The 57,671-nt window shown below is 72.8% G+C and carries 42 protein-coding genes and 2 pseudogenes (2 of these 44 cut by a window edge); 28 read left to right on the top strand and 16 right to left on the bottom strand.

All coding sequences use genetic code 11. The features are described 5' to 3' along the window. On the top strand, positions 1-970 hold the 3' portion of the coding sequence (locus tag Pen02_RS30575) for a L,D-transpeptidase (RefSeq protein ID WP_203869605.1). The gene continues 314 nt to the left of window position 1, outside the view; the window shows 970 of its 1,284 coding nt (coding positions 315-1,284); the start codon falls outside the window, past its left edge; its stop codon occupies positions 968-970. 151 nt (positions 971-1,121) lie between these two features. Here the strand turns inward: Pen02_RS30575 and Pen02_RS30570 are convergent, their stop codons facing one another. Both Pen02_RS30570 and Pen02_RS30565 read right to left on the bottom strand, forming a co-directional pair. Next, a complete protein-coding gene (locus Pen02_RS30570) occupies positions 1,122-1,469 on the bottom strand; it encodes a histone-like nucleoid-structuring protein Lsr2 (RefSeq protein WP_203869604.1) in 348 nt (115 codons plus the stop codon). 275 nt (positions 1,470-1,744) lie between these two features. Further along, positions 1,745-2,728 (bottom strand): LacI family DNA-binding transcriptional regulator, encoded by a 984-nt coding sequence (locus Pen02_RS30565; protein ID WP_203869632.1) that lies wholly within the window; start codon positions 2,726-2,728, stop codon positions 1,745-1,747. A 443-nt stretch (positions 2,729-3,171) separates the two neighbouring features. Between Pen02_RS30565 and Pen02_RS30560 the strand changes: the two genes are divergently transcribed. From Pen02_RS30560 to Pen02_RS30530, 7 genes are all read left to right on the top strand, one after another. Further along, complete coding sequence (locus Pen02_RS30560) at positions 3,172-4,116, top strand: ABC transporter substrate-binding protein (RefSeq protein WP_372445703.1); 945 nt, start codon at positions 3,172-3,174, stop codon at positions 4,114-4,116. Between the two features lie 129 nt (positions 4,117-4,245). Further along, positions 4,246-5,844, top strand: a complete 1,599-nt coding sequence (locus Pen02_RS30555; protein ID WP_203869602.1) for a sugar ABC transporter ATP-binding protein — start codon at positions 4,246-4,248, stop codon at positions 5,842-5,844. Beyond that, the gene (locus Pen02_RS30550) at positions 5,844-6,896 is read left to right on the top strand and encodes an ABC transporter permease (protein ID WP_203869601.1); all 1,053 of its coding nucleotides are present in this window, start codon (positions 5,844-5,846) and stop codon (positions 6,894-6,896) included. Before Pen02_RS30555 ends, Pen02_RS30550 begins: the two co-directional genes overlap by 1 nt. After that, complete coding sequence (gene yjfF / locus Pen02_RS30545; protein ID WP_203869600.1) at positions 6,893-7,891, top strand: galactofuranose ABC transporter, permease protein YjfF; 999 nt, start codon at positions 6,893-6,895, stop codon at positions 7,889-7,891. The genes Pen02_RS30550 and yjfF overlap by 4 nt, the downstream gene beginning before the upstream one ends. 222 nt (positions 7,892-8,113) lie before the next feature. Then, the gene (gene araB / locus Pen02_RS30540; protein ID WP_203869599.1) at positions 8,114-9,787 is read left to right on the top strand and encodes a ribulokinase; all 1,674 of its coding nucleotides are present in this window, start codon (positions 8,114-8,116) and stop codon (positions 9,785-9,787) included. Beyond that, positions 9,784-10,470 carry an L-ribulose-5-phosphate 4-epimerase gene (locus Pen02_RS30535; RefSeq protein WP_203869598.1) on the top strand — a complete coding sequence of 229 codons (687 nt, stop codon included), beginning with the start codon at positions 9,784-9,786 and terminating at the stop codon, positions 10,468-10,470. The genes araB and Pen02_RS30535 overlap by 4 nt, the downstream gene beginning before the upstream one ends. 183 nt (positions 10,471-10,653) lie before the next feature. Beyond that, positions 10,654-11,610 carry a 4'-phosphopantetheinyl transferase family protein gene (locus Pen02_RS30530; protein ID WP_203869597.1) on the top strand — a complete coding sequence of 319 codons (957 nt, stop codon included), beginning with the start codon at positions 10,654-10,656 and terminating at the stop codon, positions 11,608-11,610. A gap of 221 nt (positions 11,611-11,831) precedes the next feature. Here the strand turns inward: Pen02_RS30530 and Pen02_RS30525 are convergent, their stop codons facing one another. Then, positions 11,832-12,380 (bottom strand): YceI family protein, encoded by a 549-nt coding sequence (locus Pen02_RS30525; protein ID WP_203869596.1) that lies wholly within the window; start codon positions 12,378-12,380, stop codon positions 11,832-11,834. A gap of 188 nt (positions 12,381-12,568) precedes the next feature. Between Pen02_RS30525 and Pen02_RS30520 the strand changes: the two genes are divergently transcribed. After that, entirely contained in the window at positions 12,569-15,706 is a 3,138-nt protein-coding gene (locus Pen02_RS30520) for an AfsR/SARP family transcriptional regulator (protein WP_203869595.1), read from the top strand. 210 nt (positions 15,707-15,916) lie between these two features. Here Pen02_RS30520 and Pen02_RS30515 read toward each other — a convergent pair whose 3' ends face one another. After that, positions 15,917-16,792, bottom strand: coding sequence for a hypothetical protein (locus Pen02_RS30515; RefSeq protein ID WP_203869594.1), 876 nt, complete (start codon positions 16,790-16,792; stop codon positions 15,917-15,919). Between the two features lie 307 nt (positions 16,793-17,099). Here Pen02_RS30515 and Pen02_RS30510 point away from each other — a divergent pair, with 307 nt between their 5' ends. Then, positions 17,100-20,456 carry an AfsR/SARP family transcriptional regulator gene (locus tag Pen02_RS30510; RefSeq protein ID WP_203869593.1) on the top strand — a complete coding sequence of 1,119 codons (3,357 nt, stop codon included), beginning with the start codon at positions 17,100-17,102 and terminating at the stop codon, positions 20,454-20,456. 63 nt (positions 20,457-20,519) lie between these two features. Here the strand turns inward: Pen02_RS30510 and Pen02_RS30505 are convergent, their stop codons facing one another. Together Pen02_RS30505 and Pen02_RS30500 are read right to left on the bottom strand one after the other, a co-directional pair. After that, positions 20,520-20,831, bottom strand: a complete 312-nt coding sequence (locus tag Pen02_RS30505; protein WP_203869592.1) for a hypothetical protein — start codon at positions 20,829-20,831, stop codon at positions 20,520-20,522. A gap of 239 nt (positions 20,832-21,070) precedes the next feature. Beyond that, positions 21,071-22,147 carry a LacI family DNA-binding transcriptional regulator gene (locus Pen02_RS30500; protein ID WP_203869591.1) on the bottom strand — a complete coding sequence of 359 codons (1,077 nt, stop codon included), beginning with the start codon at positions 22,145-22,147 and terminating at the stop codon, positions 21,071-21,073. Positions 22,148-22,536: 389 nt separating this feature from the next. On the opposite strand from Pen02_RS30500, the pseudogene Pen02_RS43095 reads away from it, so the two are divergent. Beyond that, positions 22,537-22,830: pseudogene (locus tag Pen02_RS43095) on the top strand (beta-ketoacyl synthase N-terminal-like domain-containing protein); the annotation flags it as partial. A 26-nt stretch (positions 22,831-22,856) separates the two neighbouring features. On the opposite strand, the gene Pen02_RS30490 reads toward Pen02_RS43095, so the two are convergent. Together Pen02_RS30490 and Pen02_RS30485 are read right to left on the bottom strand one after the other, a co-directional pair. Further along, the gene (locus tag Pen02_RS30490; protein WP_203869590.1) at positions 22,857-23,318 is read right to left on the bottom strand and encodes an LURP-one-related/scramblase family protein; all 462 of its coding nucleotides are present in this window, start codon (positions 23,316-23,318) and stop codon (positions 22,857-22,859) included. A gap of 131 nt (positions 23,319-23,449) precedes the next feature. Continuing rightward, positions 23,450-24,523, bottom strand: a complete 1,074-nt coding sequence (locus tag Pen02_RS30485; protein ID WP_275413625.1) for an FAD-dependent oxidoreductase — start codon at positions 24,521-24,523, stop codon at positions 23,450-23,452. Between the two features lie 187 nt (positions 24,524-24,710). On the opposite strand from Pen02_RS30485, the gene Pen02_RS30480 reads away from it, so the two are divergent. Further along, positions 24,711-25,541 (top strand): helix-turn-helix domain-containing protein, encoded by an 831-nt coding sequence (locus tag Pen02_RS30480; RefSeq protein ID WP_443678488.1) that lies wholly within the window; start codon positions 24,711-24,713, stop codon positions 25,539-25,541. Between the two features lie 127 nt (positions 25,542-25,668). On the opposite strand, the gene Pen02_RS30475 is transcribed toward Pen02_RS30480, so the two are convergent. The 3 genes from Pen02_RS30475 to Pen02_RS30465 all read right to left on the bottom strand — a co-directional run bounded on the left by Pen02_RS30475 (position 25,669) and on the right by Pen02_RS30465 (position 28,132). Beyond that, positions 25,669-26,895 (bottom strand): LPXTG cell wall anchor domain-containing protein, encoded by a 1,227-nt coding sequence (locus Pen02_RS30475; protein WP_203869587.1) that lies wholly within the window; start codon positions 26,893-26,895, stop codon positions 25,669-25,671. Between the two features lie 152 nt (positions 26,896-27,047). After that, positions 27,048-27,575, bottom strand: a complete 528-nt coding sequence (locus tag Pen02_RS30470; RefSeq protein ID WP_203869586.1) for a DinB family protein — start codon at positions 27,573-27,575, stop codon at positions 27,048-27,050. A 44-nt stretch (positions 27,576-27,619) separates the two neighbouring features. Then, entirely contained in the window at positions 27,620-28,132 is a 513-nt protein-coding gene (locus tag Pen02_RS30465) for a GNAT family N-acetyltransferase (protein WP_203869585.1), read from the bottom strand. Positions 28,133-28,203: 71 nt separating this feature from the next. Between Pen02_RS30465 and Pen02_RS30460 the strand changes: the two genes are divergently transcribed. Both Pen02_RS30460 and Pen02_RS30455 read left to right on the top strand, forming a co-directional pair. Then, a complete protein-coding gene (locus Pen02_RS30460; RefSeq protein ID WP_203869584.1) occupies positions 28,204-30,900 on the top strand; it encodes an alpha/beta hydrolase family protein in 2,697 nt (898 codons plus the stop codon). Between the two features lie 231 nt (positions 30,901-31,131). Then, positions 31,132-32,727, top strand: coding sequence for an amidohydrolase family protein (locus tag Pen02_RS30455; protein ID WP_203869583.1), 1,596 nt, complete (start codon positions 31,132-31,134; stop codon positions 32,725-32,727). 69 nt (positions 32,728-32,796) lie between these two features. Here Pen02_RS30455 and Pen02_RS30450 read toward each other — a convergent pair whose 3' ends face one another. Beyond that, a complete protein-coding gene (locus Pen02_RS30450; RefSeq protein WP_239141551.1) occupies positions 32,797-33,669 on the bottom strand; it encodes an aldo/keto reductase in 873 nt (290 codons plus the stop codon). A gap of 122 nt (positions 33,670-33,791) precedes the next feature. On the opposite strand from Pen02_RS30450, the gene Pen02_RS30445 reads away from it, so the two are divergent. Further along, positions 33,792-34,685, top strand: a complete 894-nt coding sequence (locus tag Pen02_RS30445) for a LysR family transcriptional regulator (RefSeq protein ID WP_203869582.1) — start codon at positions 33,792-33,794, stop codon at positions 34,683-34,685. A 188-nt stretch (positions 34,686-34,873) separates the two neighbouring features. Here the strand turns inward: Pen02_RS30445 and Pen02_RS30440 are convergent, their stop codons facing one another. After that, positions 34,874-35,890 (bottom strand): LacI family DNA-binding transcriptional regulator, encoded by a 1,017-nt coding sequence (locus Pen02_RS30440; RefSeq protein WP_203869630.1) that lies wholly within the window; start codon positions 35,888-35,890, stop codon positions 34,874-34,876. A 447-nt stretch (positions 35,891-36,337) separates the two neighbouring features. Between Pen02_RS30440 and Pen02_RS30435 the strand changes: the two are divergent. From Pen02_RS30435 to Pen02_RS30400, 8 genes and pseudogenes are all read left to right on the top strand, one after another. After that, positions 36,338-36,892, top strand: a pseudogene (locus Pen02_RS30435) (snapalysin family zinc-dependent metalloprotease); the annotation flags it as partial. Positions 36,893-37,235: 343 nt separating this feature from the next. Next, positions 37,236-38,510, top strand: coding sequence for a GlnX family signal transduction membrane protein (locus Pen02_RS30430; protein WP_203869580.1), 1,275 nt, complete (start codon positions 37,236-37,238; stop codon positions 38,508-38,510). Then, complete coding sequence (locus Pen02_RS30425) at positions 38,507-39,499, top strand: glutamate ABC transporter substrate-binding protein (RefSeq protein WP_203869579.1); 993 nt, start codon at positions 38,507-38,509, stop codon at positions 39,497-39,499. Before Pen02_RS30430 ends, Pen02_RS30425 begins: the two co-directional genes overlap by 4 nt. A gap of 88 nt (positions 39,500-39,587) precedes the next feature. Continuing rightward, positions 39,588-40,829, top strand: a complete 1,242-nt coding sequence (locus Pen02_RS30420) for a coiled-coil domain-containing protein (RefSeq protein ID WP_203869578.1) — start codon at positions 39,588-39,590, stop codon at positions 40,827-40,829. Beyond that, positions 40,826-43,522 carry a serine/threonine-protein kinase gene (locus tag Pen02_RS30415; protein ID WP_239141549.1) on the top strand — a complete coding sequence of 899 codons (2,697 nt, stop codon included), beginning with the start codon at positions 40,826-40,828 and terminating at the stop codon, positions 43,520-43,522. Before Pen02_RS30420 ends, Pen02_RS30415 begins: the two co-directional genes overlap by 4 nt. Positions 43,523-44,907: 1,385 nt before the next feature. Next, the gene (locus Pen02_RS30410) at positions 44,908-45,693 is read left to right on the top strand and encodes a PP2C family protein-serine/threonine phosphatase (RefSeq protein ID WP_203869577.1); all 786 of its coding nucleotides are present in this window, start codon (positions 44,908-44,910) and stop codon (positions 45,691-45,693) included. Between the two features lie 20 nt (positions 45,694-45,713). Next, positions 45,714-46,997, top strand: a complete 1,284-nt coding sequence (locus Pen02_RS30405; RefSeq protein WP_203869628.1) for a VWA domain-containing protein — start codon at positions 45,714-45,716, stop codon at positions 46,995-46,997. A gap of 4 nt (positions 46,998-47,001) precedes the next feature. Beyond that, positions 47,002-47,895 (top strand): FHA domain-containing protein, encoded by an 894-nt coding sequence (locus tag Pen02_RS30400; RefSeq protein WP_203869576.1) that lies wholly within the window; start codon positions 47,002-47,004, stop codon positions 47,893-47,895. Positions 47,896-48,039: 144 nt separating this feature from the next. Here Pen02_RS30400 and Pen02_RS30395 read toward each other — a convergent pair whose 3' ends face one another. Beyond that, on the bottom strand, positions 48,040-48,465 hold the full coding sequence (locus Pen02_RS30395) for a hypothetical protein (RefSeq protein ID WP_203869575.1): 426 nt from the start codon (positions 48,463-48,465) through the stop codon (positions 48,040-48,042). 10 nt (positions 48,466-48,475) lie between these two features. On the opposite strand from Pen02_RS30395, the gene Pen02_RS30390 reads away from it, so the two are divergent. Both Pen02_RS30390 and Pen02_RS30385 read left to right on the top strand, forming a co-directional pair. After that, a complete protein-coding gene (locus tag Pen02_RS30390) occupies positions 48,476-49,168 on the top strand; it encodes a hypothetical protein (RefSeq protein ID WP_203869574.1) in 693 nt (230 codons plus the stop codon). Positions 49,169-49,598: 430 nt separating this feature from the next. Then, on the top strand, positions 49,599-51,470 hold the full coding sequence (locus Pen02_RS30385) for a Xaa-Pro dipeptidyl-peptidase (RefSeq protein WP_203869573.1): 1,872 nt from the start codon (positions 49,599-49,601) through the stop codon (positions 51,468-51,470). Between the two features lie 105 nt (positions 51,471-51,575). Here the strand turns inward: Pen02_RS30385 and Pen02_RS30380 are convergent, their stop codons facing one another. Then, positions 51,576-51,947 carry an FKBP-type peptidyl-prolyl cis-trans isomerase gene (locus tag Pen02_RS30380; RefSeq protein WP_203869572.1) on the bottom strand — a complete coding sequence of 124 codons (372 nt, stop codon included), beginning with the start codon at positions 51,945-51,947 and terminating at the stop codon, positions 51,576-51,578. Between the two features lie 267 nt (positions 51,948-52,214). Here Pen02_RS30380 and Pen02_RS30375 point away from each other — a divergent pair, with 267 nt between their 5' ends. From Pen02_RS30375 to erm, 3 genes are all read left to right on the top strand, one after another. Continuing rightward, the gene (locus Pen02_RS30375; protein ID WP_203869571.1) at positions 52,215-53,021 is read left to right on the top strand and encodes an SAM-dependent methyltransferase; all 807 of its coding nucleotides are present in this window, start codon (positions 52,215-52,217) and stop codon (positions 53,019-53,021) included. Between the two features lie 26 nt (positions 53,022-53,047). Then, positions 53,048-55,162: a putative bifunctional diguanylate cyclase/phosphodiesterase gene (locus Pen02_RS30370; protein ID WP_203869570.1), complete on the top strand. Its 2,115-nt coding sequence runs from the start codon at positions 53,048-53,050 to the stop codon at positions 55,160-55,162. Positions 55,163-55,736: 574 nt separating this feature from the next. Further along, the gene (erm, locus tag Pen02_RS30365; protein ID WP_203869627.1) at positions 55,737-56,525 is read left to right on the top strand and encodes an ErmE/ErmH/ErmO/ErmR family 23S rRNA (adenine(2058)-N(6))-methyltransferase; all 789 of its coding nucleotides are present in this window, start codon (positions 55,737-55,739) and stop codon (positions 56,523-56,525) included. Between the two features lie 180 nt (positions 56,526-56,705). Here the strand turns inward: erm and Pen02_RS30360 are convergent, their stop codons facing one another. Continuing rightward, positions 56,706-57,671, bottom strand: the 3' portion of a protein-coding gene (locus Pen02_RS30360) for a hypothetical protein (RefSeq protein ID WP_203869569.1). The gene runs 75 nt beyond the window's last position; only the last 966 of its 1,041 coding nucleotides appear in the window; the start codon falls outside the window, past its right edge; the stop codon is at positions 56,706-56,708.

The following is a 57,671-nucleotide window of genomic DNA, read 5'->3' as shown; positions in this document are numbered from 1 at the left end:
TACCGCCCAGGTAACGGCGAAGAATGACGCCGGGAAGGCGGTCACCCAGAAGACGACCTTCAGCACCATGGACAAACCGGCTAAGCGGACCGTGACCAACCTTAATCTGCAGAGTGACCAGACCTACGGGGTGGCGCTGCCGATAACGGTCTCATTCGACTCCGACGTCCCGAAGGACGCCCGTGCGGGGATCCAGCGGCGACTGTCGGTCAGCACCGACCCGCCGCAGCCGGGCGTCTGGGCCTGGGACGAGAACGGCCGGCAGGTCTCCTACCGGGCGCCCGACTTCTGGCGGCCGGGTACCACGATCAGCGTCCGGGCGGCACTGGACGGGGTGCCGATGGGCGGCGGCAGCTTCGGCGACACCGACCGGGCCGGTACCGCGAAGATCGGCAACCGGGTCTTCCTGGAGATCGACAACGCCACCAAGCAGATGTCGGTGTTCAAGGACGACGTGCTGGTCAAGAAGATCCCGGTGAGCATGGGCAAGAGCAGTACGCCGACGTCGAGCGGCAAGATGGTGATCATGGAGAAGCACGAGTCGACCGTCTTCGACACCACGGGTTCCGCGGACCCCTACGTGGTCACCGTGGCCAACGCCCAGCGGCTGACCTGGGGTGGCGAGTTCATCCACGCGGCGCCGTGGTCCGTCGGCGACCAGGGGTCCGCCAACGTCTCGCACGGCTGCACGAACGTGTCGGACGAGAACTCGGAATGGTTGATGAAGACCACCAGGGTCGGCGACCTGGTGACGATCAAGGGTACCGAGGTCACCCTCGACCAGGGCAACGGCTGGACCGCCTGGAACGTGAGCTGGGACGAGTTCGTCAAGGGCAGCGCGCTGCCGGTGCCGGCCGACATCAAGCCGGCGTCGCCGGCTCCGGGTGGACCGGCGAACGGCGGGCCGCCGGCAGCCGACAAGCCCGCGACGCCGACCCCGACTCCGACGTCGAGCGGCGGTGGTCGCTAGCCAGCCGCGCGGATGCGGACGGTTCCGACACGGGTGCCACCGACGACGACCGTCGTCGGTGGCACCGGGCATTCCGGAAGGTGGGGTGCGGATCGCCGGCAGGGGGTGCCGGCCGAAATCGGGAACGGTCGTCGCCCGTGCCCCCACCCGCTCACCGGCTGTTGTACGCCTGCACCACGTTCGACGGAATGCGACCCCGCTCGGAAACCTCGTAGCCGTTCTGGACGGCCCATTCCCGGATGGCACGGTTCAGGTCGCGGTCACTTCGGGTCGGGCTCGTGGCGGTGCCGCGCCGACCCGAGCGGCGGCTTTCCACCGAGCCGCGGCCGACCCGGCTGCCCGCGTGGATGTAAACGTCCAGCGCCTTGCGGAGCTTGCCCGCGTTTTTGTCCGACAGGTCAATCGTGTAGTTGACGCCGTCCAGACCGAACTCGACGGTGCGGTCGGCCTCGCCGCCGTCGAGGTCGTCGGTCAGAAGTGTGATTACCTGCTTCGCCATGGTCGATTACTCCTCGTGAACATTTATTGCTAGGAGTCGAGTTTGACTGATCGGATGCCATTTCTGCAAGACATTGGACATTTCTGGTTCGGCGTGGCGGTGTGGGGGACTTCAGTTTCCGCCCGGCCTGGCCGGTATCCGGGCGGAGTAAGGCGGCCGGCGGTATCCCGGCGGCGCGCCCGGATGGCGGGTCGGCGGAGCGTGATTGCCCGCCCTCCGCACTATCTCGTTTAATCCGGTGGTACACATTTCGGGCGCCGGTCCGCCGGCCGCCGCTACGTCGGCGCCGCCCCCGAACTCGCCCGGGGAACGAACCGAGGCGTCAGCGAGACCCGCCGGTCGGTCCGGATCCCGCTTTCGAGTTGCTCGATGAGCAGGTCCAGGCTGCGACGGCCGAGTTCGGCGAAGTCCTGCCGGACCGTGGTGAGCGGTGGCAGGAAATACCCCGACTCCGGTACGTCGTCGAAGCCCACCACGCTCACCTCGTCGGGTACCCGGCGGCCGGCCTCGTGCAGTGCCCGCAGCGCGCCGAGCGCGATCTGGTCGTTGCCGCAGAACACCGCCGTCACCGTCGGGTCGGCGGCCAGCAGCCGGCCCTGTTCGTAGCCGGCCCGGGCGCTCCAGTTCCCGGGTCGGGGCGCCGGTACCGGTGCTCCGGCGGAGTGCAGCGCCTCCCGCCAGCCGTCGATCCGGTCGCGCGCCTCCGGCCAGTCCGGCGGGCCGGCGATGTGCTGCACGGTGGTGTGGCCGAGCGCGAGCAGGTGCCGGGTCGCCATCGCGGCACCTGTGGCGTTGTCGATGCAGACCGTCGGTACGTGTTCGCCGCCGCCACCCACGCCGACCACCGCCAGCCCGGTCGGCACCTGGGCCAGGGCGGTACCCACGCTGCTCTGCGGGGCGATCGCCACGATTCCCTCGACGGACTGTTCGCAGAGCCGGTCGACGGCGTCCAGCACCGACTCCCGGTCCAGCGACCGGACGCTCGCCACGCTGACGAAGTACCCGGCGGACCGGGCGGCCTGTTCGAGGCCGTACAGGGTGGAGGCCGGACCGAACAGGGTGGTCTCGTACGCGATCAGTCCCAGCGTGCGGGATTTGCGGGTGACCAGGGTGCGGGCCGCCGAGTTGCGCCGGTAGTTCAGTGCCCGCATCGCGGCGAGTACCCGGTCGCGGGTCTCCGGCCGGACGTTCGGGTGGTCGTTGAGCACCCGGGAGACGGTCTGGTGGGAGACGCCGGCCAGGCGCGCGACGTCGCGCATCACCGAGCCCCGGGCCCGGGGCGGCGGGCCGCCCGGCTGGTCGCCGGTCTCGACACGGTCAGCTGTCAACGGCCGCTCCTTCGTCTCGGTCAGCCGTCCGGAGTGGAGAGCCGTGGACGCCGCCGTCGGGATGCACGGCGGCGACCCACCGGACTTCCAGCATCACGGATCCATACCGTCGCCGGAAGTACCCCTTGACGGCCGGCATGAGAACGTTAACACTCACGAAACAGGATGCCCTGTGGACCGTCCGGTGTGCCCAGAAGGCCGGCGTTCCCCGTGGCAGACTGGGCCGAATCGAGGAATCTCGGGCATCGCCGAGGTGGTGTCGAGGGGTACGGGTCGGCCACGCGTGTGAACGGTAACCATGACAGGTAACGATGTTCTCAGGCGAGGGGGAAACGGTGCTGAAAAAGATCTCCGCCGTTGTACTCGGCGGACTGATGGTGACCGCGATGGCCGCCTGCGGAGGCGACGGCGGCGCGGGCAGCGGCTCCGGAAACGACGACGGCACGATCACACTGGGCTTCGCGCAGGTGGGCGCCGAGAGCGGCTGGCGTACCGCCAACACCAAGTCCGTACAGGACTCCGCGAAGGAGGCGGGCATCGATCTCAAGTTCTCCGACGCGCAGCAGAAGCAGGAGAACCAGATCAAGGCGATCCGGACGTACATCACCCAGAAGGTCGACGTGATCGCCTTCTCCCCGGTGGTGGAGTCCGGTTGGGACACGGTGCTCCGCGAGGCGAAGGACGCCAAGATCCCGGTCATCCTGACCGACCGGGCGATCGACTCCCCGGACAAGACGTTGTACAAGACCTTCATCGGGTCGGACTTCGTGCTGGAGGGGAAGAAGGCCGGTGAGTGGCTGGTCACCGAGTACCAGGGCAAGACCGAGCCGGTGAACATCGTGGAGTTGCAGGGCACCACCGGTTCGGCGCCGGCCAACGACCGCAAGTCCGGCTTCGCGGACGTCATCAAGGCGGACCCGAAGTTCAAGGTGGTCGCCTCGCAGACCGGCGAGTTCACCCGGGCCAAGGGCAAGGAGGTCATGGAGGCCTTCCTCAAGGCCAACAAGGACATCGACGTCCTTTACGCGCACAACGACGACATGGGCCTCGGTGCGATCGAGGCGATCGAGGGTGCCGGCCTGAAGCCGGGCGTCGACATCAAGATCATCACTGTCGACGCGGTGAAGGACGGCATGCAGGCGCTCGCCGACGGCAAGATCAACTTCATCGTCGAGTGCAGCCCACTGCTCGGCCCACAGCTCATGGACCTGGTCAAGAAGGTCGTCGCGGGTGAGACGGTGCCGGAGCGGGTGGTCACCGAGGAGACCACGTTCAACCAGGAGCAGGCGAAGGCGGCACTGCCGAACCGGCAGTACTAGGCCCGGAGCGGCAACACCGGGCACCGCAGACGGTTGCGCGGCGGACCGGCGGTACCAGAGCCGGGCGGCAGCAACAGGCACCGCGGACGGTTGCGCGGCGGACCGGCAGGACGGAACGGAGGAGGGCGGATGGAGACGTCGGGGGAAGCCCGGGCGATCCTGACCATGACCGGCATCGGCAAGCGGTTCCCCGGCGTACGGGCACTCGACGAGGTCGACTTCCGGCTCTTCCCCGGCGAGGTCCATGCGCTGATGGGCGAGAACGGCGCCGGCAAGTCGACGCTGATCAAGGTGCTGACCGGGGTGTACGACGTGGACGAGGGCGACATCGTGCTCGACGGCGCCCCGGTCCGGTTCACCGGCCCGCTACAGGCGCAACAGGCCGGGGTCAGCACCGTCTACCAGGAGGTCAACCTCTGCGCCAACCTCTCCGTCGCGGAGAACATCCACATCGGCCGGGAACCGCGCCGCTTCGGCGCCATCCAGTGGGGCGAGCTGCGGCGTCGGTCCCGGCACCTGCTCGACGGGCTGGGCCTGGACGTCGACGTCTCGGCCCCGCTCGGCAGCCTCTCTCTCGCGGTACAGCAGATGGTCGCGATCGCCCGGGCCATCGACATCTCCGCCAAGGTGCTGATCCTGGACGAGCCGACCTCCAGCCTCGACGCCGGTGAGGTCGGGCAGCTCTTCCGGGTGATGCGGCAACTCAAGGGGGAGGGGATGGCGATCCTGTTCGTCAGCCACTTCCTCGACCAGGTCTACGAGATCTCCGACCGGATGACGGTGCTGCGCAACGGCCGCCGGGTCGGCGAGTACGCCACCCGGGAGTTGAGCCAGCTCGACCTGGTCAGCGCGATGATCGGCAAGGAACTCGCCGCGCTGGAGGAGTTGGAGGAGCAGCCCCGGCGCTCGCTGGCGGCGCTGGAACGGGACCGTCCGGTGGTCGAGGCCGCCGGGCTGGGCCGCAACGGCGCGGTCGCCCCGTTCAGCCTGACCATCCACCGGGGCGAGGTGGTCGGGCTGGCCGGGCTGCTCGGCTCGGGGCGTACCGAAGTGGCGCGGTTGCTCTTCGGCGCGGACCGGGCCGATGCCGGAGCGCTCAAGGTGGACGGCGAGCCGGTCAACATGCGCGGCCCGCGCACCGCGATGGCCCGGGACATCGCGTTCTGCTCCGAGAACCGGCGCACCGAGGGGCTGGTCGCCGAACTCACCGTCCGGGAGAACATCATCCTGGCCCTACAGGCCGCGCGGGGCTGGTCCCGACCGCTGCCCCGGCGCCGGCAGGACGAACTCGTCGACAGGTACGTCAAGGCGCTGCGCATCGTGCCGGCCAACCCGGAGGCACTGGTCGGCCAGCTCAGCGGCGGCAACCAGCAGAAGGTGCTGCTGGCCCGTTGGCTGATCACCGAACCTCGGCTGCTGATCCTGGACGAGCCGACCCGGGGCATCGACGTCGGCGCCAAGGCCGAGATCCAACGCCTGGTGGTGACCCTCTCCGACGGCGGCATGGCGGTGCTGTTCATCTCCGCCGAGCTGGAGGAGGTGCTCCGGCTCAGCCACAAGATCGCCGTACTCCGGGATCGCCGGATGGTCGACGAGCTGGCCAACGACGACGAGGTGACGGCGGAGCGGATCATGGCGATCATCGCCAGTGGCAACGGTACGGCCCCGCCGGAGGCACCACCGGGACCGCACGGCCCGGACGTGGTCGTCCTGGGGGAGGAGGCGTGATGGCTAACGTCGTACGGCACCGGTTCTTCTGGCCGCTGCTGATGCTGGTGGTACTGCTGGCCAGCAACCTGATCTTCACACCCGACTTCTTCGCGGTCGACGTGCGGCAGGGACACCTGTACGGCAGCCTGGTCGACATCGTCCGGTTCGGTGCACCGCTGATCCTGGTCTCCCTCGGGATGACCCTGGTGATCGCCACCGGCGGCATCGACCTCTCGGTCGGCTCGGTGGTGGCGATCTGCGGCGCGCTGGCCTGCCTGCGGATCAGCGAGCTGGGTGACCAGAACAGCGTCGTCGGGGTGCTGATGGCGGTGGGGCTGGCCCTCGGCCTGGCGCTACTGCTCGGCGCCTGGAACGGGCTGCTGGTCGCCCAGGTCGGCATCCAGCCGATCATCGCCACCCTGATCCTGATGGTCGCCGGCCGAGGGCTGGCCCAGCTCATCACCGACGGGCAGATCATCACGGTGAACAGTTCGCCCTACAAGCTGATCGGCGGCGGCTACTGGTTGACCGTGCCGTTCTCCATCCTGGTCGCGCTGCTGGTCTTCGGGCTCGCCCTGCTGCTGACCCGGCGTACCGCGCTCGGGCTGCTGATCGAGTCGGTGGGCGGCAACGCCGAGGCGAGCCGGTTGGCCGGCATCCACGCCCGCCGGATCATCTTCACCGGGTACGTCTTCGCGGCGTTCTGCGCCGGGGTCGCCGGGCTGATGATCAGCTCCAACGTGTCCAGCGCGGACGGCAACAACGCCGGCCTCTGGATCGAGCTGGACGCCATCCTGGCGGTGGTGATCGGCGGTACGTCGCTGGCCGGCGGCCGGTTCTCCCTCGGCGGCACGGTGCTCGGCGCGCTGATCATCCAGACCCTCACCACCACCATCTACACCATCGGCATCCCGCCGGAGACGACGCTGTTGTTCAAGGCCCTGGTCGTCACCGTGGTCTGCCTGCTCCAGTCGCCGGCCTTCCGGGCCAAGGTGTTCGGCCGACGCCGGAAACCCCCGCTGCCGCAGCCGGACCGCGAGCAGCCGACGAAGGTGGAGGTGCCGGCATGACCGCCGTTCCGGGTACGGTGGCCAACGGCCGGTCACGGGTGCTCCGCCCGCAGCAGAAGTACCTGCCGATCTTCGCCACCCTCGCCCTGCTGGTCCTGATGTACAGCGCCGGGGTGCTGCGGTACGACGGGTTCTCCGACACCCAGGTCGTGTTGAACGTCTTCGTCGACAACGCGTTCCTGCTGGTGGTCGCGGTCGGCATGACGTTCGTGATCCTGACCGGCGGGATCGACCTCTCGGTCGGCTCGGTGGTGGCGCTGACCACCATGCTCTCCGCCTCGCTGCTGGAGGAGCGGGGCTGGTCGCCGTACCTGGTGCTGCCGCTGGTGCTGCTGCTCGGTGCCCTGCTCGGGTTCGGGATGGGCTGCATCATCCACTACTTCGAGATCCAGCCGTTCATCGTCACGCTGGCCGGGATGTTCCTGGCCCGAGGGCTCTGCTACACGATCAGCACCTCGTCGATCACGATCAGTGACCCGTTCTGGACGTCGATCGCGCAGCAGCGGTTCCGGTTCGGCGGCTTCTTCATCTCCGCCAGCGTGGTCGTCGCACTGGTGGTGGTGGCGATCGGCATCTACGTCCTCGGCTACACCCGGCTCGGCCGCAACACGTACGCGATCGGCGGCAACCCGCAGTCGGCGCTGCTGATGGGGCTGCCGGTGGCGCGTACCCGGATCGCGGTCTACACCATCAGCGGATTCTGCTCGGCGCTCGGCGGGGTACTGCTCAGCTTCTACATGCTCTCCGGCAACAGCGGGCACGGGCTGGGGCTGGAACTCGACGCGATCGCCGCCGTGGTGATCGGCGGTACGCTGCTGACCGGCGGCTCGGGCTATCTGGTCGGCACGGTGCTCGGGGTGCTGGTGCTCGGGCTGATCCAGACCATCATCACCTTCCAGGGCGACCTCAGCTCCTGGTGGACCAAGATCGTAATCGGTGTGTTGCTGTTCGTGTTCATCGTGCTCCAGCGCGCCGTGACCCGGCGGCAGCGGTAACCGGAGCGGGCCGGGTGATGCCGATCCGGGCCCGACGACCTGCCGGCCGGCTCCGCCGCCACGCCGATCGGCTCGGATGCGCCGGACCAGGGCGACCCGGGCTGGTGGTAGCGCTAACACCATGGTTGGCTGACGGGGTGGCGGAAGATCCGGCAGACCCGCCGCGAGTCGGTGCGCCGCAGGCGGTGCGGGCCGGCGAGGAGAAAGGAAGGCCCAGGAGGGATGCGAGTGAGCGCTAACAGTGCGGACCGGTACGTGGTGGGTGTCGACTTCGGCACGCTCTCCGGCCGGGCGGTGGTGGTCCGGGTCTCGGACGGCGCCGAACTCGGCTCGGCGGTGCACGAATACCAGCACGGCGTGATCGACGAACGGCTGCCGGAGACCGGCGTCCCGCTGCCCGGCGGATGGGCGCTACAGATGCCCGAGGACTGGCGCGCGGTACTGCGCGAAGCGGTGCCGAAGGCGCTCTCCGCCGCCTCCGTGGCCCCCGAGGCGGTGATCGGGATCGGCACCGACTTCACCGCCTGCACCGTACTGCCCACCCTCGCCGACGGCACCCCGCTGAACGAGGTACCCGGGCTCGCCGACCGCCCGCACGCGTACCCGAAACTGTGGAAGCACCACGCCGCGCAGCGGCACGCCGACCGGATCAACGAGCTGGCCGCGCAGCGCGGCGAGCCGTGGCTGCCCCGGTACGGCGGCCGGATCTCCGCCGAGTGGCAGTTCGCCAAGGCCCTCCAGGTGCTCACCGAGGACCCGGAGGTCTACGCCCGCACCGAACGGTGGATCGAGGCGGCCGACTGGATCATCTGGCAGCTCTGCGGCGAGGAGACCCGCAACGTCTGCACCGCCGGTTACAAGGGCATCCACCAGGACGGCCGGTACCCGTCCCGGGACTACCTGGCCGCGCTGCACCCCGACTTCGCCGACTTCGTCGACACCCGGCTCGCCCACCCGCTCGCCCCGCTCGGCGGGCTGGCCGGTCGGCTCACCCCGGAGGCCGCGGCCCTCACCGGGCTGGCGGCCGGGATCGCGGTCGCGGTCGGCAACGTCGACGCGCACGTCACCGCCGCCGCCGCGAACGCCGTCGAGCCCGGCCAACTGCTGGCCATCATGGGCACCTCCACCTGCCACGTGATGGTCGCCGACACCCTGGCCGAGGTGCCCGGGATGTGCGGCGTGGTCCGGGACGGGATCGTGCCCGGCCGGCTCGGCTACGAGGCCGGACAGAGCGGTGTCGGGGACATCTTCGGCTGGTTCGTCGAGAACTGCGTGCCGGCGGCGTACGCCGAGGAGGCCGCCCGGCGGGGCGTCGGGGTGCACGAGTACCTGACCGAGTTGGCCGCCGCGCAGCGTCCCGGGCAGCACGGGCTGGTCGCGCTCGACTGGCACAACGGAAACCGCTCGGTGCTGGTCGACCACGACCTCTCCGGCGTGATCGTCGGACAGACTCTGCACACCCGGCCGGAGGACCAGTACCGGGCGCTGATCGAGGCGACCGCCTTCGGTACCCGGACCATCGTCGCCGCGTTCGAGAACGCGGGAGTGCCGGTGACCGAGTTCATCGTGGCCGGCGGCCTGCTCCGGAACGCGTTCCTGATGCAGGTCTACGCCGACGTGCTGCGCCGGCCGCTGTCGGTGATCGACTCCGAGCAGGGCCCCGCGCTCGGCTCGGCCATCCACGCCGCAGTGGCCGCCGGGGCGTACCCGGACATCACCGCCGCGGCCGCCGCGATGGGCAAGGTCCGGCGCGGTGTCTACCAGCCCGACCCGGCCAGCGCCGACGTCTACGACCGGCTCTACGCCGAGTACGAGCGGCTGCACGACTACTTCGGACGGGGCGGCAACGACGTGCTGCACCGGCTGCACGCGCTACGCGAGGAGGTACGCCGATGAGCAGCGGCGAACTCACCGGCACGATCAGCGACACCGTCGCCCGGATCCGTCAGGAGGTGTGCCGGCTGCACGAGCAGCTCACCCGCTGGGAGTTGGTGACCTGGACCAGCGGCAACGTCAGCGCCCGGGTGCCCGGCGCCGACCTGATGGTGATCAAGCCCAGCGGGGTGTCGTACGACGACCTCACCCCGGAGTCGATGGTGGTGACGACCCTGCACGGGGACGTCGTCGACGGCAACCACTCGCCGTCCAGCGACACCGACGCACACGCGTACGTCTACCGGCACATGCCGCAGGTCAACGGCGTGGTGCACACACACAGCCCGTACGCCACCGCCTGGGCGGCCCGGGACGAGGCGATCCCGTGCGTGCTGACCGCGATGGCCGACGAGTTCGGCGGGGAGATCCCGGTCGGGCCGTTCGCGCTGATCGGCGGCGACGACATCGGCAAGGGCATCGTCGCCACCCTGGACGGGCACCGCTCTCCGGCGGTGCTGATGCGCAACCACGGAGTGTTCACCATCGGCGCCAGCGCCAAGGCGGCGGTGAAGGCCGCGGTGATGTGCGAGGACGTCGCCCGTACGGTGCACATCGCCCGTACCGGCGGCCCGCTGGTGCCGATCGAGCCACACCATATCGACGCCCTCTACGAGCGCTACCAGGGCGTCTACGGCCAGCGCTGACGCCCGGCGGACGTTCACGTCCAGGGTCGGCACACCGGCTCCGGGCTGGTGTGCCGACCCGGCGGCTGGCATGCTCGCGCGTGAGACCTGCACGGCAGACCGCCCACGTTCGAGGAACCGCCACGACGGCGGGCCGGCCACGAGGGTGTGTCCGCCGTCCGCCCGCGACCCTGGTGGTGCCTGTTGACCGGATCCCGCCGCCCGCCCGACGACCCGTCGGAGTCGACCCCGCCGTCGCCTGCCGGGCCGGTCCCGGCGTCGCCCGCCGGGGCGGTCGCCCCGTCGCCGGTCGAGCCGGTCGCTCAGGCGCCGGTTGCCCCGTCGTCCGCCGAGCCGGTCGCCCCGTCGGCGGTCGAGCCGGTCCCGTCGCTGCTGGTCGAGCCGGTCGCGTCGCTGCCTGTCGCGCCGGTACCGGGGGAGTGCCAGATATGGCGTCTGCCGATCGGGCCGGCGCACTGGGCCGGGCTCGACGTGCTCGACGAGGAGGAGCGGCAGCGGCACGCGCGTTTCCGGCTGGCCGCCGACCGCGACCGGTACCAGGCCGCGCACGTCGGGGTACGGGTGCTGCTCGGCCACTATCTCGGCGTACCGGCCGACCGGATCACCTTCTCCCGGCACTGCCGGCACTGCGGCGCCGGGCACGGCAAGCCGGTGGTCGACCAGCCGAGTACCAAACTCGACTTCTCGCTGACCCACTCCGGCGGCTGGGTCGCCCTCGCGGTGGCGGCCGATCCGGTCGGGCTGGACGTCCAGGAGTTGACCGACGGTACCGACGTGACCGCGCTGAGCGGCGCCGTCCTCTCGCCGGCCGAGCTGCGGTGGTGGTCCGCGCAGCCGGCGGAGTCCGCCCGCCGGGCGTTCTTCGGCTACTGGGCCCGCAAGGAGGCGCTGCTGAAGGCGACCGGGCACGGGCTCGCCGTGCCGATGAACCGGATCACGCTGACCCCGCCGGACGAGCCGGCCCGGCTGCTCGACTGGGCGGCGGACACCCCGCTCGACGCCCCGGTCCAACTGCACGACCTCGACGCCGGCCCCGACTACACGGCAGCCGTCGCGGTGCTGACCAGCCTGCCGGTCCGGATCAGCCGCGCGGAGCTCCCGGCGCCGCTGGCCGCCGCGCCGCCGCCCGGACCGGCCTGACCTGCCCCGATCCGGCCGACACCGGTGCCGGGCCGCCGGCACCGGCCCGGTCGGCGGTGGCGCCCGGCTCGACCACGATTCGGGTACGCCGAGCGCCGCGCCCCGGCCACGACGTCGTCGCCCCGCCGGGGCCGTCGCCACGCATTGACCGGTCCGAACCGGCCCCACTCGGCTTCTCCGCACGTCACTCCCTTCCCTCGGTCGCCTCGTCCGGACCGGCGTCAGCATCGGGTCGCGACGATCTCCAGCGTCAGCCGGATGTGCCGGCCGGTCATGCCCCGGGCGGTGGTCAGCCCGAACGCGTACCGGTCGATCGTCGTGTCGGCCCGGGCGGTCAGTTCCGCGGTTCCGCCCCAGACCCGGTCGACGGTGAGCGCCACCGGCCGGGTGACGGTGCGTACCGTCAACCGCCCGTGCAGGGTGCCTCCGTCGTCGCTGGACGGCACGAACCGCTCACCCCGGAACCGCAGGTACGGATAACCGGCCGCGTCCAGGTAGTCGGCCGACCGGACATGCGCGTCGCGCTGGGCCAGCCCGCTGCTGAAGCTGTCGGCGAGTACCTGCGCCTCGGCTGTCGACTCCTCGACCGGTACGGCCACCGAGATCGTGCCCGTGCCGATCCGGAAGGTGCCGCGCACCGGCAACAGGCCGAAGATCGCCCGGGTGTGGAAGCGGATCGCCGACCGGAGCGGATCGATGACGTAGACGCCGGGCGACAGGTCCCGCTCGGCGTCGTTCCCGGTCTGCTCGGTGTCGTCGGTCGCGGTCATGGCCGTCCCCGTCCTCTCCACTGGTCGGTGACACCGGTACCCGTGCACCGGTACGGACGGGATGAACTGTGCCGGGGTGACCTTCGGCAGATCTTCGGGAACGCTTGCGGTGCGAGGGCGGAGTTCCGAACCGGGACACGGTCGGGGTGTCGACGGGTGCGGAGACCACGGGGAGGTCGGGAAAGCGGATGCGGGCCGAGTTCCGGGTGCTGGGCGAGCCCGAGGCGCTCGTCGACGGCCGGGCCGTGGAGATCGGGCACCCGCGACAGCGGGCGCTGCTGGTCGCGCTGCTGCTGGCGGCGAACCGGCCGGTGCCGTACGACGAACTCGTCGACCAGGTCTGGGGCGTACGACTGCCGCGCCGTCCCCGGAACACCCTGTACGGGTACGTGTCCCGGCTGCGCAGCGCCCTGGCCGTCGCGCCCGGGGTGGTGCTGGAGCGGCAGTCCGGCGGGTACCTGCTGCGGCTCGATCCGGACTGCGTCGACGTGCACCGGTTCCGGAACCTGGTCGTCCGGGCCGGGCGTACCGACGACGACGCCGTCGCGCTGGAACTGCTCGACCAGGCGCTGCGACTGTGGCGGGGTCCGCTCGCCGGGCCGGACACGCCCTGGCTTGGCGGGCTGCGCGACCGGTTGCACGGAGAGTGGACGGCCGCCCGGCTGGACCGCGCCGACCGGGGACTTCGGCTCGGCCGGCACGCCGAACTGCTCGCCGATCTCGGTAGCGTCGCCGCCGCGTCGCCGTGGGACGAGCGGGTGGCCGGCCAGTTCATGCTCGCGCTCTACCGGTCCGGGCGACAGGTCGACGCGCTGGAGCACTACCAGCGGTTCCGTACCCGGTTGGTCGACGAGGTCGCCGTCGAACCCGGCGCCGACCTGCGGCGACTGCACCAGCGGATCCTCACCGCCGACCCGACACTGTCGGTCGCCGTACCCGGTCCGGTGTCGGCCGGGGACGTGTCGGACCGCGCTGCCGATCCGACGCTGTCGATCGTGGTACCCGATTCGGTGTCGGCCGGGGACGTGTCGGACCGCGCTGCCGATTCGACGCTGGCCGGCGTCGCTGCCGGGCCGGTGCCGGCCGGGGACGTGCCGGTCCGTGCCGATCCCGCCTTCCGGGCGGAGCCGCGCCGGGGCCTGCCCGCCCCGCTGACCAGCCTGGTCGGCCGGGCCGACGAACTCGCCCGGATCGGTCTGCTGCTCAGCCGGGGCCGGCTGGTCACGCTGACCGGCCCGGGCGGTACCGGCAAGACCAGGCTCGCGGTCGAGGCCGCGTCCCGGGAACCTGGCGACGCCTGCCTGGTGGACCTGGCTCCGGTACCGCCGGCCGATGTGCCGCAGGCGGTGGCCGGCGCGCTCGGCCTGCGGGACGCGACCCTTCCGACGGCGGCCGGCCGGACCGCCGCCGGACCGGTGGAGCGGCTCGTCGCGGCACTGGCGGAGCACCGGCTGCTGCTCCTGCTGGACAACTGCGAACACGTACTGGACGTCGCCGCCGGGCTCGCCCACCGGCTGCTCACGGAGTGTCCGGGTCTGCGGGTGCTGGCCACCAGCCGGGAGCCGCTCGGCATCACCGGCGAGGCGCTCTGTCCGGTGCCGCCGCTGGCCGCGCCACCACCGGAGGCCGAGGTCGGCGCGATCGCGGACTATCCGGCCGTCCGCCTCTTCACGGACCGGGCCGGCGCGGTGGCGCCGGACTTCACGCTGGACGCGGCGAACGCCGCGACGGTGTCCCGGATCTGTCGCACCCTGGACGGCCTGCCGTTGGCGATCGAGCTCGCCGCCGCCAGGATCCGTGCGCTGCCGGTCGCGGAACTGGCCGCCCGGCTGGACGATCGGTTCGCGGTGCTGTCCCGGGGCAGTCGGACGGCGGTACCCCGGCACCGGACGCTGCGGGCGGCGGTGGCCTGGAGCTGGGACCTGCTCGACCCGGCCGAACGGCGGCTGGCGAGCCGGCTCAGTGTCTTCTCCGGCGGGTTCGGCCCGGAGGCAGCCCGGCAGGTCTGCGCCGCCGGCGCCGGCGCCGAGGCGGTGGAGGACCTGCTGGCCGGGTTGGCCGACCGGTCGCTGGTCGAGCGGGTCACGGGCGACGACCTCCGGTACCGGATGCTCGAGACGATCCGCGTCTTCTGCGCCGACCAGCTCGACGGTCCAACGCAGCGGCGGCAACTCCGGGTGGCGCACGCCAACTACTTCCTCGACCTGACCCGGGCCGTCGAACCCCGGCTGCTCCGTGACACCCAGTTGGAGGCGTTGCGCCGGCTCGACGCCGAACGGGACAACCTGCACGCCGCGCTCCGCTCGGCCATCCGCGACGATCCCCGGATCGCGCTGCCGCTGTTCGCCGCGCTGCTGCCGTACTGGTGGCTGCGCGGCGGTCGGCACACCTGCGAGGTACTCGCCGCGGAGCTGCTCGCCGGCCTCACCGCCGGGCCACCCGAGGGCCTGACCCAGGAGTACGCCCTCTGCCTGCTCGTCGACGCGGCGAAGCAGCCGGACAGCGTCGTCGCGGCGGCCCGGGTGGCTGCGGCCGGGGCGATCGTCGCCGGCCTGGACAGGCAGCCCCGGCACCCGTTCCTGGGCATGCTCTGGGGCAGGGCGGCCGTCCCCGGGCAGCCGCTGCCCGCTCCGGCCGGTCCGCCGGTCGAGCTGGACCCGTGGAGCCGGGCGCTGGAACAGTGGGGCATCGGCCACGGTCTGCTGTTCGGCGGCGACGCCGACGCGGCGGAGCAGGCGTTCCACCGGGCCCTGCGGGGGTTCCGGGCACTCGGCGAGCGCTGGGGTACCGCACTCGCCCTCTCCGCGCTCGGCACCGTCGCCGAGCGGCGCGGCGGGTACGCCACCGCCGTCGCGTGCACCGCCGAGGCGGTCGAACTGGCCGACCAGCTCGACTGCCCGGCCGACCTGGCGACCCTGCTCTGCCAGCACGCCGGCCACAGTCTGCTGGCCGCCGATCCGGCGACGGCTCGCTTCGACTACCTCCGCGCGTCCGAACTCGCCCGTGCCGCAGGTGCGCCGGAGATCCTCGCCGAGGCGCGGGTCGGCCTCGGCGAACTGGCCCAGCTCGACGGCGACCTGCCCGGGGCCCGACGGCTCTTCGAAGGTGTGTTGACCGAGGAACTGACGGCGTGGCGGCGCCCGGGTATCCGGTCCCGGGCCTGCCTCGGGCTCGGCCGGCTCGCCGAGGCGGCCCAGGACGTCGACACCGCCCGGGGCTGGTACCGGGACGCCCTCGCCGCCGCCCATCCGACGGACCGGCGACTGGTGGGCGCGGCAACCGACCGGCTCCGGACGCTCGCGAGAGACGACTCCGCCGATGACTGACTCCGCCGATGACTGACTCCGCCGAAGGCTGACCTCGCCGAAGGCTGACCTGGCCGGAGACTGACCTGGCCGAAGACTGACCTGGCGGGAGACCCACCTCGCCGGAGACTGACTTCGCTTGGTCCGGCGACAGGTCCGGGGCGGCGGGTGGACCGCCGCCCTCCGGTGCTGGCCGGAGGGCGGCGGAGGCACAGCCCGGCCCAGGTGGTCTCACGCCGAGCAGATGGCGTACGCCGTGACGGTCCAGTTGCCGGCGAACGCCCCGTTCTCGGCACCGGTCGCGGTGGAGGTGGGCAGCCCCACGTTGGGGCGCAGGTCGTCGATGACCACCCCGCCGAGCGCACCGTTGAGTTCGGCGCCGACGCCGTGCACCCGGGTACCGGCCGGACAGGCGGCCGTGGTGACCGAGGCCGCCACCGGCGAGGCGGCGGCACTGGTGACGGCCTGCCGGACCATGTTGGCCGACGGGTTGCCGCAGATCGCGAACCCGGTGACGCTCCAGTTGCCGGCGAAGGCACCGTTCTCGTACCCGGTCAGCGTCGCCCCGGTCAGCGCCGCGTTCGGGGTGAGGTCGTCGAGGAAGACGTTGCCGCTCGCCCCGTTGAGTTCGGCGCCGAGACCGTAGAGGCGCAGTCCGGACGGGCAGCCGGCGAAGACCGACTTCGGCGTGACGGAGTTGGCCGGCCCGGTGAAGTGCACGCGTTGCAGGTTGAGCGTGTCGACGCCGCAGATGGCATAGCCGGTCACGTTCCAGTTGCCGGCGTAGGCGCCGTTCTCGACGCCGGTCACGAGCACGGTGGTCAGGGTGAGACTCGGGGTGATGTCGTCCAGGGTCACGTTGCCCCCGCCACCGGTGATCTCGCCACCCGCGCCGTGGACGCGCTGCCCGGCCGGGCAGTTGACCACGACGCTCTTGCTCGCGAGCGAGTTGGTGGCGCTGGTGACGGAGATGCGTACCGGCGCGGCGACCCGGCTGTCGGGCCCGGCTGCCCGGGCCGGACCGACGGTGCCGACGGTTCCCGCCACCATGATCAGAGCCAGTGTCGACACGGTTCCGCGCCGACACCAGGTGTACTTGACAGCCATCGCTGCGGATCTCCCTTCGTCGCCCGCCGCCGGATCTGGCGGTGGCGCACGGTCCAGCGTGGTCATCCCCGTCACGGTGCCGTCCAGGTGCGATCAGTGCCGGATCAGGGCCGGACTACGGCCGGGCCGGGCATCGGCCGGAGTGGTCGGCGCGGCGGTGGGACGGGCGTCGGGAGCGGGGGCGTCGGCCGGGACAGCAGTGTCGGTGTTCCGACTTTTCGCTGGTATATGCGCACTCTGTGTAGACATGCTGGCGTTCGGCGCCCCCGACCGTGTCAGGTCCGGTTACCGGGGAGGTGCTTGGAGGTTGCGTTCGCCGCCCCGGCAGCCGTCGAGCCGGCCGCCGCACGCCGGCCAACCGTCGGTCCGCCGGCCGCAGCCGCCGAGTCAGCCGTGGTCTGCGGGCTGGCGCTGCGTACTCGTCGCGGCGGCGGCCGGCTACGGCAAGACGACGGCGGTACGCCGACTGCTCGCCCAGGTCCCCAGCCGTTGGTACTCCGGCGCGGAGTGGACGGCGGCGCTCGGCGGCTCCGGTGACGTCCCGGCCGACGTCGACCTCGGTCGGCTGGCCGGGGCCATCGACGAGCCTGCCGGTGACGACCGGTGGCTGGTGCTCGACGACGTCGACCCGCTGCCTCCGGCGCGGCTGCGTGCGCTGCTGGCGGCGGCGCACCGGTTGCCCGATCGGAGCCGCCTGGTGGTGATCACCCGTTGCCCGCCCGGAGCGGCAATGGTCGCCGCCGGGTTGCGCCGGGGCGACCTGGGCCTGCTCGGCCCGGTGGACCTCGCGCTGTCCCGGCGGGACGTGCTCACCTTGCTGCGGGACCGCTACGACCTGCCGGATCCGGCGCTGGCCAGGACGGTGCACCGGGCCACCGGCGGCTGGCCGATGCTGGTGCACCTGGTCGCCGGTGCCCTCCGGGACGCCGAAAGCCGGGACGCCGAAAGCCGGGACGCCGCGATTCGGGACGCCGGGATTCGGGGCTCCGGAAGTTGGGACTCCGGAAGTCGAGACTTCGGGATTCGGGATGCCGGGATTCGGGATGCCGGGCCGGCAATGCTCCCCGCCGCCAGTGTGGCCGCCGTGGCGTACCTGGCCGGCGAGGTGTTCCGGGAGCTGCCCGCCGAGGCCGGACAGTTGCTCCGGCAGGCGGCCCGGCTCGACCCGGTGCACGCCGAACTCGTCTCCGGTTCGAACCCGCGCCGGGCCGGCAGCCTGCTGCACTGGCTGGCGACGGCCGGCCTGTTCGGTCCGGAGCGGCCGGACGGGGCCGGGTATTCGGCCATCCCGCTGGTGGCGGAGGCGGCCCGGCGACACTATCCGCTGCCGCCCGAGCAGGCCGCTACACTCCACCACCGGGCCGCCGACTGGTACGCCGACCGCGCACTGCCGGCACCGGCCCTACGCGGCTACCTGGCTGCCGGTCGGGTCGAACCGGTCGTCCGGCTGCTCCGCCGGTACGGCCCGAGCCTGCTGGCCGAGGGCGAGTGTGCGCTGGTCGGTACCGCCGTCGAGGCGCTGCCGGTGGCCCGGTGCCCGGCACCACTGCGCCAGTTGCACGGCGACGCGCTACGGATGGCCGGGGAGTCGGAGTCGGCGATCGAGGTGTACCGGTCGCAGGCCGGCCGGCGAAGCGGCCCAGGTCCGGCACTGGCCTGGCGGCACGGCCTGGTACACCTGATGCGTGGCGAGCCGCTGGCCGCGATCGCCATCTTCGAACGGGCTACCGCCGGGGCCGGTCGGACCCCCGACGAGGTGCTCCTGCTCGGCTGGGCCGCGTGCGCGTACGCGCTCTCCGGCGACGTAGCGACCGGTCAGGACCGGGCCCGACGGGCGCTGGCCGCCGCCTCCGCCGTGCCGGGTGCGGGCCGGCCGGCCCACCCGGTCCCGACCCGGCCGTCGTCCCCGCCGATTCCGTCGTCTTCGCCGACCCCGGTACCGCCGGCCGCACCTGGTCCGCCGGTCGGCGCGGCGCTGCGTACGGCACAGGCGCTGGTGACCGCCGGGGTGGCGGCCGGACTGACCGCCCGGCTGGCCGGCGACCGGGGGGCCGGGGCCGGCCAGCTCGCCGAGGCGGTACGGCTGGCCGACGCGGCCGGCGATCGCGGGCTGGCCGCCTGGGCGAGGGTGAACCTCGCGGTGGGCCGGTTCGGCGCGGCCGGTTACCGGGAGGCGGTGACCCTGGCTGACGAGGCCGTGGAGCTGGCCGAGACCGCCGGGTGCCCGGCGGTGCTGGCGCTGGCACTCACGGTCCGGGGCAGCGGGCTGGTCCGGCTCGGCCGGCTCGCCGAGGCGGTGGCCGACCACGAGCGCTCGTTGGCGCTGCACCACCGGCTCGGCTCGGCGTACGTGGTGCTGCCGTTGACCGGTCTGGGCCGGGTGCACCTGCTGCGTGGGCGGGACAGCCTGGCCCGGGCCGCGTACCAGGAGGCGGTGCAGGTCAGCGAGTCGACCGGAAACGTCGTCGCGCTGGTACCCGCGTTGGTCGGACTGGCCCGGGTCACCGCCGGGACGGATCCGGCCGGTGCGACCGCGCTGGCCGAACGGGCCGTCCGGCTGGCCCGGGGCCCGGACGGCGGTGCGGCCCGGTGCGCGCTGGGCTGGGTGGCGGTCGCAGTGCCGGACCTGCCCCGGGCGGCACTGCTCGCCACCGAGGCGGAGGACCACGCGCGGCTGCACCAGGACCGGGCCGGTCTCGCCGAGGCGCTGCGGCTGCGGGCCGCCGCCACCGACGACTCGGTGTCGGCCCGGCAGGCGCTGGTGGAGGCCGGGGCGATCCTGCGGGAGGCCGGGGCGCGGGTCGACGCGGACCGAGTCCGGGTACTACTCGGCCGGCTGTCCGGACCAGGCTCCGAGGAGCGGATCGACGCCCAGGTCGCCGCCGCCCGGCTCGCCGAGCTGGAGGTGGTGGTTCCGGTACCGGCGAGCGCGGCGGGAACCGTGGCGGTGCGTACGCTCGGCCGGTTCGAGGTACGCGTCGACGGTCGACCGCTGCCCACCTCGGCCTGGCAGTCCCGCAAGGCCCGGGACCTGCTCCGGATCCTGGCCGCCCGACGGGGCCGCCCGGTCTCCCGGGAACAGCTCGGTGAACTGCTCTGGCCGGGGGAGCCGCCGGAGCGGCTCGGGCACCGGCTTTCCGTCCTGCTCTCGTTGTTGCGTGGCGTGCTGGACCCGGACCGGCACGGCCCGCTCGACCGGTACGTCGTCGCGGAACGGGCCAGCCTGGCGCTGGACGTCACGCACGTTGAACTCGATGTGGAGCTGTTCCAGGCCGAGGCGCTGCTCGGGCTGCGCCGGTACGAGCGGGGGGAGCGCGGTTCGGCGCAGGACGTACTGGCCCTGGCCGAGCAGCGCTACCAGGGGGACTTCCTGGTCGACGACCCGTACGACGACTGGGCGGTGCCGGTGCGGGAGGAGATGCGCCGACTCCACCTACGGGTGGTCCGTACCCTGGCCGAGCTGGCCCGGCACCGGGGCGACCCGGAGCAGGCGGCGTACCAGTTGCGGCGGGCGCTGGAGATCGACCCGTACGACGAGCGGACGCACGAGGAGCTGATCTCCGTACTGAGCACTGTCGGCCGGTACGGCGAGGCGGACGAGGCGTACCGGCGCTACCACCGGGCGATGGCGATGCTCGGCGTGCCGGCCCGGCTGCCGCGCTGATCCCGCCGCCGGCAGACGCCTGCATGACGACCTCCTCCGCCACGGCCAGCGGCTGTCGCCGGATCAGAGGCCGAAGACGTCCTCCTCGGCGCCCTGTCGTGCACCGTCGACGAAGCCCCGGAACGCCGGGTCGTCCCGATCCGCGGTCACGCTGGTCACCTGTTCCCCGGTCGCCTCGGCCACCGCGTCGATCAGCGGAGGATAGCTGAGATCGACGTCGGCCAGCTCGTCCTCGTCGGCCTCGGCGAGGTTGATCACGTCCTGGAGCTGCTCGGCGTCGGTCTCCGGATCACCGGCCCAGGACTCGCCCAGGTCGTAGCACTCGTCGTACAGCGCGCGCTGGTCGTCCGTCCAGTCGTCGTCGTAGTTCTTCACGCCGTATTCCCTCCGCCGTCCACCACCTGAGCATGCCCCAGGGGTGCGAGGGGGTCCGGCGGTTGTCGGTTTTCGCCGCCCGCACCGGCCGGCGGCAGCCGCCCGGATTACCCGCGATCGGCCCGGGCAACCCCCGTCGGCCCGAGTGATCCCGTTGGCCCGGGCAACCCCGTTCGCCCGGGTGATCCCGTCAGCCCGTGGGGCGCCGTCGGTCCGTGAAACGCCGTCCGTCCGTGGGATCACGTCGGTACAGTCCGTGGGATCACGTCGGTTCGGGCGCCACGGGCGGCGCCGAGCGAGGCGACCGGGCCGGTCGACTCCCGGACGACCAGCCGGCAGGGCTGCCGGATCACCCCGGCGGCCCGTTCGCCGTCCAGCGCGGCGAAGAGCTGCTTGACCGCCGTCGCGCCGAGCTGTTGCAGGTTCAGGTCCACGGTGGTCAGCGGCGGTCGGCAGTCGGCGGCGAAGACCTCCCAGTTGTCGTACCCGACGATCGCCACGTCGTCCGGGATCCGGCGGCCGAGGTCGAGCAGTGTCTCGGCGACGCCGGTGGCGATCTGGTCGTTGCCGCAGAAGACCGCGTCGATGTCCGGATCGGCGGTGAGCAGCATCCGGCCGGCATGCCTGCCCCAGCGCTGGGACCACTCGCCGTAGAGCGGGTCACCGCCGGCCAGCGGCAGTCCGGCCTCGGCGAGTACCGAGTGTAGGCCGGTCACCCGGTCGCGGGCGGCCCGGTAGGTCTCCGGGCCGGTGATGTGCCCGATCCGGCGCCGGCCGAGTGAGACGAGGTGCTCTACCGCGAGCCGGGCGCCACCGGCGTCGTCGGCGAGCACGGAGAGGTCCTTCGGGTCGTCCGACTCGCCGTAGACGTAGACCACCGGGACCGGGATGTCCTGGGTGAGCGAGGGACGGATGTCGTTCGAGTCGCCCAGGATGATGAAGCCGTCCACCTGCCGGGCCAACAGGGTACGGATGTAGTGCCGGCGCCGGATGACGTCGCCCCGGGCGTCGCAGAGCAGTACGCACATCTGCTCGTTGCCGAGTGCGTTCTCGATGCCGAGCAGCACGGGGAAGGCGAATCGTTCGCCGAGTTCGTCGGTGAGCAGACCGATCGTCCGGGTACGCCCCGAGATCAACCCCTTGGCCAGTGCGTTGGGGTGGAAGGACAGTTCCTCGGCCGCCTCCAACACCCGGCGGCGGGTGGCCGGGGCGACCTCGTCGCGCGCGTTGAGTGCCTTGGAGGCGGTGGCCACCGAGACCCCGGCCCGTCGCGCCACGTCGCTCAGGGTGACTGATTGGGAACGTTGTCTGACCACCGAAATCCTTTCGGACCGCTTTTCGAAAAGGCCGAGCAATCAGGATTCTAGTCTAGGCCGACTTCGGCGTACTTTGCCCCTTCGCGGGAAGGGTTGACAGTCGGGTGAACCGCTCGCTATCTTCCGAAAAGGTTTTCGGAACTCGCTCACCCGGACATGCCGCGTGCGGTCCGGCCGGGCCTGGTCAGCGCCGCCCCGGTCGCCTGCCCGACCGCGCAGTACGAGTGGGGGAGATGTTGACGATGATCGTGCGGGTCTGGCTGCCGATTGAGTCGACCGGAGCCGGGCGCGACAGCGGCTGACGCTGGCCCTGTGCCCGACGTCGCGCGACCACCACAGCGCCGATCCGCCCCGACCCCTGACCGCGTGACCCCCGATCGGGCTGCCGGGTGACCAGGCCAGGTGCCCGGGAATGGGTCGGGTGGCGCGGTCGTCGGGGTGTCGGGACGTCGGGATGTAAGCCGGATGAAAGGCGTACCGGGTCTACTGGAGCGGTGACATCGGGGGCTCGTTCGGCTATCGCCGTCGTGGGGATGGGATGTCGTTTCCCAGGTGCGGACGATATCGACGCGTTCCGGAGACCGATCCGGGACGGACGGGTGGCCACCGGGCGGGTGTCGCCCGCCCGGTGGCGCCACGGGTACCTGCGCCGGCCCGACGATCCCCGGGACGCCGACTCGGCCGCCCGGCGGGGTACGCCGGATCGGCTTCAGCTCGACGCGGCGGCTGCGGCGGACTGCTGGTTCCACATCGTGATGACGACGCCGAGGACGAAGATCTGCACCGGCAGTGGCAGGCCGGGCAGGTCGGCGACGACGTCCCCGCGCCAGAAGCTGGTCCGCCGCACCGACCCGACCCGGCGCCCGCCGGCGTGCAACTCCTGCTCACTGCCGAAGAACGAGACCCGTTGGAAGTGGTACGTCTGCTCGGCGGCCTGCACCGTCCATCGCTTGCGGCCGACCCGGTCCGCCGAGGCGACGATTCCGCCCGCCGCGTCGAGCATCCGGTAGCGGTTCCCCCAGGCGTTGCCCCGCACCTGGTAGTGCTGGCCGTCCAGCTCGAATTCACCACCGCTGCGCCAGAACGCGTCGTCCCAGGTCGTCACCACCCGGCCCCGGACCGTGACCTCGTAACGGCTGCGCCAGACCGTCAGCTTGCGGGCCTTCAGCATTCCGCCAGGTTAACCGGGTCGGGCAAGACGACCCCGCTGGCTCCGCACGGATCCGAGCCCGGTCGGTCAACGCGGGACGACCGCGCCGAGCAGCTCGAGGTACATGTCGAGAGCGATCCGAGCCCGGTCGGTCAACGCGCGACGACCGCGCCGAGCAGTTCGAGGTACATGTCGAGGAAGAGGCCGCCCTTGAGATCCGCGCTCGGACCGGCGCCCAGTACGCCGACCTCGGAGGCGTAGGTGACGCCGCCCTTCGGGCCGAGCGGCAGCACGATGGCGTCCTCCTCCGGCCGGTAGCTGGCCAGGGTGCCGCCGCCCTGGAGCAACGTGCGGATGTTCTCGGCCACCACCTGGGCGTGGGCCTGCGCGGCCCGGGCCATCTTCAACTCGGGCAGCGCGGTGACGTCGCCGACGGCGAAGACGGTGTGCTGGCCGGGAAGTCGCAGGTCCGTGGTGACCGTGATACGCCCGTCGGCGCGGCGGGCCGGGCGCAACTCCGGGCCGAGGTAGTCGGTGTCGATGGCTGCGCCGTAGCAGGGGAACCAGATGTCGGCGGTGATCTCGACCCCGGACCCGGTCGTCACGGTGAAACCGCCGGTCCGGCCGGGATCGGTGCCCGGCAGTTCGCGCAGCGACGTGCCGAGCACCAGTTCCACACCCAACTCGCCGAGTTGGCGCCGCAGTTCGGCGCGGAACTCGTCCGGGAACCGGCCGGAGACCAGGTCGGCGGCCGGGTCGACCACCGTGACGGCCTTGTCCGGCCAGGCCGACTTGATCTCTCCGGCGAACTCCAGCCCCACCGGCCCGGCGCCGAGCAGCAACACCCGGTCGGCGCGGGCCAACTCCGCCCGGGTGGCCCGGAGCTTGGCCGCGCCGTCCGCGGCCTGCTCGACGTCGAGCTTCGCCGGGTACGGAGATCTCGTGCCGGTGGCCAGCACGATGTAGTCGGCCACGATCCGGGTACCCGAGCGGAGCTCCACGGCGGTCGGCCGGACCCGGACCGCACTGTCCCGGAGCACCGTGCCACGGGTCAGCAGACCGTCGTACGGGATGAAGATCCGCTCGGTCCAGTCCGGGTCGACGGCCGCCCGCAACGCGGCGACGTTGTGCACGAACGTCTCCCGAGGCTCGACCAGGACGACGTCGGCGATGTCGTCGAGCGCTTTCGCCACGCTGATTCCGCCGTATCCGCCGCCAATTACCACCACAGTGGAAGCCACAGCACACCCTCCGAGGAACGGGGCCGCGATCGTCTCCGCAGCCCCTCACGGTGTCGACTCTGCGAGCCGGGGCGGATGGCAGGAAGGCCGGGCCGATGGTGGTAGGGACAGGGACACCATCGGGGCGCCGTACGGCTGTTAGGTTCGGAAAGTGAGCGAGAACGAGCTGGGGATGTTCCTCCGGGGCCGCCGGGCGGCGATCACTCCGGCCGAGGTGGGACTGCCGGCCGGGCCCCGGCGGCGTACGTCGGGGCTGCGCCGGTCCGAGGTGGCGATGCTCGCCGGAGTCAGCGTGGAATACCTCACCCGACTCGAACAGGGCCGCGACCGGCACCCGTCCCCGCAGGTGCTCTCCGCTCTCGGCGAGGCGCTGCGGCTGACCCCGAGCCAGCGGGTCCACCTGTACCGGCTCAGCAAGGCGTCCGGCAGTGGTTTCAGTTGCATGGGCGACGCCGTTCCCGGCCGGGACGTACGCCCGACCGTGCGGGCACTGTTGGAGCGGCTGGAGCCGACCCCGGCCATCCTGCTCAACCGGCTGAACGAGATCGTCGGCCGGACGGCCGGCTTCGAGCGGCTGGCGGGACCGATCGGCCTGCTGGACGCGCCGATGCCGAACTTCGCCTGGTACGTCTTCACGGACGAGCGGGCGAGGACCGCGTACCCCGACTGGGACCATGTTGCCGACGAGCAGGTGGCGCTGCTCAAGCAGGGCCCGTTCCGGGCGGACCGGCACGTGGCGGGTCTTGCCGACGAGTTGACCCGGAGCGCCGGTGACGCGTTCGTGGGCCGGGTCGGCACGGTGCCGGGGTTACCGAGGTCCAGCGGCATCGTGCGGTGGGTGCAGCCGGAGGTGGGTGAACTGCGCCTGGCGTACGAGATGCTCGACCTGTCCGCCGAGGACGACCAGCGGCTGATCGTCTACCTGCCCGCCGACGCCGCGACCGGAGCCGCCCTCCACGGCCTGCACCACCGCCCACACGGCCTGCGCGTGGTGTCCGGCTGACCATCCCTCCGCGCCGGCCCCCGACCTGGAGCCGGCCGACCGCCATCCGGCCGTCGTTGCCCGACCCGGGGCCGGACGACGATGCCGGGTCGGGGACCGGTTCGTTCCGGACCCCGACCCGGGTGGATCAGTCTTCGCTCGCCGTCACCGGTGCGCGACGCCGTCGCCCGGCCACGACGAGGCCGGCGCCACCGACGAGCAGCACCGCCCCACCGATCAGCAGGGCCGACAGCGGCGCGCCGGTGATCGGCAGGGTTCCGCCGCCGGCGCCGCCACCGCCGGACTCGGTCACCTCGACGGTGATCGTCTCCGAGATGCCCACCAGGTCGGGATCGTCGTCGGGTACGACGACCCGGTAGCGGTAGGTCCCGACCTCCTGCTGCGTGGCGTCCAGGGTGAACCGGGTGAGCGACTCAAGGTCGCCGCTGTCGACGGTCCGCCAGGTGCTGTCCTCCTGCACCTGAAGCTCCGCCTTGCTGGCGACCGCCGGCACCGCGGTGCCGGTGAAGGTGACCTTCGTGCCGGGCGCGACAGTGGTCTCGCTGGCGGCGACGGTGACCGCCGGCTTGATCCGGGGTACCTCGGACGTGATGACGATGAAGTCGTTCTGGTGCTCCTTGGTCGGCGGCCGGAGGATGCCGACGCAGTACGTGAGGCGGCTCGGCGCGGACTCCACCTTCGAGAAGGTGCCGTCGGCCCGGGTGGTGAGGTTCGGCTTCGCCCGGCCCTCGACGCAGCCCCCTTCGACGCCGAGCAGGATCGGCTGGTTGGCGATGCCCTCGCCGGTGTCGGTGTAGTGGAACCGTCCCTCGATCGTCAGCGGGCCGTTGCCGACCACCGGGTCGGGCGTGAACCGCAGCGTCACCGCCGGCAGGTTGGTGCCGTCGACCTGGAGGGTCCGGGTCTTGCCGACGGTGCGGGGGTCGACGTCGAGACGGTTGCCGACCGTGTCGACGGCGATGACCTGGCTCAGTTGCCACCGTCCGTCCCAGGTGGACGGTACGTGGACGGTCGCGCTCCACACCCCGTCCTTCTCGGTACCGGAGGTGAGCTTCAGGTCGGCCGCCGATATTCCACGGTCGGCGGGTGTGGGGCCACCCTCCCGGCTCAGCACGATGCCGGGACGCATCTCCCCGGACTCGTCGACCACCTTCACCCCGGACTCGTCGGTCAGCTCGACCGCGATGGTCACCGGGACCAGGTCCAGGCCGGCCACCGCGACCGTTTCGTGGGTGACCGTGATGTCGCCCAGTACCGGTGCCGTGGTATCCGCCGCGGCGCTGGCCGGGCTGGCGCCGACGGCAAGGCCGCCGGCCGCGAGCGCGATCGCCGCCGCAATTCGGAATCCCCGCATCTACCTACCTCACAACCATCATTTCCGCCGATCTTGCTCAGGACTCGGACACCATACTGAGCCGAGTCAAGAGCCGTTTTCCTGCGGAAAGACGGGCCGGGGTGATCGTCCGGAGCAGACTGTTCCCTATGGACCGTCCTGCTGGGACAGCGTCAGTCCGACCGCGCGTCGTGCAGCAGCCGGAGCTGGCCGAGTTCGGCGACGTTCTTCATCAGCTCGGCGTTGACCCAGGCCACCATGTGCGCGACGGTGTGTGCCGGATCGTCCTGCCACGGAAACGGCGCGGTCCGGTCGAGGTCGGCCTCGGTCATCCCGTCGAGCACCGACAGCCACTCGGTACGGAGGTCACGCAGCCAGGCGATCGTCGTGTCCAGGTCGCCGGGCCAGCCGACCTCGGTACGGTCGCGTGGGGTCCGCCCCCGGGCGTGGTCGATGGTCACACTCCACCACCAGCCGATGTGCCAGGTGAGCCAGCCGACCGTGGGGACCGGGACCGGCTCGGGCTCGGTGTCCGACCAGTCCGGCGTCCACCGGCCGGCGCCGTCGGGGCGTACGGTCCAGGAGTGTGCGGCGGGCTCCCACAGGAGGTGGGCGGGCGCCAGTCGTTCGAGGTGGTATTCACAGAGCGACCAGGTCAGGTCGAACTGCCATCGGAGTAGGTCACAACGGGATGCGGGCACCGCGCGATCCTCGCATTGCGGAATCCGTCGGGCGAATGGTTATTTCAGCCGCCGTCGGCCTCGGGGCGCGGGCCGAGCGGCTTGCCGTAGCGGTGGCAGGGCACCGGCATCGTCTCGCCCGCGACGGCGGCCGGATAGTCGAACACCCCGTCGTCGGCCCACCCGGACCGCTCGTAGAACCGTCGGGCGCGGGCGTTGCCGGGGGCGACCGCCAGCCAGGCCCGCCGGTGGCCGGCGGCGGCGACCAGCCGTTCGGCCTCGCCGAGCAGCAGGCCCGCGACGCCGGTACCGCGCTCGGCCCGGTCGACGTACACCTGCTCGACCTCGTCGCCGACCACCATCACGAAGCCCACGACCCGGCGTTCGGGTCCGGCGACCGCCACCACCGTGTCGCCGACGCGCTGCGCCGCACGGGATCGGAACGACTCCGGCGTACGGACCGCGACGAGCGCCTCCGGTACGTGCCCGAGGTGCCCGTCGCGCCAGCCGGCCAGCCAGATCGCCGACACCGCCTCGGCGTCGTCGGCGACGGCGGGACGCAGCGCGATCTCCGGCATCGGGCGAGGGTAACAGGAGTGTCAGGAGGCGCCGGTGCGCGACCTTGCGCGCGTCGGATAGACACGGATGCATGCGTAGATTCCTGATGTCGGCCGGGCTCGCCCTGGCGCTGGTGACGGGGGCGGCCGGGCCGGCGGTGGCGGCTCCGCCCGGGAGCCCGCCGCCACAGTCCGCGGCCGTCGGCTGGTCGGTGGTCGACGGCAAGCTGACCTGGCGCTCGGACGAGCGCGTGCCGGCGGGCGACGCGGTCGTGGAGTTCTGGTCGGGCGACCGGCGACTCGGCCGCGCCTACCCCCACCCGGACGGCCGGACCTTCAGCCTCGCGCTGGGCGGGGCCGTCCGGCCGGGCGAACTGTCGGTGCGGGCCGGCGGCAGACGGATCGACCAGGCCCCACCATCCGGTACCCGACGGTCCGCGCCGGTCGTGGCCGCGCCGGCCGCACTGCCTCCCGCCAGCGTCGATCCCGGGCTGGCCGGGCCCTACCAATCCGTCACCGGCGAATACGACCTGCCCGCCGTCAAGTTGCCCGACTTCCCGGAGAAGGTCGAGATGCGGGCCGTGGTGGTCGCGCCGCAGGGCGCACCCGGCGCCCGGCCCCTCGCGCTCTTCCTGCACGGGCGACACATCGTCTGCTATCGCGGCGACGACGAGGTGCCGATGGTGTGGCCCTGCCCGGCCGGCACCGACCCGATCCCGAGCCACCGTGGCTACCTGCAAGCCCAGCGGCTGCTCGCCTCGCAGGGCTACCTGACCGTCTCCATTTCGGCCAACGGGGTCAACGGCCAGGACCGGGACATCGACGACGCCGGCGCCCAGGCCCGCTCCTCACTCGTCCGGCTGCACCTGGCGAGGTGGGCCGACTGGGCCGGTGCCGGCCGCGCCACCGCTCCGGAGATCGTCCGCACCGCACCGCGCGCCGACATGTCCCGGGTGTTCCTGATGGGACACTCCCGGGGCGGCGAGGGCGTCAGCCGGGCGGCCATGGACTCGCTCACCCGGCCGCCGGCCGCACAGGACGGCTACTCCGGTCCGGTCCGCTGGACCATCCGGGGCATGCTGCTCATCGGTCCCACCATCTTCGGCCACGACCCGGTGCCGGACGTACCGTCCGCGACGATCCTGCCCGGCTGCGACGGTGACGTCTCCGACCTGCAGGGTCAGATGTTCGTGGACGAGACCCGAGGCATCGGGCAGAGTCGCGCGCTGCGCAGCGCGCTGTACGTGATCGGCGCCAACCACAACTTCTTCAACACCGAGTGGACGCCCGGTCAGTCCGTGGCGCCGTCCATCGACGACTTCGGTGGCGCGCCGGACCCGGTCTGCTCCCCGGGCACCCCGACCCGGCTCACCGCCGCGCAGCAGCAGACCGTCGGCGCGACCTACATCGCCGCCGCCGCCCGGCTCTTCGTCGACGGCGACGACCGGGTACGGCCGCTGTTCGACGGCAGCGGCCGGCGGGCACCCTCGGCCGACCCGGCCCGGGTACTCAGCCACGCGCTCGGCGGCAACCGCACGCCGGTACTCACCCCGGACCCGACGACGACGGTCTCCGGCGGGGCGCGGATCTGTGACCAGGTCACCGACGACACGGCGCGGTCCTGCCTCGACCCGGAGGACCCGAACGCCCGCCTGGGGCACTTCGTACCCTTCATCTGGACCGTTCCCGAGCCCGGCCGGTACGCGGCGGCGCTGAGCTGGTCCAGCGCCGGCCGCCCCATCCGGCTGGCGCCGGCTCGACCCGTCTCCGTCGCCGGTGCCCGCGACCTGGCGCTGCGGGTCATCGTCCCGCCGAACACCACCGGTACCCGGTTCGGCGTCACCGTCGTCGGCACGGACGGCCGCCGCAGCACGCTCGGCGAGGTGCGGATCGACGGCCTGCCCGGCACCGACAGGACGACCTCGTACTGGGGTCAGGAGGTGCGGGTACCGCTCGACGGCGCACCCGAGCGGCTGGCCGCCGTCGAACTCACCCCGCGTACCGCGAACGGCCGCGCCTGGCTGCTCGACGCGTGGGGCTGGCGGCCGGGCACACCCGATCCGGGCGCGGCACGCCTGCCCCGGCTCGACATCGGCACCCTACGGGTCGCCGAGGGCGACTCCGGCACGAAGACGTACGAGATCCCGGTGACCGTCACCGGACGCGGCAGCGGTGTGGTCCGGATGTTCCTCTCCGACGACGTCACGTTCACCAGTCGCACCTGGCTGGCCACGATCGGCCCCGACCAGCGCACCATCCCGGTGCCGGTCGAGGTCACCGGGGACACGGTGTGGAACTACACCGAGCGGCACACGCTCGCGGCCAAGGCGGAGGAGGGGTTCGTGGTCGGCAGCTACATCGGCGGAGTCGCCACCCTCAACGACGACCCGGAACCGACGCTCTCCGTCGAGTCCGCCTCCGCCCGGGTCGCCGAGGGCGGCACGCTGACCTGGCGCTTCACCTCGTCCGCGCGGACCGAGACCGGCATCTTCGCGTACGCCCTGCCGGAGGCTCCGGCCGGTGGCGTGGAGTTGTCCACCACCGACGTCGACCCGGAATGGTTCACCCTCTACTCGTTCGAACCGGTGGAACCGTCCCGGCCGCTGTCGCAGACCTGGCTGGTGTCGTACCTGTTCGTCAATCCGGATGCGACCACCGGGGAGGTGACCGTCCCGACGATCGCCGATTCGGTGGCCGAGCCGGACGAGTCGGTCGAGCTGCACTTCGTCGACCTGCCGGAGGGGCCGGTGCCGGATACGGCACTGACCGGCGTGGTGACCGACGGCTGACCCGGTCGGTCCGGGGCCGTACCGGCGGGTGCGGCCCCGGACTCCCGCCGTGCGGATGCGGCCCGGACGCCGCGCCGCACCGTGCGGGTAGGCCGCCCCGGACGATTGAGCCGAGCAGGCTGGCCGCGTTGCCGCGCGGCCCTGCGGCGCTGCCGAGGTGGAGTTAGGACCACCATGATCGGGGTGGCAGGAGGTGTGTGTGGCTGGCCCGCCGCCACGACGATTCCAGGTATGACAACGAAGCTCTCCCGTCGCGGCATGCTCGTCGCCGGTCTCGCCGTCGGCGCCACCGCCGGTACCTCGTCGGTCGCCACGGCGGCGCCGGCCGCGAAACCCGGCGGCGGATCCGTCGCCGACAGTTCCGGCCCGTCGGACGCCGGCACCGCGTTCACCTCCGCCACCGTGATCGACCCCGCCTCGGGCCAGGTGCGGCCCGACACGACCGTGCTGGTGCGCGGCGACACCATCACCGAGGTCGGCCGCTCCGGCCAGGTCCGGGTGCCGGCCGGCGCCACCGTGGTAGACCTGCGCGGCAGGTTCCTGATCCCGGGCCTGGCCGACATGCACACCCACGGGTTGGCGGAGCAGGTCGACCCGGCGCTCTGCGTCGCCAACGGGGTGACCACGGTACGGGAGATGTCCGGCACCGTGGCGGTGCACGACTGGCGCCGCAGGATCGAGGCCGGCACGCTGCTCGGCCCGCGTTACACGATCGGCAGCCGGATCGTCGACGGTGCGCCGACGGTCTGGGACCCGATGCTGCTCAGTGTGCTGTCCGTGGCCGACGCCGCGCAGGCACGGCAGGCCGTACGGCAGGTCGTGGCGGAGGGCGCCGACTTCGTGAAGGTCTACTCCCGGCTGTCGCCGCCGGCGTACCGGGCGGTGGCGGCGGAATGTCGCCGGCTCGGGGTCGCGTTCGCCGGCCACTGCCCGGACGCGGTACCGGTCACCGAGGCCGCCGAGCTGGGGCAGGCGAGCGTCGAGCACATGTTCTCGACCGCGTTCGACACCTCCAGCGAGGAGGCCCGAATCCGGGCCCGGATCGCGCAGATCCGGCTGGAGACGGGTGACTACAGCGGGTGGTTCAAGGCGATCCATCCGGTGGAGTGGACGGCGGCACACACCTACAGCCCCGCCAAGGCGCGCCGGGTGTTCGACCGGCTGGCCGGACGTCGTACCCGGCAGGTGCCGACCCTGGCCATGCACTACTGGCTGGACAACGCCCGCGCCCTCGACCTGTCCGCCGACCCCCGGGCCCGCTACCTGCCCGCGCCGATCCTCGCCGGCCTCCAGTACGCCCTCGACGAGCTGTACCTGAAGGACCGGTCGCCGGACGAGGACGCGGAGTGGGCGGCGATGTTCGGCCACCGGCTGCGGATGGTCGGCGAACTGCACCGGGCCGGTGTACCGATCATGGTCGGCACCGACGTCGGCACCTGCGGGCTGTTCCCCGGCTTCTCCGTGCACGACGAGCTGCGGTTCCTGGTCGACGCCGGGTTGACCCCGATGGCCGCGCTGCACGCCGCGACCGCCGAGCCGGCGAGCTTCCTCGGCGCCCGGACCGGCCGGATCGCCCGGAACCGCGCCGCCGATCTCGTGGTGCTGGGCGCGAACCCACTCACCGAGATCGGCAACACGACGCGGATCGAGGCGGTGGTGGTGCGGGGCCGGTACCTCGACCGGGCGGCGCTGGACCGGCTGCTGCGCGGGGTGGCGGAGGCGGCTGCCGCAATGTCCGAGCAGGCGCCCGAGGGTACGGTCGCGGCGGTCGGCTGCCCGTGCCACGGCGGCGCCCCGGCCGGTACGCGGGTACCGGCCGCGGCGTAGCCCGCGTCGTGGCGGTCCGCCGGCCCGTGACGCCCGCGCCCGGCCCGGCCGCCGCCGTCGGGTGGCCGGCTACCGGTCGGCCCAGCCGGCCGAGAGCCGGGCGAAGTCGTCGGCGCCGAGCGGCAGGTTCGCGGCGGACATGTTCTCCTCCAGGTGTGCCCGGGAGGACGTGCCTGGAATCGGCAGCATGACGGGGGAGCGGCGGAGCAGCCAGGCCAGCGCGACCTGGCTGCGGGTGGCGCCGAGCCGGTCCGCGACCGTGCCGACCGGATCGGCGCCGCCCTCGGCGTCCGTGCGGCTGGTGCCGCCCCGGACGTTGGGCGCGATCGGCAGCCACGGGATGAAGGCGATCCCGTGTCGCTCGCAGTGTTCGAGGACCGCCTCGGAGCGGCGGTCGGTCAGGTTGTAGCGGTTCTGCACGCTGACGATCGGGGTGATCCGCGTGGCCGCGACCAGTTGTTCGACGGTGACCTCGGAGAGGCCGACGTGCCGGACCTTGCCCTCGTCCTGGAGTTGCCGCAGCGCTCCGATTTGGTCCGCCAGCGGCACCGTCGGGTCGATCCGGTGCAGTTGGTAGAGGTCGATCCGGTCGCGCCGTAGCCTCCGCAGACTCAGTTCGGCCTGCTGGCGCAGGTATTCGGGGCGGCCGAGCGGTATCCAGTCCCGGCCGAGGTTGACCTGCCCACCCTTCGTCCCGACCACCACCCCCGGCCGGTACGGATGCAGCGCCTCGGCGACCAGCTTCTCGTTCTCCCCGAGGTCGTACGAGTCGGCGGTGTCGAGGAAGGTGACGCCGAGTTCGACCGCCCGCCGGGCGACGGCGATCGAGGCGGCCCGGTCCGGCCCGGTCCGGCCGGTCAGCCGCATGGCGCCGAAACCGAGCCGGTGTACCGGCCGGTCGCCGCCGATGGTCAGGGTGGTGTTCTCCGCGAGGCGCAGCACGATTCTCCTTCGGAACGACAGGGGAGTGCCCGGCGGTCGGCGCCGGTCGGTTCTCACTCTGCGCGCGGCAACTCGGTAGGACAAGTGACGCTTCCTGAACCTGATCGCGTAGCATCGCTACGATGTTGAACCTGGAGCGACTCCGGGTGCTGCACGCGGTCGCGGTCAGCGGGTCGGTGGTGGGCGCCGCGCAGACCCTGCACGTCACCACGTCCGCCGTCTCCCAGCAGATGGCCCGGCTGGAGCGGGAGGTCGGGCAGCGGCTCGTCGAGCGGCGTGGCCGGGGAATCGGCCTGACCGAGGCGGGCCGGCAGCTCGCCCACGACGCCGGGGAGTTGCTGGCGCAGGTCGAGCGGATCGAGTCCGGCCTGGCCGGGCAGCGCGGCACCGTCGCCGGGCCGCTGGCCGTCGCCGCCTTCGCCACCGCCGCCCGGGGGCTGCTGCCCGGCGTGTTGCGAGAGCTGCGGTCGCGCCATCCGGACCTGTCGGTGTCGCTGTCCGAGCGGGAGCCGCACGAGGCCGTTCCCGCGCTCTGCCGTGGGCATCTCGACCTGGCCGTCGTGCAGGACTGGGCCGACGACGTACTCGCCGTACCGGCCGAGTTGGCTCGCCGGGAACTGCTCGAGGACCGCTTCGACGTGGCGTTGCCGGTCGACCATCCGCTCGCCGAACGGTCGGCCGTGGCGATCCGGGAACTCGCCGACGACGACTGGATCGGCTGGAGTACCGGGCAGATCTGTTCGGACTGGCTGGTGCGTACGCTGCGCGCCGAGGGGTCGCGGCCCCGGATCGTACACACCGCGTCCGAACACTCGACGCAGCTCGCCCTGGTCGCGGCCGGTCTAGGCGCGGCGATCATTCCCCGGCTCGGCCGCGAACCCGAGCCGCCGTCGGTCCGGTTCGTGCCCGTCGACCCGGCACCGACCCGGCGGATCTTCGCGCTCTGGCGGGCCAACGCCACCGCCCGACCGGCGATCGGCGCCGCCCTCGACGCGCTCGCCCGGCACAGCCGCTGACCGACCGCCGGGGCGGATTCCGGCTGCCCTGCGGATCACCCGCACACGGCTGCCCTGCGGATCACCCGCACACGGTCGCCGTGCGGACTCGCCGGGGCGCGGCCGGTCGGTGCGGCCCGGCACGCCACGACGGTGTCAGTAGCGGCAGGTCCAGCAGGTGCGGGCGCCCGAAGGCGCGTCGCGGCCGGTCAGCTCCGGTCGGCGGGCGGTGCGGCAGTGCTCTGCCGGACCACCAGGGTCGGCTCGACCGGCGCGGTGCTCGGCAGGACGGGAACCGGCCCGCCGTCCCGACCGGCCGCGTCGAGCAGTCGCAGCAGAGTGGCCATGCCGCGCCGGCCGACCTCGTCGAAGTCCTGCCGGACGGTGGTCAGCGGCGGCAGCATGAACTCCGCCTCGGGAATGTCGTCGAAGGCCACCACGCTGATGTCGGCCGGCACCCGTACGCCCCGCTCGTGCAGGGCGCGCAGCAGGCCGAGTGCCATCTGGTCGTTGGCGACGAAGACCGCGGTCACGTCCGGGTTCCCGGCCAGCGCGGTGCCGGCGGCGTACCCGGAACGGGCGCTCCAGTCCCCGGAGATGATCGGCGGTACGGCGGCGCCGGCCTCCTCCAGGGTCTGCCGCCAGCCGATGATCCGGTCACCCGCCTCCAGCCAGTCGCTCGGTCCGGAGACGTGCCACACGGTCCGGTGCCCGAGGTCGAGCAGGTGTCGGACGGCGAGCCGGGCCCCGGCCACCTGGTCCACCGCGACGGACGGCAGCCCGCTGTCCTGGCCGGCCTCGACGGCCACGGCCGCCATCCCCCGGGGCAGGCTGTGCAGTGCGGCGGCAGCCGCCATCTGCGGCGCGATGATGATGACCCCGTCCACGCCCTGGCCGTCCAACGCCTCCACGGCGCTGAGTACGCCCCGGCGGTCCACCTTCTCCAGGGTGACGATGCTGACCCCGTAGCCGGCGGCCCGGGCGGCGCGTTCGATGCCGAGCAGCGTCGAGGCCGGGCCGAACAGGATGGTGTCGAAGCTCACCACGCCGAGCACCCGGGAGCGACGACTGGCCAGCGCCCGCGCCATCGCGTTCGGCCGGTAGCTGAGCTCCGCCATCGCCCGGACCACCCGGTCCCGGGTCTCCGGCCGGACCCGTGGATGACCGTTGATCACCCGGGAAACCGTCTGGTGCGACACCCCGGCGAGCCGGGCCACGTCGGTCATCACCGCCGGGCGCCCGGCCCGTGACGGTGTGGTCACGTGGTTATCCTCCGCCAGCACAATCCGACTACCGCCTTCCACCCCCGCCGGCGACGCCGGACGTTCGAACCAGGTTAGCGCCATCATCCTGCTCGGCGGTCGCGACGATCCGCCTTCGACCAGGTTACGTTTTCGCTCCCCGACCGGCCCCGGCCGGTCGGTCGGATCCGCCAGCCGGTGCGGACCGATCCGTCCGCCGGTTCCGCGCCGCGTCCCGTCGACCGCTGGTCGGCGCTCCTCGCGCCGTATTTCCTCGGCACTGCGGACGCTCTCCCCGGGCGCTGCCAAGCCGAGCGTCCGCCGGTATGGGGGAACTGCTATGCGCGAGCCACCAGACTCGACACCTAGATTAATCAGCGTCGATCGAGGGCGGCCGCGCCCTCACCCTCCCCGCTCCCATAAGGAGTCGCCATGCTCAGACGCCACCTCCTCCGGGCCACGCTCGGCCTGTTGACCCTGGCCACCTCGCTGGTCGGGGTCCAGGTCGCCACCGCGCCGGCCAGCGCGGCGCCGGCGGTACGCACCGTCTACTACGACGCGAGCCGGGCCGGGGAGTTCACCACCAACTTCACCCAGGCCGCGCAGATCTGGAACAGCAGCGTCAGCAACGTACGACTGGTCGCCGGCACCCCGGCGAGTGTGACGATCTACGTCGACAGCGGCTGGCCGCGGGCGTACGTCACCGGGCTCGGCTCCGGCCGGGTCTACATGGGCTGGCAGGCCGTGAACCAGGGGTACGACCGGACCCGGATCGCCACCCACGAGTTGGGGCACATCCTCGGGCTGCCCGACCGGCGCACCGGGCTCTGCTCCGATCTGATGTCCGGCAGCAGTGCACCCGTCTCCTGCCGCAACGCGTACCCGAGCGCGGCGGAGGCGGCCCGGGTCGACTCGCTGTTCGCCGGCGGCCTCGCGCCCGCGTATGCCGAGACAGCGGCGGCGAGCGTCGCCGGCACGTACGTCTGGACCACCGGCTGAGTACCGCGCGGGCCGCGCCGGACGTCACGGGCGCGGCCCGCCTCCTCGGGGCCGGGACGATCCGCCGACAGTGGACGGTGTGCCGGTCCGGCCGTCGGTGCCCGGCCGTAGGCTGCGGGACACCGGGCGGGCCGCCCCCCACCGGTTGAGCCGATTGGTTACCTTGAAGCCGATCGTGCAAGATCTGACCGCCTGGCCGTGTCCGGCCGGTGGATTCCCGGTGCTGACTTGGGGGAGGTCTCGGGTGGGTTCGCACGGGTCGGCGGTCGCTGTCCCGCCAGGCCGGTTGGCTGTCGCGCCGCAACCCCGCCCGCCGGAGCGGCTGCGACGGTTGACCACACCGCTGCGGCGTACGCCCGGCCGGTTCACCGCGATCCTGGCCGGGATCGTCGTGCTGGGACTGCTCACCGGGGTGGTCGCGTTCGTCGGTGTCCGCCAGCGCGCGGACCTGGTCCGAGGGGTGACCGCGCGCAGCGGGGAAGTCGCCGTGGCCGCGCAGAGTCTCTACCGCGCGCTCTCCGACGCCGACGCCACCGCCGCGAGCGCCTTCCTCTCCAACGGTCTCGAACCGCCGGCCATGCGGGACCGCTACCAGCGGGACCTGGCCGACGCGGCCTCCGCGCTGACGGTCGTCTCGGCCGCCGTCTCCTCCGACGGCCGGGGCGCGGCGGCGGTCGCCCGGATCACCGCCCGGCTGCCGGTCTACAGCGGCCTGGTGGAGACCGCCCGCACCTACAACCGGCAGGGCCTGCCGCTCGGCGTCGCCTATCTGCAGGAAGCCTCCGGCCTGATGCGCGACGAGCTGCTTCCCGCCGCCCAGGAGCTGTACGCCGCGGCCTCGACCGAGCTCGACGAGGCGCGGGACCGCGCGGCCGGCTTCCCCTGGGTCGCGGTGCTGCTCGCCGTGCTGACCCTGGCCGCGCTGGTGCTGACCCAGATCCACCTGACCCGGCGCACCAACCGGCTGCTCAACGTGGGACTGCTGGTCGGTACCGGCGCAACGCTGCTGCTGGTGACCTGGCTGACCGGGTCGGCGCTGGTCGCGGCCGGCAACCTCGGGGACAGCCGGGACGAGGGGTCCGCCCAGGTGAACCTGCTCGCCGAGGCCCGGATCGCCGGGTTGCAGGCCCGCGCCGACGAGGCACTGACCCTGGTCGCCCGGGGCAACGGTGCGGCCTTCGAGGAGAACTACGGCGTCATGATGGAGCGGCTCGCCGGTGCCGACGGCGAGGGCGGCCTGCTGGCGCGGGCCCGCGCGGCGGCTCCGGACGACACCACCCGGCAGGCGGTCGAGGCCGCGATCGCCCGGAGCAAGGAGTGGTCGGCGGCGCACCGCAACGTGCGCGCCCTCGACGACAGCGGCGAGTACGCGAAGGCGGTGGCCGCCACCGTGGGCACCGGCGAGCAGACCACCGCCGCCATCTTCAACCAGCTCGACGAGGCGCTCGCGCTGGCCATCACGCACAACGGGGACCGGTTCGAACGCGAGGCGGTCAGTGCCGGGCGGGCCCTGACCGGTGTCGACATCGGTATCGTCGGACTGGGCCTCGTGTTGCTGGTCGGGGTCGCGGTGGGCATGCAGCGGCGGATTGCGGAGTACCGATGAGACACCGGCATATTTCCGGCCGGCTGCTGGCCGGCGTCCTCGTGGCGGTCGCCACGGTGGGTCTCGCCGGCTGCGGCACGGGCGAGCAGGCGCTACCCGCCAACCAGGTGGCGGCCGACCCGCCCCGACCGGTCGGCATGCAGGATCCGGCGGTCGTGCCGACCGGTCCGGCGGCGTCGTCCGGTTCGTGCAACCCCCGGGCCAGCCTCCGCCCGTCCGGTGCGCTGCCCCGCCCCCGCCAGATGCCCTCCGGTACGGCGATGGCCAAGATCGTCCAGCGTGGACGGCTGATCGTCGGCGTCGACCAGAACAACTACCAGTTCGGCTTCCGCGACCCCCAGACCGGCCAGCTCACCGGCTTCGACGTCGACATCGCCCGGGAGATCGCCCGGGGCCTCTTCGGCGACCCGGGCCGGATCCAGTTCATGGCGATCAGCTCGGCCGACCGGATCAAGATGGTCAAGGAGGGCACCGTCGACCTGGTGGTGCGGACCATGACGATGAACTGCGAACGCTGGCAGGAGGTCAACTTCTCCACCGAGTACTTCACCGCCGGTCAGCGCGTCCTGGTGGCCCGGGGCTCCGGGGTGAAGACCATCGACGACCTGCGCGGCAAGAAGGTCTGCGCGGCGGCGGGCAGCACCTCGATCCGGAACATCGCGCAGAAGGGCACCGTGCCGGTGTCGGTGGTCAACTGGACGGACTGCCTCGTACTGCTCCAGCAGAACCAGGTCGTCGCGGTCTCCACCGACGACAGCATCCTGGTCGGGCTCGCCGCCCAGGACCCGAACACCGAGGTGGTCGGCCCGAAGTTCAGCGACGAGCCGTACGGGGTGGCGATCTCGCGGGAGTCGCCGGAACTCGTCCGGTTCGTCAACGGCGTACTGGCCAAGATCCGGTCGGACGGGACGTGGACCCGGCTCTACAGCCGATGGCTGACGTCGCTGGGTCCGGCGCCCGCGCCACCGGTCGCGCGTTACCGGGACTAGCGTGTCTCGTGGACCTTCCAGCGCAGCGGTGGGATACCGGCGACTCCGCACCACCGGCCGTTTCCGCGAACCCCGGTTAGCGGTGCCGATGACCGTGCCGCCGCAGTCGCCGATGAGCCGCGCCGAGGCCGACCGGGTACTCGACGTCCTCGGCGCGGCACACGATCGGGCCTCGGCCGCGATGTACGCCCTGGACGGCCGGCCCGAGCTGGCCCTGCTGCGTGGTACCCGCCAGACCGGCGAGACCGCGCAGGTCGCTGCCGGCCTGCTGGCCCGGGCCGACGCGCTCTGGTCCCAGTTCGCCGCCTTCGGCGAGGTGCTGGGCCAGGCCCGCGAGGTACGCGCCCGGCGCTCCCGGCCCGGCGACGTCGAGCTGCGGGAACTCGGCGATCTGCTGCGAGCCCCGGTGGTCGGGCTCGACGCCGCCGGGACCGTACTGGACGACGCCGCCGGTGCACCCTTCGAGCGGGTCGGGCTGACCGAACTGGCCCGGCGGATCGAGGCGGAAGCAGCCGAGCTGGCTGGGTCGCTGTCCGAGTTGGAGGCTGCCCGGGATCGGCTCGCCGGCTGGTTCGGGCGGCTCACCGACGCGCTCCGCCGGCTGCGGGTCGACGCGGTCGAGCTGGACCAGCTCGACCGGCTCGACCGGGCGGTCGAGGAGGCGTACCAGGACGCGTTGGCCGATCCGTTCGGTGCGGCCGGTACCGGTTCGGTCGGGAACGGTCTCCGGGACGGGCTGCGACGGTTCGAGGCCGAGCTGGCCGACCTGGCGGGTCGGCTCGCCGAGCTGACCCAGGTCCGCGACGGCTACCCCGACCGGGCCGCCCGGCTGGCGGCCGAACTGGACGAGCTGGCCGGGACGGCCGCCGAGACCGCCCGGGTGCACGCGCTGGCGCTGGCCAAGATCGCGAATTCGGCCCTGCCCGAGTTGCCCCGGGATCCCGGTCCGGCGCTGCGTGCCCAACTGGCCCAGCTCGGCCAGGTGCACCGCGAGCACCGGTGGGCCCAGGTCGGTGCCGAACTCGTCGCGCTGGAACGCGGCGTGGCGGACGCCCGGCGCCGGGCGGCCGAGTTCCACGAGGCGGCCGACGGACTGCTGCGGCGCCGGGCGGAGCTGCGGGGGCGGCTCGACGCGTACCGGGCGAAGGCGGGCCGGCTCGGCCTGATCGAGCACACCGAACTCTCCGCCCGGTACCGGCAGGCCCGCGACCTGCTGTACACCAGCCCGTGTGACCTGTCGGCGGCGACCCGGGCCGTGGTCGCGTACCAGCGTCATCTCAACCACCTCGCCGAGCGTCCGACGCCCGGCGCGAAGGGAGCCGTACCATGAGCACCCGCTGCCTGCGGCCCGGTTGCCCAGGCTCCTACCTCCCCGACGGGTACTGCGACGAGTGCGGTCGGCGGGCGCCGGCCGGGGCGACGGCGGGTCCCGAGACGACCGGCCCGACGGGTACCGGCGCGGTGGCGACACCGACCGGCACCGGCCGGGCCGCCGCACCGACCGGAACGGGACGGGCGTCGGTGCCGACCGGTACCGGCCGGGCGGTCGTACCGGCCGGCGCTGTCGGCGTCTCCACCGGTGCGGGTGTCGGGCGGGGTCCGGCGGGACACGGCCCGGTGCCCGCCCAGCCCGTGGCAGCGACCGGCCAGTCTCCGATCTCGACCGGCCAGGGCCAGTCTCCGATCTCGACCGGCCAGGGCCAGGGGCCGGCGTCGGGTGGCCCGGGGCAGGTGCCGCCGACCGGCTACGGCCCCGGTGTGAGTCCGGTGTCGACCGGTCAGGGTCCGGGTGTGAGTCCGGCGTCCACCGGTCAGGGTCCGGCGTCGACCGGCGCCGGGCGGGGGTCGGCGTCCACCGGGGTCGGCACCATGCCGAGCCGGGGCACGTCAAGTTCCGGCTCGCGGGGATCCACCCGGTCCCGGAGCGCGTCCCGGGGCGGCCTCGGCGCCGGCCTGGTCGACATCGCCCGGGTGCCGCTGCGCGACCCGGCGACGGCGGTGATGGCCGAGCCGAAGGTCGCCGAGTCGCGGCGGTTCTGCGTGAGCTGCGAGAAGCCGGTCGGGCGGGGGCGGGACGACCGGCCGGGTCGGGCCGAGGGCTTCTGCCCGCACTGTGGCACCCAGTTCTCCTTCGTACCCCGGCTCGGTCCCGGTGACGTGATCAACGGGCGTTACGAGATCCTCGGCGCGCTCGCGTACGGCGGCCTGGGCTGGATCTACCTCGCTCGGGACCGCAACGTCAGCGACACGGTCAGCGACCGTTGGGTGGTACTCAAGGGACTGATCAACACCTCCGACGTGGACGCGATGGCCTCGGCCGTGGCCGAGCGCCGGTTCCTGGTCGAGCTGGACCACCCCAACATCGTCAAGATCCACGACTTCGTGGAGCACCCCGATCCGCGTACCGGCACCCCGGTCGGCTACATCGTGATGGAGTACGTCGGCGGCCAGTCCCTGCGCGACATGCTGCTGGCCCGGCGCCGGGACACCGGCCAACGGGCGCTGCCGCTGCCCGAGGTGATCGCCTACGGGGTCGAGATCCTGCCGGCCCTGGACTACCTGCACGACCGGAACCTGCTCTTCTGCGACTTCAAGCCGGACAACGTCATCCACGCCGAGGAGCAGCTCAAACTCATCGACCTGGGCGCGGTACGCCACGTCGACGACAGTGCCAGCGCCATCTTCGGCACGCCCGGCTACCAGGCGCCGGAGGTCGGCACGCTCGGCCCCTCGGTCGCCTCCGACATCTACACCGTCGGCCGGGCGCTGGCAGTGCTCAGTCTCGACTTCCGCGGCTTCTCCAGCACGTACGCCAACCGGCTGCCCGAGCCGGCCGACGCACCGCTGTTCGCCGCCGAGATGTCGTACCACCGGCTGCTGCGCCGGGCCACCCACCCCGATCCGGACCGGCGCTTCCAGAGTGCCGGGGAGATGAGCGAGCAACTGCTCGGCGTACTGCGCGAGGTGCTCTCGGCCGTCGACGGGGTGCCCCGGCCGGCGGTGTCCCGGCAGTTCACGCCGGAGCGGCGCGCCTTCGGCACCGAGGCCGGCGAGGTCGGTCGGGCGGTGGCCGGCCGGGCCTGGGGCGCCGGTGGTGGCGTACCACCCGGTGCGATCGCCCCGGCGCCGCCGGTGGTCGCCGCCGCGTTGCCGCTGCCCCAGGTCGACGTGCTCGACCCCGGTGCCGGTTTCCTCGCCTCGCTCGGCGCGACCGACCCGGCGGAACTGGTCCGCCAGCTCACCGCCGCACCGGTGCGCAGCGTGGAGGTGGCACTGCGGCTGGCCCGGGCCCGGATCGAGGGCGGCGACCTGGCCGGAGCCGGCACCGACCTGGACCGGCTGGCCGAGGCCGACCCGTTCGACTGGCGGGTGGACTGGTACCGGGGCCTGGCGGCGTTGACCGCGAACCGCCCCGCCGAGGCCCGGGTCGCCTTCGACGCGGTCTACGACGTGCTGCCCGGCGAGCCGGCCGCCCGGCTGGCGCTGGCCGTGAGCGCGGAGTGCACCGGTGACCGGGAGCTGGCGACCCGGCTGTACGACCGGGTGTGGCGGGCCGACCACGGCTACCTGAGTGCCGCGTTCGGGCTGGCCCGGATCCGGTTCCTGGTCGGTGACCGCGCGGGCGCGCTCGCCGTACTGGACCAGGTGCCGGACAGTTCGAGTCAGCACGTGGCCGCCCAGGTCGCCGCCGTCCGGGCGAGCCTGCCGGGGCTGGCCGCAGGCGGGACGGGGCCGGAGGACCTGCTACGGGCGTCCGCCCGGCTGGAGCGGCTCGGGCTCGACGTCGAGCGGCAGACCCGGCTCACCATCGAGGTGCTGGAGGTGGCCCTGGCCTGGGTGAGGAGCCGTTCGGCGCCTCCCTCTGCGGTCGCCCGGCTGCTCGGGCACGAGCTGTCCGAGCGTGGCCTGCGGTTCGGGCTGGAGCGGGCGTACCGCACCCTGGCCCAGCTCTCCCGCGACCCGGAGCTGCGGATCGCGCTGGTCGACCACGCGAACGCGGTACGGCCGAGGACGCTGGTATGAGCACCGCCGGAGCCGGCACCGCCGGCAGTACGCCGAAACCCTGTCCCGAGCACGGCGCACCCGACGACCCGGGGCACCGGTACTGCGAGGTCTGCGGCCGGGAGCTGGAGCGTGTTCCGCTCGGAGAGGCGACCGGGGTGTCCGGTTGGCCGGCGCCGGCAGGCGCTTCCCTCGGCCCGGCCGTCTCGGCTCCGACCGGCCGTGCCGAAGTTCCCGCCCCGGCCGCGTCGGCGGAGTCGACCGAGCTGTCCCGGCTGGCCGAACTCGCCGGCCCGACCGCGCTGTCCCGGCTGGAGGCACTGGCCGGGCCAACCGGCTCGTCGCCGCCGAGCGGGTCGTCGTCGGCGGGCGGGTCGTCGCGGCCGACCGGCTCGTCGGCGCCACAGAGCGTGCCGTCGCAGTCCGGCGGGTCGTCGTGGCCGACGGGCTCGGCCGGGCCGCCGAGCAGCCTGTCGCAGTCGGGCGGATCGCAGTGGCCGACCAGCTCCGCCGTCCCGCCGAGCGCGCCGACGCAGTCGAGTGGATCGTCGTGGCCGACGGGCTCGGCCGCGCCGGTAGGGTCGGCGTGGTCCGATCCGGTCGGCATGGCGCAGGCGCCACCGCCCCCGGACTGGCGACCGGACCAGGGCGGCCAGCCGGCGACGACGGCTTGGCATGCTCCGTCCGGTACCGCCGCGAGCGCACCGCCGCCGGCACCACCGCCGCCCGCGAACCGGGGTACGGCCGCTCCGCCCGGTGCCTCGGGCCGAGCCGCACCCCCGCCTCCGGCCGCTTCCGGCCACTGGGCGGGATACGCCCCGCCGGCCGCACCTCCCGGACCTGTACCGCCCGGAGCGGCCGCACCGCAGGGCCGGCCCGGTGCGGCGTCGCCACCGTCGCCGGGCTGGTCCGGCCCGGCCGCTCCACCGTCGCCGGGCTGGCCTGCTCCGGCCGCCCCACCGTCGCCGGGCTGGTCCGGTCCGGCCACGCCGCCTCCACCCGGCCCGCCGGCACCGGCCGGATCACCCGGCTGGTCCGGTCCGGCCGCCGGATCACCTGGATGGCCAGGCCCGGCCGGTGTGCACACCCCGGTCCCGTCGACCACCGGTGCCGTGGTGCCGCCCAGGCCACCCACATTCGCGGGTCCGACCGGAGCCGCGCCGGTTCCGGCCGGTCCCACCGGTGCACCACCCGTTCCGGCCGGCGCGACCGGCACACCGTTCGCTGCCACCGGCGTACCGGCCGCCGCTCCGGGCTCCCCGGTGGGTACGCCCGGTTCCGCCGTTCCGCCCGGACCGTGGCTCTCGTCGCGTGCGGTCGACCAGCCCTGTCCGAGCTGCGGCACCCCGCCGTCCGGCAACTCCGGCGACGCGGGCCACTGCGACCACTGTGGACGGCGTTCCTCGGTGGGCCGGGACCGTGCCGACCTGGACCTCGGCCCGGTCGCGGCGGTCACGGACCGGGCCCGGCGGCGGCGCAACGAGGACGCGGTCACGATCGGCCGCCTCGGGCCGACGATCGCGGCCGTGGTCTGCGACGGGGTGTCTACCTCGCTGCGCGCCGACCTCGCCGCACACGCGGCGGCGGAGGCCGGCCTCTCCGCGATGCTCGCCGCTCTGGCGGGCGGAGCGCCCCCACCCGACGCCGTCGGCGCGGCCGGCCGCGCCGCCGCCGGAGCGGCCCGGGCCACCGCCGTGTCGGACGACGGACAGGTACCGCCGAGCTGCACCTTCGTCGCCGCCGTCGTCACCGTCGGCTCGGTGACGGTGGGCTGGATCGGTGACAGCCGGGCCTACTGGCTCGGTCCGGACGGTGCGGTGCACGAGGCGGTCTGCCTGACCGTCGACGACTCGGTGGTCGGCCAGATCCGGGCGGGCCGGCCGGTGCCGCCCGGCGCCGAGCAGGATCCGACCTCGAAAGCGCTCGTCCGGTGGCTCGGTGCGGACTCCGGCGATGCCGAGCCGCAGGTGGTGACGTTCCAGCCGGGTCGGCCGGGACGACTGGTGATCTGTTCGGACGGGCTCTCGCACTACCTGCCGAACGCGGCAGCGCTGGCCGCCCGGGTACCGGGACCGGGTGGTGCCACGCCGATCGCGATCGCCCAGAACCTGACCCGGTTCGCGGTGGAGGCCGGCGGGCACGACAACATCGCGGTCGCGGTACTGCCGTTCCCGCCCGCCGCAGGAGCGTGAGGAGTGGGCAGGTGACCGGGATGCCGCAGTTCGTCGCCGAGGTGGACCACAACGAGTACCTGCCGGCCGGTGGCCAGGTGGTGGACGCGATCCTGACGGTGACCGCCTCCGGCCCGGACCTGCGCGACCCGGCGGCCGCCCCGACGGCGGCGCAGGTGATCATGATCGACACCTCGGGCTCGATGGCCATGCCGCCGACCAAGCTCGCCGAGGCGAAACGTGCCACGGCGGTCGCGATCGACACTCTGCGCGACGGGGTCGCCTTCGCGGTGGTGTCCGGGACCGCGCTCGCCCGGATGGTCTATCCGGCGCAGCCGGGCATGGTGCCGGCGAACGTGCAGACCAGGGCGGCGGCGAAAGCGGCGGTGGCGGAGTTGCGGGCCGACGGCGGCACCGCGATCGGCCGCTGGCTCGACCTGGCCAACTGGCTCTTCGCCAGTTGTCCCGCCGAGGTACGGCACGCGATCCTGCTCACCGACGGCCGCAACGAGCACGAGAAGCCCGAGGAACTGCGCCGGATACTCGCCGTCTGCGAGGGCCGCTTCGTCTGTGACAGCCGGGGGATCGGCAGCGGCTGGGTGGCCAGCGAGTTGCGTACGGTCGCCTCGGCCCTGCTCGGCACGGCCGACGGACTGGAACATCCGGCACAGTTGCCGGCCGCGTTCCAGGCGATGACGGCGGCGGCGATGGGCAAGCGGGTGGCGGACGTCGCGCTGCGGATCTGGACTCCGGCCGGCGCGACGGTACGGATGGTGAAGCAGGTCTTCCCGCACGTGGAGGAACTCACCGCGCGTCGCTCGGCGGTCAGTGCCCGGATCGGCGACTATCCGACCGGCGCATGGGGCGCGGAGACCCGCGAATACCACATCTCCGTCAGCCTCGAACCCGACGCGGTCGGCGAGGAGGTGCTGGCGGCCCGGGTCAGCCTGATCAGCGCCGGCCAGGCACTGACCGAGCGGCTGGTCCTGGCCAGGTGGACCGACGACACCGCGCTGTCCACCCGGATCAGCCCGCAGGTGGCGCACTACACCGGTCAGGCCGAACTCGCCGCCGCGATCCAGGAGGGGCTGCGGGCCCGGGAGGCCGGCGACGTGGAAACGGCGACCGCCAGGCTGGGCCGGGCCGTCCAGTTGGCCGCCGAGTCGGGCCACGACGAGACGGCGATGCTGCTCGGCCGGGTGGTCGACGTCATCGACGCACCGACCGGTACGGTCCAGCTCAAGCGACAGGTGTCCACGATGGACACGGAGTTGACCGACGTACGGTCGGTGAAGACGGTTCGGGTCAAGAAGGAGCAGGGGTGAGCCGGTGACGGCGACGACCTGCCCCCGGGGCCACGAGTCGACGACCGTGGACTACTGCGACGTCTGCGGCGTACCGATGTCGCGTGGCGCCGCCGGACCGGCTCCGGACGGCACTGAAGGAGCGGCACCGGCACCCGGGTTCGGGACACCGGCGCAGGCCAGCGGTGGCCTACCGGCCGGCGGTGCTTCGGAGTCGGCGGGGGAGTCCGCGCCGGCCACCCCGTGCCCGGTCTGCGGTGCCCCGCAGGCGGGCAGGTTCTGCGAGGAGGACGGCTACGACTTCCTGCTCGCCCCGCCGGTCAGCCCCGCACCGACCGGCACCCCCGGGGCGGGCGGCGTCGGCCCGACCGGTACCGCCCCGGAGCCGTCGGCTTTCGACAACCCCGGAGGGGTACCGGCCGGGAGCGCACCCGCCACCAGCGGATCGGTCGAGGTCACCGCTCCCGGTGCCGACGACACCTGGCAACTGGTGGTCGACGCCGATCGCGGATACTTCGACCTCGTCACCTCGTTCGGCGGTACGGACGCCGGCAGCCTGAGCTTTCCCCGCTTCGTCGTACCCCGTCGGTTCACCCTGGAACGCCGGCAGTTGCTGATCGGCCGACGCAGCCGCTCCCGGGGCGTACGCCCGGACATCGACCTGGTCGGTCCGCCCGAGGACCCCGGGGTCTCCCACCTGCACGCGCTGCTGGTGCCCCTGCCCGAGGGCTGGGCCGTGGTGGACCTGGAGTCCGCGAACGGCACCTACCTGAACGACCCGGCGGCAGCGCCGATCGTGGCCAACACCCCGATCCCGCTCGGCGACGGCGACCGTGTCTACCTCGGTGCCTGGACCCGGCTGACCATCCGGACCGCCGGCCGGGCCGACCCGGTCACCGGCCCGCCCGGCACCGGCTGAACCACCCCGGCCGAATAGACCCGGTACGACTGGCGCGGCCGCACGGACGTGGGGTGGACGGGTAGCGGAGTGCGAAACCCGGGGCACGCCCGGCAGGGCCGCCAGGCGAACCCCGGGCGGCTGGCCATCCGGGTCGATCAGTGCTCAGGTCGTTGCCGCCGCCTGGCGGCTGCGCCAGGTCCGGACCCAGCTCTGTGCGGTGTGCCGAGGCACGCCGTAGTGGTCGGCGACGGCGGTGACGGTGCCGGCCTGCCCGTAGACCTGCGCGAGATCGTCCGGAGCGCGCCGGTACGAGCGACCCGCCGCCGGAGTCGCGGCGGTGACGGTGGACGAACTCCCTCGGCCGGTTGCCCGGCCGGTGTCGGAGCTGCCCTTCGTCGTCGCCCGGCCGCCGGCCCGCCTGCCGGCGGTGGCGCCGGTCGCCACCGCAGCCTTCCCCGGCACACTCTTCTTCCCGTCGACACCGGCGGCCGCCCTCTTGGCGGTACCCGCGGTGCCTGCGCTCTTCGCGGTGCCTGTGCCCTTGGCGGTACCGGTGCTCTTCGCGGTGGCCGCCTTCTTCTTGCTCACCGTGCTCTTCGTGTCAGCCGTGCTCGTCGCGGTGGCCCTGCTGTTCGCGACGGCCTTGCTGTTCGCGGTGGCCTTGTCCTTCGCGGCGGTCTTGCTCGTGGCGGACCTGCTCGTGGCGGACCTGCTCGGGGTGGATTTGCTCGCGGTGCTGCTCTTCCGGGCGCTCGGCGTTGCCGTGCCGCCCCGGCCAGCGGCTACCGACGTCGCCGACTTCCTGGCAGCGCTCCTGGACGGAGTTGCCTTCGCCGTGCCGCTCCCGGCCGGCGGCTCCACGACCATCTCCGGCGAGGACTCCACAGCGGACAGTGCAGCCCCGACCGGGTCCGACGAGGCGGCCGAGGCGGACGCCCCCGACGAGTCCGACGAGGTGGCCGACAACTCCGAGGAGGGAGCCGGCGATTCCGGCGCGGTGGCCGGCGGAGCCGTACCGGTGGACGGGGCGGACTCGGCAGGATCGTCGGCCGGTGCCTCGACCGGAACCAGCGGGGTCGTACCGGCTGCCGCCGTCGGCGCGGTACGGGTCGGCATCACGGCGCGCAGCAGTTGGTTGACGTCGACGGTGGGCAGCTCGCCTGGCGTGAGTCCGCCACCCGCACCGGCGCGTACCACCAGTTCGGTGATCCTGGTGGCGTTCTCGGTGACCTCGATGCGTAACGTCGTGGTCGCTCGCGTCTGGTCGTCCGGGGAAATCGTAATTGTGTAGGAACTCACCGGGATGCAGCCTCCAATAAGCACGAACTCGCCGCCGTCGCGCTCCCGGCCCCGTCAACGGTCACGTCGGTACGAACTGTCTACGATGTCGGCGGTCAAGCTACCTCCCGGTATGGCGGTTAGCCAAGTCCCGGCCGGGCCAGGTGCTGCCGTGATCCTGCCGAAGACACCCCAGCAATCGACGTATCGGGCTGGGCTATCTAGGATGAGCCGTCAATGTCCCCACCATCGGCAATCTCTTTTCCGCCGTAGTCAAGCCCGTTCTCGGCGCGGCCCGCTCCGACCATTCCGACAACCCCGGAATGCGCCGCATCGTCCGATGCGGACAGTGCCCGGTCCGACGGCCGCGACAACCGGTCCGGACCGCCGGGCAGTACGGCGCCGGCGCCGGCCCACGAGGACTGGTCGAGAGGAGCAACTCCATGCCAACAGCAGGTCCCGTGAAGATTCTCGGGGCGTACGCGGTCGGACTGGCCCTGGTCGCGGCACCGGTACCGGCCAGCGCCGCGCCGGCCGCGCCGCCACCGGGCATAGTCGTGCAGGACGGCATGACCCAACCGGTCTTCTCGTTCGCCGACGCGATCGAGGAACGGGTGTGGGTGGAGACCACCCTCGACACCGACCACGACGGCCGGCGTGACCGGGTGGTGGCGGACATCTCCCGGCCCCGGGAGACCGACACGGCCGGACTGCGGGTGCCGGTGATCCTGGAGCACTCGCCGTACCGGAAGGACACCTGGGACGACGTACCCTATCCGAGCGTCCTGGTCGACGACCTTCCGCAGAACGCGTCGGCCGGCTCGTCGGCGCGACGGGCGGAGGAGCCGAGCATCCTGCGGGCCAAGGCGAACCTGCCCGGACAGCTCGACGACTACTACGTGCCGCGCGGCTACGCGGTGGTGCTCGGCCAGAGCGTCGGCACCGGCGACTCGGACGGTTGCCCGACCACCGGTGACTCGGCCGAGACGCTGGGCACCAAGGCGATCATCGACTGGCTCAATGGTCGGGCCAGGGCGTACGACGCCAGCGGCGTACCGGTGCGGGCCGGCTGGACCACCGGTGCGGTCGGGATGACTGGGGTCTCCTACAACGGAACCCTGCCGAACATGGTGGCGACCACCGGCGTCGAGGGGCTGAAGACCATCGTCCCGGTCGCCGCGATCAGCAACTGGTACGACTACTACCGGGCCAACGGCCTGGTGGTGGCGCCCGGCGGATACCAGGGTGAGGACGCGGACATCCTGACCATGTACACCGCCGGACAGGCCCGGTCCGAGGGCACCTGTGCCGACGAGATCGCAGCGATCACCGAGGAACAGGACCGGGTGACCGGCGACTACACCCGGTTCTGGCAGGACCGGGACTACCTGCCCGGGGTACGCAAGGTCCGGGCGAGTGTCTTCGTCGTGCACGGGCTGAACGACTGGAACGTGAAGACCGGGCAGTTCGCCGACTGGTGGGACCAACTCGACCGGTACGGCGTGCCGCGCAAGCTGTGGCTGCACCAGGGTGGCCACGGTGGGCCGGGCAGCGCCGCCACGGTGACCCTGCCGGACGGCCGGTCGTGGACCTACAAGCAGACCGAGAACCGCTGGTTCGACTACTGGCTGTGGGGCGTCAAGAACGACATCATGGCCGAGCCGAGGGCGGTGGTGCAGCGGGAGGACCGGGTCTACGCGACGTACCGGGACTGGCCGGATCCGGCCGCCCGGAACGTGTCGCTGGGGCTCTCCGCGACCGATCCGACCGCACCGGGCAGCCTGGTCGGGCACGGCGGGCGGGGCCGGGCCGCGCAGAGCCTGGTCGACTCGGGGCGGACCATCGCGCCGGCCGACCTGGTGGCCGGGCCGGAGAGCGCCAACCCGCACCGGCTGGTCTACACCTCCCCGGCGCTGGCCCGGGACGTGCGGATCTCGGGTCGGCCGGAGCTTCGGGTACGCCTCTCGGTCGACAACCGGACGGCCGCGAACCTGACCGGCTACCTGGTCGACTACGGCCCGGCCGGGGCGACCGACGCGCCGGTGGTGGTCACCCGGGGCTGGCTGGACCCGCAGAACCGGACCAGCGAGGCGCACGGCCAACCGGTCCGGCCGGGACGGATGAACGACTACCGCTGGACCATGGAGCCGAAGGACTACGTCTTCCGTGCGGGTCACCGGCTCGGTCTGGTGATCTTCTCCAGTGACCAGGAATACACCCTGCTGCCGCTGCCCGGCACCCGGCTCACCGTGCTGCCCAAGTCGAGCACGTTGACCCTGCCGGTGGTGGGCGGCCGGGCCGCGCTCGGTTTCTGAGCGCGGACCGGCCCGATCGGCTGCACGGGCCCCGGGCGTCGTCGACGTCCGGGGCCCGTCGGCCGGGGTGGACCCGGCCGGGTCAGGATTCGACGTCGGAACGGATCAGAACTTGACGTCGACCAGGTCGACGACGAAGACGAGCGTGGCGCCGGGCTTGATCCGGTTGCCGACGCCCTGGTTGCCGTAGCCGAGCTGCGGCGGGATCACCAGCTTGCGCCGGCCGCCGACCCGCATCCCGAGTACGCCCTGGTCCCAACCCTCGATGACCTTGCCGCCACCCACGGGGAAGCTGAACGGCGAACCGCGGTTCCACGACGAGTCGAACTCCTCGCCGGAGTCGAACGAGACTCCGACGTAGTGCACCACGGCCCATTGGCCCGGTTGGACCTCCTGGCCATTCCCGATCGTTATGTCCTCGATGACGAGGTCGGCCGGCGGCGGACCGTCGACCAGACCCACGGTGGGCTTTTCCATCCGGGTACCTTAACGCCGGCCCGGGACCGTGATCATCACGCCCGGCGGAGTGTCGCGGCAGGTGAACGGCGGGAGCCCTGTCGGGGCAAGGGTTCTCGGCGCCGTCGCCGGGCGAAGACGGTGGCGTGTCTCGATGTCTGCGGGTTCGTCGGCCGGGTTCTGATCGGTACGCTGTCGACTTCGGATACCGGTGCGGACGCGGGCTGGCCAGGATGCGGTGGCAGGGTCCGGGCCGGACGGCGAACACCGAACTGGCGGAGTGTGACGGTGAGCAAACCGGACTGGGCGCCCGACGACATCGACATCGATCGGCCCAGTGCCTCACGGATCTACGACGTGTGGCTCGGCGGATCGCACAACTTCGAGGTCGACCGGGAGATCGCCCGCAAGACCGAGCTGGCCTGGCCGGACGCGGTCCGCTACGCCCGGGCCAACCGCGCCTTCCTGCGTCGGGCGGTACGCTTTCTCGCCGCCCAGGGCATCCGGCAGTTCCTGGACATCGGCTCCGGCATCCCGACCGCCAACAACGTGCACGAGGTCGCCCGGCAGTTCGACCCGGAGGCCCGGGTGGTCTATGTGGACATCGACCCGGTGGCGGTGGCGCACAGCCGGGCGATCCTGCGCGGCGACGAGCGCACGGCCGTACTCCAGGCGGATCTGCGGCGCCCGCAGGACATCCTCGACCAGGTACGCGACGCCGGCCTGCTCGACCTGGGTCAGCCGACCGCGCTGCTGCTGGTCGCGCTGCTGCACTTCATCCCGGACGCGGACGACCCGCACGGGGCGATCGACCGACTGACCGACGGGCTGCCGCCGGGCAGCTATCTGGTGGTGACCCAGGGCGCGCACGGCGCCAGTGACGAGTCGGACGAGAAGATCAAAGAACTCTACCGGCGTACGCCGACACCGCTGACCGCCCGCGACCGGGCCGGGACGGAGCGGTTCTTCACCGGCTTCGAGCTGGTGGAGCCGGGGCTGGTGAACCTGCCGGACTGGCGCCCGGATCCGACCGAGACGGTCGACGACCGCTACCGGGGCGCACTGATCTACGCCGGAGTGGGACGCAAGCGGTGACCCGGCCGGGCCGTGGGCCTGAGCCGGTGTCGGCGGCCCTCGACGAGTTCGCCCGGCACTGGGCCCGGTCGATGGCCCGGACCAGCTACGTACCCGTCCGGCTGGACGACCTGGGCCAGGTCCTGCTCGGCCATGCCGAACGGATGGTCGGCTCGACCGACGGGCTGGTCGCGGCCCGGGAGGTGGGCGCGGCGCTGGTCGACGACGGCTACACCAACGTGTCCGCGTTGCAGGCCACCGTCTCCGCCCTGGCCGAACGGTTTCCGCCCACCACCGCCGAGCCGGGTCGGCCGGACCGGATCGCCCGGACCGAACTGCTCGGCGCGGTCGCCGCCGGGTACGCCCAGGCGTTGCGGGAACGGACCCAGCGCGAGCTGGAGTCGATCATCCGGGCGGTACTGACCGCCCGCCGTACCGCCGAGCAGGCCTGGGCGGCCAGCGAGGCGCGCTTCGAGGCGCTCTTCGTCTCCTCGGCCAGCGGGATCTGCGTCGTCGACCCGGAGAACCGGATCGTGCAGGCCAATCCGGCGCTGGCCCGGATGCTCGACCGTCCGGTCGCCGAACTGGTCCGGCGGCGGCTGACCGGGCTGGCTCAGCCGAGCCACCGTCCGGCCGTCGCCGAGGCGCTCGCCGAACTGCACGCCGGGCGGCGGACACACGCCGAACTCGACGCGGCCTTCGGCCGTCCGGACGGCGGTACGGTCTGGCTCCGGCTCTCGCTCGCCCCGGTACCGCACGGCGAGGTGACCCACCTGGTCGTCACCGCACAGGACGACACCGAGCGCTACCATCTGCAATCCGCGCTCTCCCACCAGGCCCTGCACGATCCCCTGACGAACCTGCCCAACCGGGCGCTGGTGCTCCGCCGGCTCGACGAGCTGATCGACCGGCTCGGGCCGGACGAGCACGTCGGGATCTGCTACCTCGACCTCGACGGCTTCAAGACGATCAACGACTCGTTCGGCCACGCGGCCGGGGACGACGTGCTCCGCACGGTCGCCGCTCGGCTCGCCGGCTGCGTCGCCGAGCCCGGTTGGCTGGCCGGGCGGCTCGGCGGCGACGAGTTCGTCATCGTCGCCGCAGGCCCGGACCCGACCCGACTGGTACGGGTGGCGGAGCGGGTGGTGTCGGCCGTCCGGCAGCCGATCCCGGCGGCCGGACACCAGCTCTCGGTCTCGGTGAGCATCGGCGTGACCGACGACCGGATCCCGCACAGCCAGCCGGCCGACCTGATGCGGGCCGCCGACATCGCGCTCTACTGGGCGAAGGCGGCCGGCGGCGACCGCTACGAGGTCTACGACGCGAGCCGGCACGACGCCCAGGCGCTCCGGTCGACGCTCGCCACCGGTCTCCGCTCGGCCCTGCACCGGGACGACTTCACCCTGCGGTACCAGCCGATCGTGCGGCTGACCGACGGCGTGCCGATCGGTGCCGAGGCGCTGCTGCGGTGGACGCATCCCGAGCACGGCCCGGTCGCGCCGGAGATCTTCATCGACCTCGCCGAGGAGATCGGCCTGATCGGGCAGTTGGGCCGGTGGGTACTGGGCCGGGGCTGCCAGCAGGCCGCGAGCTGGTACCGGGAGCTGGGCGAGCGGGCGCCGTTCGTCAGCGTCAACCTCTCTGCCCGGCAACTGCACGACGTCGGCCTCGCCGAGGAACTGCTCCGGACTCTCGCCGAGGTCGGCCTGCCACCCACCCGGTTGCAGGTCGAACTGACCGAGAGTGCCCTGCTCGGTCCGGCCCAGGGCCCGGCGGACGTGTTGCAGGCGCTGGCCGCGCACGGCGTACGGGTCGCGGTGGACGACTTTGGGACCGGCTACTCCAACCTCGCCTACCTGCGTCGACTGCCGGTACGCGAGCTGAAGATCGCCGGCGCCTTCATCGAGGGGCTCGCTCCCGGACATCCGGGTACGCCGGCCGACCGGCAGATCGTGGCCAGTGTGATCGCGCTCGCGCACGGGCTCAACCTGACCGTCACCGCCGAGGGGGTGGAGACCCTCGAACAGGCTCAGTTGCTCCGTTCGATGGGCTGCGACCACGCCCAGGGCTGGTGGTTCGCCCGACCGGGCGATCCGGACGTGCTGACCGAGATGATCGTCGGCCGGGGCGGAAAACCGGTTGATCCGGTACCGACCCACTGAGCTAGGGTGGCCGGGTGCCTCGCGCCTTCCACGCCCTGATCCGCGGCTCCCTGACCGGGACGTGCACCGCTGACCAGGCGATCCAGATCCTGAACCGCCACCGGCTCCGCCGCGCCGCCCTGGCCGGCTGAGCACGGGAGCAGCATCCGGGTCGTCCGACCGCCGTCGCCGCCGACGCGGCGTGGGCCAGACGCCAGCCTCGTCTCCCCGGTGGCGCACCGCGCCGTGAACCTCCACCCGGCCCACCCGACGTACCGCGTCGTCGTGGCCCGGGGAGGTCGACCGCGTCGATGACGCGTGCGCGCGAGCCGCTGACATCCGCACGTCCAGGGTCATCCGAGTCCTGATCGTTCCGGGACAGGTCGTGGCCGTCGCGTGCCCGCCTGTCCCACTACCGGCCCGGACTTTCCCCGGGCGGGAGGACACGGCTGTGCCGCACCACAACCCGCACCATGACCCGCACCACCAACCGCACCACCAACCGCACCACCAACTGGATCGAGAGAACCGCCCGCACGTCCGCCCGGCGGACCCGCCGGCCCGGCGCCGACCCGACCGGCCCGGGCGGCCGGCGGTGCCGCGTACCGGTGCGGACCGGTCGCGCCGGGTGCTCGGGCAGAACTTCCTGCGCGACGCGCGAACCATCAACCAGATCGTCGAGTCGGCCCGGCCGGACCCGACCGGGCTGATCCTGGAGGTCGGCGCCGGGCAGGGCGCGCTGACCAGGGAGTTGGTCCGGCGGTGCCGGCGGGTCGTCGCGTACGAGATCGATCCGGGCCTGGTCGCCCGGCTCGCCGAGGAGTTCCGGACGGCGCCCGGGTTCCGGGTCGTACCGGGCGACTTCGTCGCGGCCCGGCCGCCCACCGAGCCGTTCGCGGTCGTCGGCAACATCCCGTACGCCTCGACCAGCCGGATCGTCGACTGGTGCCTGGACGCGTCCTGGCTGACCAGCGCGACCCTCGTCACCCAGCTCGAGTACGCCCGGAAGCGCTCCGGCGACTACGGCCGGTGGACGCTGCGGACGGTGCAGACCTGGCCGTGGCTGCGGTGGAAGCTGGCCGGCCGGATTCCCCGGGAGCGGTTCCGGCCGATGCCCCGGGTGGACTCCGGCATCCTCCGCCTGGACCGCCGTGCGACGGATCTGCTGCCGTTGCACCAGCTCGCCGACTACGAACGGTTCGTCGCGCTCGGCTTCAGCGGGCTCGGCGGCTCGCTGCGTGCCTCGTTGCACCGGGGTTATCCGGCGCGGCGGGTGGACGCGGCGCTGCGGGCCAACCGGGTGCCCGCCGACACCGTGGTCGGGTACGTCTGGCCGGAGCAGTGGATCTCACTGTTCCAGGCCATCCATTCGACCCGGCGCTGAGCCGACCTAGGGCCGGGTGCGGTCGGCGGGGCTACCCGCCGGCCGCACCGGTCGCCGTCTCCGTGCTGGCCGGATGCCGGTCGTCGGCGGGCGTCGCCGCGCCGTACACGCCTCGGAGGCGCACGGGATCGACGCGGGCGGGACCGGCGGCCGGGCCGACGACGAGCGTCGGCAGCGGCGTCAGTAGGTGATGAAGCCGTACAGGGCCAGGTGGTTCGACCTGGTTCCGCGCACCGTGTGGCCGATGGCGGACGGCTGCACGGTACCCCGGACGAACAGATAATCGATCTTGCTGGAGCCGCTGGTCGCGCCGGTCCCGTAACCGGTCATGCCGAAGCCGCTCAGCGTGCTGGCCGGGATGCCGGTGCGGTTCGCGTCGATCCCGACGACCCGGATCGTCGAGGCGTTCATCAGACTGGTCGCGTCCGCACCGAGGTGGATGCCGGTACCGCCGATGCCGGTGTAGCCGTCCCCGGCGCAGGCGTTCTGCCGGTTCTCCTGCGGCAGGTGCATCGTCGCGGCGAAGACCGTGGTGCCGGTCGCCTTGACGGTGAACCTCGCCGCGATGGCGCTGGTTCGCTTCCACTTGTAATAGTCGGTGCTGTCCGGGTCGCTGTTCGGCGGCTTGTAGAGCGTGCAGCCGGCACCGTTCGCGTACGCCGTGCCGGGCCTCAGCCAGCCGGCACTCCAGTACTTCGAGACGTCCCCGGCCGCCAGGCTGAGCGTCCGGGTGTTGTAGAGGATCCCGTTGGTCTGCTTCTTCTTCAGGTCGCCGAGCGACTGGGAGCTGCACTTGTGGGTGCTGCCCCAGGGCTCCGGGTCGGCCCAGGCCACGATCGCTCCGTAGGTGCCGGCCGGGTAGCCGAACTTGGCCGAGAGCTGGTCGGCGTACGCCTCCGCCTGCCCGGTGCCCCGCACCTGCTGCACGATCAGCAGGTCGGGGGCGACCACGCCGGCCGTACCGGTCCGTCCACTGTCGTCGACCAGCATCGAGGTGAGGTGGTCCGGCCCGGAGATCCGGGTGCAGGTGCCGTCGGCGTTGTTCACGACGAGGTTCTCGATGTTGTTGTTGTAGACCCGCAGCACCCGTTCCGCCGCCACGGCGGTGTCGCCGGCCGGCGCCGTGCCCGCCGACGCGTGCGTTGT

It is taken from the genome of Plantactinospora endophytica (genome assembly GCF_016862915.1).
Lineage (GTDB): Bacteria > Actinomycetota > Actinomycetes > Mycobacteriales > Micromonosporaceae > Plantactinospora > Plantactinospora endophytica.
This window is presented reverse-complemented; position numbering and strand designations above follow the sequence as displayed.

Coding starts and splice junctions, on each gene's coding strand:
- Pen02_RS30440 (WP_203869630.1), bottom strand. CDS start 35,890: ATGACCGACGTGGCCCGGCTCGCCGGGGTGTCGCACCAGACGGTTTCC.
- yjfF (WP_203869600.1), top strand. CDS start 6,893: ATGACCGCCGTTCCGGGTACGGTGGCCAACGGCCGGTCACGGGTGCTC.
- Pen02_RS30415 (WP_239141549.1), top strand. CDS start 40,826: ATGAGCACCCGCTGCCTGCGGCCCGGTTGCCCAGGCTCCTACCTCCCC.
- Pen02_RS30420 (WP_203869578.1), top strand. CDS start 39,588: ATGACCGTGCCGCCGCAGTCGCCGATGAGCCGCGCCGAGGCCGACCGG.
- araB (WP_203869599.1), top strand. CDS start 8,114: ATGCGAGTGAGCGCTAACAGTGCGGACCGGTACGTGGTGGGTGTCGAC.
- Pen02_RS30535 (WP_203869598.1), top strand. CDS start 9,784: ATGAGCAGCGGCGAACTCACCGGCACGATCAGCGACACCGTCGCCCGG.
- Pen02_RS30445 (WP_203869582.1), top strand. CDS start 33,792: ATGTTGAACCTGGAGCGACTCCGGGTGCTGCACGCGGTCGCGGTCAGC.
- Pen02_RS30490 (WP_203869590.1), bottom strand. CDS start 23,318: ATGCTGAAGGCCCGCAAGCTGACGGTCTGGCGCAGCCGTTACGAGGTC.
- Pen02_RS30480 (WP_443678488.1), top strand. CDS start 24,711: ATGTTCCTCCGGGGCCGCCGGGCGGCGATCACTCCGGCCGAGGTGGGA.
- Pen02_RS30460 (WP_203869584.1), top strand. CDS start 28,204: ATGCGTAGATTCCTGATGTCGGCCGGGCTCGCCCTGGCGCTGGTGACG.
- Pen02_RS30405 (WP_203869628.1), top strand. CDS start 45,714: ATGCCGCAGTTCGTCGCCGAGGTGGACCACAACGAGTACCTGCCGGCC.
- Pen02_RS30570 (WP_203869604.1), bottom strand. CDS start 1,469: ATGGCGAAGCAGGTAATCACACTTCTGACCGACGACCTCGACGGCGGC.
- Pen02_RS30520 (WP_203869595.1), top strand. CDS start 12,569: ATGCGGGCCGAGTTCCGGGTGCTGGGCGAGCCCGAGGCGCTCGTCGAC.
- Pen02_RS30560 (WP_372445703.1), top strand. CDS start 3,172: ATGGTGACCGCGATGGCCGCCTGCGGAGGCGACGGCGGCGCGGGCAGC.
- Pen02_RS30455 (WP_203869583.1), top strand. CDS start 31,132: ATGACAACGAAGCTCTCCCGTCGCGGCATGCTCGTCGCCGGTCTCGCC.
- Pen02_RS30380 (WP_203869572.1), bottom strand. CDS start 51,947: ATGGAAAAGCCCACCGTGGGTCTGGTCGACGGTCCGCCGCCGGCCGAC.
- Pen02_RS30525 (WP_203869596.1), bottom strand. CDS start 12,380: ATGACCGCGACCGACGACACCGAGCAGACCGGGAACGACGCCGAGCGG.
- Pen02_RS30515 (WP_203869594.1), bottom strand. CDS start 16,792: ATGGCTGTCAAGTACACCTGGTGTCGGCGCGGAACCGTGTCGACACTG.
- Pen02_RS30555 (WP_203869602.1), top strand. CDS start 4,246: ATGGAGACGTCGGGGGAAGCCCGGGCGATCCTGACCATGACCGGCATC.
- Pen02_RS30465 (WP_203869585.1), bottom strand. CDS start 28,132: ATGCCGGAGATCGCGCTGCGTCCCGCCGTCGCCGACGACGCCGAGGCG.
- Pen02_RS30385 (WP_203869573.1), top strand. CDS start 49,599: ATGCCAACAGCAGGTCCCGTGAAGATTCTCGGGGCGTACGCGGTCGGA.
- Pen02_RS30425 (WP_203869579.1), top strand. CDS start 38,507: ATGAGACACCGGCATATTTCCGGCCGGCTGCTGGCCGGCGTCCTCGTG.
- Pen02_RS30475 (WP_203869587.1), bottom strand. CDS start 26,895: ATGCGGGGATTCCGAATTGCGGCGGCGATCGCGCTCGCGGCCGGCGGC.
- Pen02_RS30550 (WP_203869601.1), top strand. CDS start 5,844: ATGGCTAACGTCGTACGGCACCGGTTCTTCTGGCCGCTGCTGATGCTG.
- Pen02_RS30565 (WP_203869632.1), bottom strand. CDS start 2,728: ATGCGCGACGTCGCGCGCCTGGCCGGCGTCTCCCACCAGACCGTCTCC.